We start from the raw sequence: 51,379 nt of genomic DNA, 5'->3' as shown, positions 1-51,379 counted from the left end.
TAAATAGTAGTAACTAGAAGTAACGAGGAGTAACGAGAAGTAACTAGGAGTAACGAGAAGTAACGAGAAGTAATGAAGAGTGACGAAAAGAAACCAATGCTCAATTGGTTTCTTTTTTTATAATTTATATTAAAAACCTCATTATTAGACGATAAGCAGAGACCTATAACAAATGACCTTTTGATGAAGAATTAAAAGGTGAAAATTTTGTTTTTGTATTTTAAAATATAACCTTATCATGAAAGTATATATAATTGGAAAATATCATGGGAATTTTTCGGTTGTATAAAACTATGAATCTACTTTATGGTGTTATATATAGAAACTAATCATTGTATCTCTTCTTTCTGTGAAAAGATGATGATAATAAATGAAATAATCATGTAACCTGCTATCATCCACATAACTATATGATAATAAATGATTATGTTTGTAATTTGAGCGGTGAATAATACGATAATGGACAAACCTACGGGTCCACCTAATTGGTGCATGCTATTAGTCATGCCGCTTGCTGCGCCAGCTATTTTACTATCAACTTTATAAATACCAGCGCTAGTAAGTGGTGCAAGAATCCATCCTTGACCTAATCCTATAAGTATCATAGGCAATTAGTCCATGGTTCTCCATCATATTCTTTAACGCTTTGTCATCAGAAAACTTACCACGGTTTTGTGCTACAAATTGCGTAATGACTTCGATCGCTTTATCTGCCAGTGATCGTTCAGAGACTGTATGAGCATGATAATCAATAAAGTAGTCTCTTATTTTAGCGATATCAATATCTGTAGGTAAAACATGACTGAGAATCTTGGCCGAAGTAGTGATAGCTGCATAGCGCTTAAACATACGAATACCAGTATTATTTATTTCATCCTTCAATTTATCTTTAAACCAATGATGTAATTCAAAAACGGATCAAAAAACAAAGGGCCCTAGAAACTAGGAGCACACTTACACAAGAACAATTGATAGATAAATTAGCTAAAGGAGCCATCGATGCAGAAACGTTCAGAAAACAATCTCAATCGTTACTTCAACAATCAAAACCAACACTATCAATAAATGAGCAACAAATTCAAAGGTCTTTTGAAAATGTAATTCAACAACACTTCACGTTAAGCATGTTATACCGATATATTGATGAAATTCATATTTCTAAAAACAAAAGCCTTGTGGGAATCTATTTCAAAAATGAACCGCTAAACATTGTAAACCAAGCTACGCAATCATCGATTGCTTAATTAATGAAAGGATGAAAAATATGAAAGAAATGAAAAGAAAATCTGTAGGATGTTATGTTAGAGTTTCAACAATTTCTCAAGACATTGATAAATTTAGTATTAATGGTCAAATTACACAAATAAAGGAATATTGCCAACAGGGAAATTATGAATTGCTATACTGATAATTAAAAGTACCCCCGATCGAACGAAAATATCTTTTTGATGACTATTAGTGATAATTGTAATTTTATCCATTAATAGATGAATGGATTGGAATAATACTAAGCCTATTGCTATTCCACCGAGTAAAATTACCCACCCGCCTAATTCAATACTTTCCGGAATCATTTCAAAAAATAATAAGCCAATTATAAGGCCTGCACATAATGAATAAATAAAGCCATGACCACTTTGAAAACCTTCCATTATCCAAGCGAGTCCACCGCCAACACCAATTCCAAGTGCGGAAGCTAACGCCCGATCATCCATACTGCACTCATCCCACTATTCTTAAAAAGGCTTTGTTTATTTTACTCTAAAAAATCAAAACAAAATATATGAATTCATATTAAATATTATTTGATTCTTTATTCAGATTGTTATATCATATATATGAACATATATTAATATATGTAGATAAATAGTGATTATTATATATAAGGTTTTGAATTGAAACCTAAAGTGAGGGAAGGATAATGGAAGAAAAAAAGGAATTAGAGGAAGTAAATAATAAGGACTTAGATGATGAAACATTATTTGTCGTATCGCAAACATTTAAAGCGTTAGGTGATCCTACGAGAATCCGGATTCTCCATTTGCTCTTTTATAAGGAGTATTCGGTAAACGGTATTGCTGAAACGCTACATCTTAGACAATCAACAGTTTCCCATCAATTGCGGTTCTTGAAAAATTTACGGTTAGTAAAATTCCGAAGGGAAGGCACAATATTGTTTTATTCCCATGATGATGAACATACTATGAATATGCTAAAACAGGCGATCGATCACGCCTGTCATCACTAGTATTCCGTAAACCAGTAATGAGTGTTAATAATAATTCACGTCATTAATATTGTTATATGATCATATAACAATATTATAGGCATATGAAAAGGGGATTTTGCAATGGATATGGAAAACAAAAAAACAGAATGGAAAGCGTTGTATGATATCTCGAAGGAAAGTGAGATGGGTGTAGCAGAGAGGGTTAGTGAATACGGTTGATAAATTCATAGGATGTATTATTGGATACAAAAAGTTTGGATGTGGTCAATTAACGTCCTGGTTTAGTAAAGCTTACTGCGAATATATTGGAACCCGATATATCATATTTATTTAGAAAGGTGATAGAAATGAAAAATATTCAAGAGCAACAAGCACACGAAAGTCATAGCCACGATCATAGTCATGATCATGATCACGGAAAAATGCCAATTATTTCATATTTTATTGGCTTAGTGTTGGCTATAATTGGGCTTTTTTTAAGTGATGCAAATTTATTAATACAAAACATCTTATTTTCAATTGCCACAATCACAGCCGGCTACCATGTAATTATTCTCGAAGGAATTGGAGAGACAGTTGAAAATACTAAATTAAAGGGAAAATTCACTCCTAATTCTCATATTCTAATGGGATTAGCTGCAATCGGGGCTTCTCTGATAGGGAGTTTTTGGGAAGGAACCCTTTTGATACTTATTTTTTCCGGCGCTCATTTTCTTGAAGATTACGCTGAAGGAAGAAGTAAAAGAGAAATTACTAAGCTACTCGAAATGAACCCAACGACAGCTAAATTAATCCTACCTGATGGAAACACAAAAATTGTTGATGTCAGTGAATTAAAAGTTGGAGATCAACTCCAAGTGCTGAACGGTGATCAAGTTCCAATTGATGGGATTATTTTATCCGGTACTACCTCAATTGATGAATCTTCTATTAATGGAGAAAGTATACCGAAAGAGAAGTCTAAGGGTGACGAAGTTTTTGGAAGTACGATTAATGGAACAGGTACTTTTACTATGGAAGTCACTAAGGAAAACAAGGATACTGTATTCTCTAAAATTTTACAATTAGTTAGTCAAAACCAAGATAATCAAACAAAAGCTGCCAGTATCATTCAAAAATTCGAGCCTAAATATGTTAATATAGTTTTAATCGCAATACCATTAGTAATGTTACTTGCTCCTTTTCTATTTGATTGGACATGGTCGCAAAGTGTTTACAGGGGATTAGTGCTTTTAGTCGCAGCTTCACCGTGTGCTTTGGCAGCAGCTACTGTATCTGTAACATTGTCTACAACATCTAACCTAGCTAAAAAAGGCGTGCTTTCAAAAGGAAGTACTTACCTATCACAATTAGCGGATATAGATGCAATTGCCTTCGATAAAACAGGAACCCTTACGAACGGAGAACCTAAAGTAACAAATTACTATTTCACTCATTCTGTGAACGAAGAAAATATTATTGATATTATAGTCGCCCTTGAAAAGGAATCCAATCACCCACTCGCTAATGCTATTTTAGAAAAATTTGAAGTTAAAAATAAAATAGACATCGAAGTTACTAATCAAATTGGAAAAGGTCTGACAGGAGATTATAATGGAAAAAATTATCGTATTGGTAAGCCTACTTCTTTTGAAAGTGCTTCTGAAGAGTATACCCAGTTCAATCATGATTGGGCATCAGAAGGAAAGACGGTTGTATACGTAGCAGAAAATGAAGAAGTTATTGGGATTATAGCTCTAATGGATATTCCGAATGAGCATGCTAAAGAAACAGTTAATTACTTTAAGAAACTTGGTATCCACACGACTTTAATTACTGGTGATTCGGAAATGACGGGAAAAGCTGTAGGCGAACAATTGGGAATAGACGAAGTTATCGCTAATGTAATGCCTGAAGATAAATCCAGAATTATAGAAGAACAAAAAGAAAAATTTGGAGTTACTGCCATGGTCGGAGATGGTGTGAACGATGCACCGGCCCTTGTTAATGCTGATGTTGGTATAGCTATGGGGGGCGGTACTGATGTGGCAGTAGAAGTATCTGATTTGGTTTTAATGCAGAACAATTTATCTAAATTAGTACAGTCTCATAAAATTTCCTCAAATATGGGTCGTGTTATTAGGCAAAATATTATTTTTTCAATGGCAGTTGTTGCCTTTTTAGTTGTCGTTAGTTTGTTAGGATTAACTGATATTACAATCAGTGTAATTGTTCATGAAGGAAGTACTTTAGTTGTTATACTAAATGGACTTCGATTATTAAGATCTAAATAATGAACGAATCGATTGACATGAATGAACTTTGAAGTGTGGATTCTACAATGCTCCCATAACATTGGACACTAAAAAACAGAGCAATCTAATAAAGATGTTATGAGTAAAAACAATGCCTTGCATACCGTTTTTATCATACGGGCGGTCAAATAAGCAATTAAAGAGCATGGGAAGCATAAAATCATAAACAGTGACTTAAGGCAGCCAGTTTACATTCAAAAGTTAAATTGACTGTATTAAAAGTTTCGAAACGATTAATATCCGTATGGGGGCAAGCGTCGAGCCAAAGATAATGCCAGGACAGAGCGTCTTTTTCCGTTCTTTTAAGTGGGAAAGGTTTTACCTTCTCTAGGCCAAGACAGTCCCAGAGCTAAAAGGGCCAGTTGCTCTTTTTGGGCGTTTGTGAACGGTAATCGCAGGAAGGGGATTTTCCCAACCGCACCTGGTTTTCCATCACAATAAAGTTGGCGGCATTTGTTCTGATATTCTTGGGAATACTTACACTATGAATGGCCGTATTAAGTGATACAGGAGCTGCTATTATTGTAATACTGAATGCTCTCCGCCTTTTGAGGGTAAAAGAATAAAAGTAAGGATAACTAGGTAAAGCTGTTCAATCAAAAATTGAACAGCTTATTTTTCATCAAAATCAAAAACGTTTATTATAATACCTACACTTGTTCTGTTAAACGTACCGATTTTTTAACCTTATTGTATCAGTAATATCTTGAAACGAAGTAAGCGACTAAAATTTCTCTTTTATCATACGTTTATAAAAATACACTTTTAAGAACGGTTTGAAAATTTTTGAAATAGATCAAAATAATCTTCTGGTTAAAAAACCTGTAGATATGATTTCTCTCTTAAATTTTTGTTTGATTAGATTAGACCCTAATAAGACGCATTCAACATGTCTACACGTGAATTTAGTCTTTGAAAATGTAAGGACCATTATTATTATAAAAACCCTAGTATAAAACGATACGCTGAAGCGTATCACAAATAAAACTAAAAAATAGATTTTGTTATATTAAAGTGGAATGGAGCTGTAATTAATATTGAAAAAATCATTGTGGGAAGGAAATTCACTTAAAAGTGAACAACATGCTAATTGTTTAATAAGGTGTATGAAAAGTATTGATTATCTTAAAAATGATATATCAAATATGAGTATGTTTCCAAGATTTGTTCAAGAAGATTTTAGATTTTTAGACGTACAATTTGAAGGGAAAAGTTTAGAAAGTATATTCATTCCAATGTTATGTTTTTGCGATATTCCAATAAAAAACTTAAAGTTTCACAGTTATGAATATGGAAGTTATGCAATAGCATTTAAAACAGAATGGGGACGAAAAAACAAGATATCTCCAGTGCATTATTTATATAAAAATTCCGATGTGTACGAGCAATTAAGAAAACTTTTTATGTATGCAAATGAAAAAGATGATTATGTAATTTATAACTATTTATTTAATCGGTTATTTTTTACAAAGCCTAAAGAAGGTTTTCAAAACGGAAATCAAAGGCTATATACAGATGAACAAGAACAGCGTTATGTACCAGAAATCCCTAAAAACAGTAATGGATTGAAACAGTTTTATTTACAAAATGATTTAAATTTTACACATTTGAATTTAGCTATAATGAAAAATCAAAAATTAAAGCTAGAATTCTCAGCTAATGATATTAAATATATCATTGTCTCAACAACAGAAGAAAAAACAGAAATAATTGAAGCTATTATGGATTCTGAGAAAATAGATCGACAAGAGAAGTTGAATATGATTACGAAAATTATATCTATGATTGAAATTGAGGAGGATTTTTAGTGGAAATAGATTTTGATAAGCTAAAAAATAAAGAATATCCAAAAGACTTAGAGGATTATTATACAGAAGTGAAATTAAGCAATGAATCGCGAGCAAAAACTAATTTAAAGTATGAGTATGATGAAATACATAATATTTTAAGAGTTGATAAAAATAGAGACGTTTTATTTAAATTAAAAAAGAGTATAAATTTTCCAGAGGATGTTAAAACAAAACAAGATGTTGACCAATATATATATAATTCTCAAACATGTATCTCATTAGACTATGATAAAAGTGTAGCAATAATAGATGGAATAGAGATACCACTTGAAAATTTTGTACTAGATAAGACCGGTGAAAGTGGAAAGTTTGAATATAAACTATGTCCGGTTGAATTTGATGAGAATGACTTTATAAAATGGACACTTAAATATAAGAGTAGTAAAAAAGAAATTAATTTGGTGAGAGTTGTAAATAGTAAAAGTGCATATACTAAAAAGTATGAGTATCTATCCCAACATTTAAGAGTAACAATTTTTATTTCAAAAACAGATGATATTAAAATCACGGTTGGAACACGTTTTGAAGATAAAGTTAACTTAGAATTATTATTAGAATCTTTAGCAATCCAAATAGCTTTCCTAGAAAAAGAACTGAGTATAAATGGTGTAGAACTATCTAAAATTGATTCATCGACAAAACCAGGTGATGAAGAAAAGATTATAAGAATAAAAGAAATGTTTAATTTTTGGTATAACGTTAGATTATTGGAAAAAGAATTAAAGACTGAATTTATTATTGAATTGCCTTTAGATGATGAGACTTTACAAAATTTAGAAAAACTAATTATTTCATTTGTTTATAGAGAAGTTTATAGAGAAACATACAAAATAAATAATATAAATTTGAAATTTAACAGTATTGATGAAATGTACAGCAGCATAGATGAAATAAAGAAAAATGGCAATTCTTCAATTCATTGGAGGGAGCCACAGGATTATAATATATTAGGTTCTACTTTAAATATTTACAAATATTTTGGAGCATTTAATTTTGAAGTTTATTCTATTATACCTGATGAAGAAACGACAACATTGCAAATCAAATTAAAAGAAAAAAATGACGATAAAATGATAATAGTTAGCAAATTTATATTAGAAAATGAAGTTATTCAAAATCTTTCTCAAGTTGATACCCCTAAATATTGGATGGAATATCGAGATAGAATTAAGTCAAGTAATCTTTGAAAATAGTTAATTACACAAAAATTAATTTGATAGATGATAACATACCGATAGCAATTAAGGGGAAGATATAAGATTAAGAAACGATACATTAGAGAATATTGATATTACCAAATAAGTATATATTATTAAAATCATTATGATTAAATATACACTTACAAAAAAACGACCAAGATGTAAGATAGATTCCTATTAGTTGAAATTGATATATAGATATTTGAAATAACTTATGTCTACTGATAATTTTAATTAATTATTTTAAAATCGAATGTGTTCGCAATACAAGGAGGAATTTTTTTGAAATATATTAATCATTTTTCTGAATCGACACTAGCATACTTGGAAAAAGACCATGAACATGCATTTTATGTATATTGTTTAATAGACCCAAGAAATGATGAGTGCTTTTATGTTGGTAAAGGAAAGGGGAATAGAGTATTCAAACATAAAGAATATGCGCAGAAACAATTATTGTACGAAGAAATATATGTAGAAGAAAATAAAATTAATTTGAAATTAAAAAGAATTAACGAAATTTGTAACAGTGATATGGACGTTTTAGGATATATAATCAGTTATGGATTAACAGAATCCGAAGCATTTTCTGCAGAAAATACTCTTATAAACTTTATTAATTTAACAAATAAAACTACATTAACGAATATGATTAATGGTCATGGATCTAAAGCATACTTAGTTGAAGATTTAGAAAATGAATTTGGCTATGATTCAATTAATCTTGAAAACATAAATACGAATGAATTAATTTTAGCAGTGAAAATCAGAGATGCATTTAGATTAGATAAAGATGAAAGTAAAGAGTATCCCATTAAAGAAAGTAAACGTGATAGAAGTAACTTGAAATCACGTACATTAGGTAGCTGGATTATAGGAAAAGATAAAATACATAAAATAAAATATATTATTGGTATCAATACAGGTGCTAATAACGCAGTTGTTTCAGCTTACGAAGTGTCATATGAACAAGCAGAAAGTACCGAAACAAATAGTGGTAGAACACGATATGCGTTTATCGCGCTTTCAAAACGTGACACCACATTAAAAAATTTAAATTTATACAAAAAAGCGTTACCAAATTTAAGATTTGGTAGCGGTAGTGCCACAGCATACATAAATAGTTATAATTAAATAAAAATAAGTCAATGAAGGTGGATTAAGTGAATAAAAATATTGAAGGTCTAAAAGCTACTGAAAATACTATATATATGCGTTATACGGTACATATTGATGATCAAATTATAAATAACGTCAAAGAGTGTATTAAAAAATTTGAAGTTTTACCTATGGAAGATAAAATCCCATTATCCCCGCTATTGCAACCAGAATATGCAGGAGAAGTACAAGATATTATAAATACATATGAACAGTTTATGATTAATTTTGGTAAAGTAATGTTGGATAGTCAAGGTGTAAAAGTAAAGATTGAAAGTGAATCATTAATTAGTATTCAACAAGGTATACAAGAACAATGTTACTCAAATAAACGAACAAATGATATTGATGTGACTAAAGAATTTAAGCGCCTTTTTAACTAATCGAACGTAATGGTTTGTGGTGTGTCTAATTTTTTATCGTTCATAATTTTTATGGATTTTGGTATTACTTTAATTACACACAAGTTTGGATCATCCTTAGAGTCAAAAAAGGACTTATCTTGTTTGTTCCAAATCCAATCAATAGTCTCTTGATCTTTCAGTATTTCAACATTAGCATCAATTTCTAGAAAACTACGATTATTCGTTTCATCGTAACCTATAAGTACATGAGCTTTGGTATTATCTTTAAATTCAGCAATTTTTTTAGACTCAATGCTTGTCTTAGTATAAAGTGTGTGTCCATCATTATAAAATACCATGTATCTACTATTAGGTGTATTGTTATGTGCAGTAGATAGGACACCTATTTTTGATGTATTTAATATATTTTCAATTTCATTTTGTAATTGTTCGTTATTCATAATTTAATCACCTCTGATAATAATATACCCTGAAGTTGCCTATAATATGTAAGGTATTAAAATTTATTTTATTTTTTAGTGAATTATACAAAAGTTAAAACGGATATATGATTGAAAACACAATCTTAAGTTAAAGGACAATTATAAAGTGAATTTGTATGAAACAAGCTGGGAGGCAATAAAATGCATTTAGGAGTCATACTTAACAGAGTTTTTAGAACGAAAGATAATCCACTTTTTCAATATATAGTGAAGCATCAAAATGAGATAAATAAATTGTATTTTATCTTACCTTTAGAAGATTTAACTGACGCATCAGAAGTAAAACGTGACTATTACCATAAAGTTGTAAAAGGATTTGTAAATGCTTTAGATAAGCATGATATACAACCTTATATTGTCACATATGAAAAGCTAGGTGAATTAGCAGAAACATTGGCGTTATCTCACGTATTAGTAGCAAAAGATATTATGAGTTATCACAAAGAAATATATGACTATCCTCATGTAAAAAAGGCTTTTGAAAATCACCAAGTTACAGTAATTGGACAGCGCGTGAATCATTATTTTGAGCCAACAAAGACTTTTAATAAACAGCAACAGCCTTATAAAGTATTTACTAGTTTTTATAAAGCAAATCGTCAGGACTTAGTACACACCCCTAAAAAAAGTTATCAATTTAAGCAGTTGTCTCAAATTGCGGAAAAGGGTTCAAATCAAAGTGACTTAAAATTTGAAAATAATAAAGATATAGAAAAGTTAGCGCGTAAAGCTTGGGATGATTTTTTAAATGGTGACATAGCTCATTATGATAAATTGACTGACGATGTGTCGCAGGATTTTGTAAGTGGATTAGGTAAATATTTAGCATATGGACTACTCGATATTCGTGAAATTATAAATGATTTACTTGAAGATTATGAGAGCGATGAAAAAAATTATGAAGCTTTTATAAGAGAGGTTCTATTCCGTGAATTTTATTATGTGTTAATGACACAGTATCCAGAAACGGCAACTAAATCTTTTTCTGAAAAATATCGAAACATGCAATGGTCGTATAATAAAACACATTTTGAAGTATGGAAAAAAGGTCAAACTGGTTACCCAATCGTTGATGCTGCAATGAAGAAGCTGAATCGTACAGGATATATGCATAATCGCTTACGAATGGTCGTATCACAATTTTTAACGAAAAATTTATTTATTGATTGGACTTGGGGGGGAGGAGTACTTTAGACAGTATTTGATAGATTATGATAATGCATCTAATGTACATGGATGGCAGTGGTCAGCATCAACTGGAACAGATGCAGTGCCTTATTTCAGAATGTTTAATCCTATACGTCAAAGTGAGCGTTTTGATGCGCAAGGGTATTTTATTAAAACACAGCTAGAAATATTTAATGATGTGAGCAGTAAATACATTCATGATCCAACTAAATATAAAGACAAGTTACAAGAAATTTATCATATTGAAATTGGAAAAGATTATCCACAGACTATCGTGAATCATAAAAATAGTAGAGATTATGTTATGGATAAATTTAAGCAATTTTGACATATCATCCAATAAAAAGGAGTGATTCATTTGTTGAAAAATGAAATACATCGTATTTATTTAGACAAAAATAATAATGAGGTAACTATTAATAGATTTAATGTGACATATCACTATACTATATTAGAACAAATTAATGATTTGCCACAATATGGTTATGCAGTTTTAAACCATTTATATGCTAATCCTGGTTTAGAGGCAGACTTCGAGCGTGTGTTCTTAAATAGAGATAAACATCTAGAGAATACTGAAGGGTTTGAAAATCTATTATTTCTAAAGCCACATAGTACACATGAACATCATGTTATCATTACGTTTTGGCAAGACGAAGCAGCTTACAAACATTGGCAAGAGTCTCAGGAATATAAAGCATCCCATAAAAATAGAGGAACCAAGCAAGGTGCTGATAAATCTATTGTAAACAGAAACCTATCATTTAATATTAGTTTAGAATTTAAATAACATAATTTTTGAATTAAATGATATTTCTGCAAACATATAGGCGAGTTATTTAAATACTAACTTGCCTATTTTTTTAAGCGATATAAAAATTTTAGCAAAATCACTGATAAGGGGAGCCCTATAATAAATAAAACAAGAAATTAAGTTGTACTTAACTTAGAAGTGGATGTGAAGACTATTAAACTTTTTTAGGTAAGCTTTAACCTGTAAATATCTTTTTAGAAAAAGGTGAAGATTTATTAGATTATCAACATATTAAAGCACAAATAAAAAGTAGGGACTTACAGATAAACAATAAACTTACGAAAGATCCACAAGTTGCTTTTATTCATAATGCACGTAAGTTTCTAGGAGATAAATTTATTAGAATTGCAAAGCCACATAAATTACTAAGTAATAATAAAATAATTGCTGTTAAACTTCCTTAATCAAGCAATGCCTATCCTTCATCGCCATTGCTTGTGTAATCTGTTTTAGTCTATCCATCTATCGCCCACTAATTCTATTCTAGCTTATCCACCCGACGCAATTTTCTGACTCATTCTAGCTTTGCCTATCCACCTATCGTCCTTTATCTACGCACTCCACCTTTAAAATCTACAACTTCCTTATGCTTATTCATTCACTAACCCTCCATACTCTTCTCATCGTTCTTTTAATTCACACCCCCCTTTTCCTTCGTCACTCGGTCATGGCAGTTTGTAATTCTTGTTCAATTAAGTAGATATGTGTACTGATCAAATTCCGTTGTTCGTTCAAGAATTCTAGGTGTGCGCGTAAAACGCTTGGGACATCTATTTTGTTTTGATAAAGCATGTCTGTGTTTTTTCGGATTTCTTTTAATGGCATATTCAAATTGCTTAGGCACTGGATAAATTTAATCATTTCGATATCGTCGTCTGTGTATAAACGCTTGTTATTTCTATCTCTGTCGATGTGTTTCAAGATATTCTTTTTCTCGTAATAACGCAGTTTGCTTTTAGGTATATTGCAATAATCTGAGACATATTCAATGTAATATTGTTTCATGTAAGCATATCCTTTCTCTTAAACCAAGGTTTAACTGATATTGTATTCTATATAAACATGAATGAGGAGGAAAGACAATGAAAAAGGCTTTAATTGTTGTAACAAACATTGCGAAATACGATAATTTAGAAAGACCTACAGGTGCGTGGTTCTCAGAGGTTACGCATTTTGCGAAAGATTTCTATGACGCAGGTTATGATGTTGATTTCGTAAGTCCGAACGGTGGATATGTGCCTCTTGATCCTATCAGTCTTAACCCTGAAATGATGGGAGCTGAGGACTGGGAATACTACACGGATCATGATTATATGAATAAATTTGGACAAACATTATCTCCAAAAGAGGTTAATCCTAGCGACTATCAAGCCATTTACTTTGCAGGTGGACATGGTGCGATTTGGGATTTTAGAAATAACAAAGAACTTAACGACATTGCGTTAAGTATTTACAATAACCAAGGCGTTCTCTCTTCTGTATGTCATGGTGCGGCTGGTCTACTCGACATTAAAGAAAATGGCGATTACCTCGTTCGTGATAAAGACGTGACTGGTTTTACAAATAGTGAAGAACAAGCAAATGGTACAACTGAATACATGCCATATTTATTAGAAGACGAATTTATTAGTAACGGTGCACATTTTAAAAAAGAGGATGACTGGAGCAATTTCGCAGTCGTAGATGGTCGCATTGTGACTGGTCAAAATCCTCAATCAGGACATGCTGTTGCTGAACATGCTTTAAAAATCTTAGCTAATCAATAATTTCATAAAGGAGCGATACACATGAAATCATTAATTATTGGCGCTAATGGTGGCGTTGGTCAACATCTTGTAAGTAAACTGAAAGCACGAGATGTTGATTTTACTGCCGGTGTTAGAAAAGAAGAACAAGTTGAAGTTTTAAAAGCAGATGGTATTGATGCAACTTACATTGATGTTGCAAAACAATCTATTGATGAATTAATAGAATTATTTAAACCGTATGATCAAATCCTTTTTTCCGTCGGTTCTGGTGGGAGCACAGGTGACGATCAAACAATTATAGTAGATTTAGACGGTGCAGTGAAAGCAATTAAAGCAAGTGAACACGTCGGTCGTCAACACTTTGTTATGGTATCAACGTACGACTCACGTCGAGAAGCTTTTGATGCGTCAGGCGACTTGAAACCATATACCATTGCAAAACATTATGCGGATGACTACTTAAGACATGCAAATTTAAAATATACCATCGTACATCCAGGCACTTTAACAAACGAACTTGAAACGCACCAATTCAATATGAGTGCGCAATTTGAAAATGTACAAAATCCGTCTATTACAAGAGAAGATGTAGCAGAAGTGCTTGTTTCTGTATTAACTGATGAAGCATTACAAGGTCACGAATTCCAAATCATCAATGGTGATTTGTCATTATCAGACGCTACGACTAAATATCTGGAGGAATAATCAATAAATTGTACTTGCAAAACGACCACAAGATATCCTTCAAGACCGATGTATTTAGAGTTGAAACAATAGAAGCACGAGAACCTCAAGTAGAATCCATTTATCAGTAGATCCTTACTTGAGAGGTAGAATGAATGATACAAAAAGTTATATTCAACCTTTCTAAGTGGATGAGCCATTACAATTTGTCGTTTTCGCACTCGCGAAACTATTATAAGACTTATCATAGCAACGTCTGGAACATATATTTTGTTCCAGGCGATTTTTTTATATTTACACTTAAAATCAATGTATATCAAAATGATTTTCAACATGGGGCATGTCAATGCATATGCGCTATTTGTTTAATTATGATTATATCAAACATTTACTTTGTAATTTGACTATAGTGATAAGTCTCTAAACTAAGAAAATCAAAAGTTAAATTGCGTGTATGAATGTAAAAAGGAGTAAAAAAATTATATTTTCATATAAATATTATGTGGCATTGTAACATTAATGTAATAATGTGGCCTGTAAGACAAATATGAGGAGGGTTTTTATAAGGTTCTTCTTATTAGTGAAATTGTTAAAAAAACAAAATGCAATGAACTGACAAATTAAAATCGCTTTAAGTCGTATTCTCAAAGAATCTATAAATCACTCGTATATACACAGCCCCTTACTATCAGTTAAAATGTCACTTTTCGGTTCTAATATTTATTATTCATAAGATATGCAATATATGATAAAATTCATTCAAATGTATATTTGAATGAGGTGCTCTATGGTTCAGACTATTATAACTGCGGCAATACTTTATATTGCAACTGCGGTAGATTTATTAGTGATTTTATTAATATTTTTTGCTAGAGCAAAGACTAGAAAAGAATATAGGGATATTTATATAGGTCAATATTTAGGATCGATTATTCTCATATTAGTCAGTTTATTTTTAGCTTTTATGTTAAATTATGTTCCAGAGAAATGGATATTAGGTTTATTAGGTTTGATCCCCATCTACTTAGGTATAAAAGTTGCTATTTATGATGATTGTGAAGGTGAAAAAAGAGCAAAAAAAGAATTAAACGAAAAAGGTTTGTCCAAATTAGTAGGGACTGTTTCTTTAGTGACAATTGCAAGTTGTGGTGCAGATAATATTGGTTTATTTGTCCCTTATTTTGTAGCATTGGATATTATTGAATTACTGACTACCTTAATTGTATTTTTAGTTTTAATTTTCTTTTTAGTATTCACAGCACAAAAACTAGCTAGAATTCCTGGTGTGGGTGAAATTGTTGAGAAATTCAGTCGTTGGATTATGGCTGTTATTTACATAGCATTGGGCTTATTTATTATTATTGAAAATGAAACCATACAAACAATATTAGGATTTATATTATAAATTAAGGTGTGACTTAATATGAGTAACAATAAAATTTGTGACGTCATTTGTGTTCATGAGGAAAAAGTGAATTATGCTTTAAGATTTTTAAAAGAAGAAAAAACTCAACGGCTTATCAATACATTATTAAAGATAAGTGATGAGAATAAGCTGAAAATTATATTAGCTCTAATTAAAGAGAAAGAATTATGTGTTTGTGACTTATCTATAACATTAGGTTTGAGTATAGCTTCAACATCACATCATTTGAGAGCCCTGTATAAAAGAGACGTGCTGAATTTTTACAAGGATGGGAAAATGGCATACTATTATATCAAAGATATAGAAATGAAATCATTATTAATAAAATGTATGACTTAAATATAAAGAAACGCTCACATTAAACGAGCGTTTCTTTGAATTCTTGTATTCTTTTTCCAATTTCATCTCTAACACGTTGAAATTCTGGCCATTCTTTTCCTGCTGGATCATCAAAGCCCCAGTGTTCTTTTTTAACATTAGGTGGTAATATAGGGCAATTATCGTCTGCATCACTACATAATGTTACGACCAAATCTGACTGTTCTAAGATATCACTATCAATCAAATCTGATGTATGGTTTGAGATATCAATATCCACTTCTTTCATAGCTTCTATTGCTTTAGGATTAACACCATGTGTTTCAATACCAGCAGAATAGACATTCCAATCTTCACCCAATATTTCTTTTCCCCAACCTTCAGCCATTTGGCTACGACAAGAGTTTCCTGTACATATAAAATAAATTGTTTTCTTATCCATAATTAAAGCCTCTTTTCTTAAAATATGATTAGTGTAAGGTATAAACCTAAGAGTGTTACAAATAGGACCGGAATAGTAATGATAATTCCAGTTTTAAAGTATGTTCCCCACGAAATTTTCACACCTTTTTGTGTTAAGACATGTAGCCACAATAATGTTGCTAAAGAACCAATTGGCGTAATTTTAGGTCCTAAATCAGAACCTATGACATTCGCATAAACCATACCTTCTTTTAATATTCCTGTAGCACTGGATTGACCAATCGCTATTGCATCTATTAAAACAGTTGGCATGTTGTTCATAATGGATGAAAGGAATGCAGCTATAAAGCCCATGCCCATGATACTACTAAATAAGCCGTAATTTGAAATATTTGTTAGTACATCACCAAGAAGCGTTGTGATGCCCACATTTTTTAGACCAAATACCACAAGATACATACCAATAGAGAATACAACAATATTCCATGGTGCGCCTTTAATTACTTGTTTTGTATGAACTGCTTTAGATTTACGAGCTAATATTACAAAGATAAGAGCAATGATACCAGCAATGATTGATACAGGTATTTGTATAAACTCACTAACAAGATATCCCACAAGTAGTATTGCTAATACAATCCATGAAATCTTAAATAATTTAGAATCTTTAATTGCATTTTTAGGATGTGAAAGATTTTCTGTATCGAACGTTTTAGGTATAGATTTTCTGAAATATAACCATAAAACGAGAATACTAGCAATCAGAGAGAATATATTAGGAATAATCATTCGACTAAAATATTCAATAAATCCAATATCGAAGTAATCTGCAGAAACGATATTAACTAAGTTACTTACAATTAAGGGTAGTGATGTAGTATCAGCGATAAAGCCACTGGCAATGATGAATGGGAAAATAACTTTTTTATTAAACCCTAGATTTCTTACCATCGCTAATACAATAGGAGTTAAGATTAAAGCTGCACCATCATTTGCGAAAAATGCTGCTACAATTGCCCCAAGTAACATAATAAAAACAAACATTTTTAAGCCATTACCGTTTGAAGCCTTGACCATATGTATTGCAGACCATTCAAAAAAACCAATTTCATCTAATATTAATGAAATAAGAATAACAGCTACAAAAGTTAAAGTTGCATTCCAAACAATACCGGTTACTTCTAATACATCGGAAAAACTTACGACTCCTGTAATGATAGCAACAACAGCTCCAATTAAAGCTGTAATACCAATATCTAAACCTTTTGGTTGCCATATCACAAAGATTAAAGTTAACAAGAAGATTATAATTGCTAAAATGGTCATCAACAGTCACCTGATTTCACATTTTTACATACACATCTTTGATTAGATGTATTAATGATGTTTAAGTTTTGAATAATATCATCTAAAATAGCATGATTAAGTTGATACCAATGTTTGTTGCCGTCTTTTCGTGTTGTAACTAATTCGTTATCTACTAATGACTTCATATGATGACTTAGTGTAGGTTGTGAGAATTGAAAGTGTTCTAATAAGTCACAAGCGCATAGTTCACCACAAGAAAGTAAATCTAATATTTCTATCCTGCTTGGATCTGATAAAACTTTTAATATTGCTGATAATTCTTTATAAGACATAAATATACCTCCTATTCATTACATAGATTAACATCTATATAGCTTTATGTCTATGTAGTTTTTTGACTAATTTTAGTATTAGATTAGAATGCGTCCTAAATAACTAGTTTTATTATCTTGCAAAAGTTGAAATAATAATTTATATTTAATACATCAAAAAAAATTGATGTATCATTTTAGTATTTTATAAAGGAGTTCGATTTTATGAGAATAAATCATGCAGGTAGATTATCTGTTGATTATTTTGTTAGCTACTTAAATCTAATTATGATATCAAGAGAAGTTTCTTTAAAAGAAGCTATATCATATATGAAAAATGAGTTCTTTAAAGGAGAACCTGACATGTATGGTAAAATAACAGAAACTCATTTTAATCAAGCAATACAAGAACTCAAACAAAAATAGAAATATCTATATATAAGAGAGGTGATTATTTAATGGAAATTATTAAGTCCAGTCCTAATAGAAGTGAGGAAGAACAATTAGACTTTTATGAACAGATGTTTAATGCGCTAGCTGATAAAATCAGGCTTAAAATTCTACAATCAATACGTCAAAGCGATTCAAAATCTTTATGTGTTTGTGATCTAGAAGAATTATTAGCGTTAAAACAATCTAAACTTTCCTATCATTTAAAAAAATTAGTAGATGCAAATATTCTTATTGCTGAAAAGCATGGCACATGGAATTATTATAAAATTAATGAGCAACAAATACAGGTGGTTTTAAATGAAGATACTTGCTGTAAGATACCTTAAGTATCTTCTTTATAACATAGAATTAATCAAATTTTTTTGATTAATACATCAAGAAAAGTTGATTAAATGAATTCGGAGGCGTTATACTAATGATAGATTCAATTATGGAATTCATAAAAACATTTCTGATGTTATTTTTTGAATTATTATTACTATTTATAGTAGTGAGTTTTATAGTAAGTCTGATTCAACAAGTTGTTTCAGAAGAAAAAATTATAAAGCTTTTGAGCAAACCTAATGAAGTCGTCAATTATATATTAGGTATGATATTTGGTGCTGTTACACCATTTTGTTCTTGTTCAACTATTCCAATACTTGCAGGTCTATTAAATTCCAAAGTTCCTTTTGGTCCAGCAATGAGTTTCTTAATTGCTTGACCGTTAATGAACCCACTAATGATATTTATGTTATGGGCTTTATTAGGATGGAAAGTAGCCATTGTTTATTTTGTAGTACTAGCAATTTTCAGTATTTTAACAGGTTTAGTATTTTCAAAAATGAATTTAGCTGAAAGTTATAAAGGGGTCAATGTTAAAGGTGATGGCTTTTTTGCTAATAAAACAGGATCTCGTTTTAAACAAGCATTAAACGATGCCTGGGCATTTTTATACCCAATGTTACCTTATCTATTTATTGGTGTATTTATTGGTGCCTTTATATATGGATTCATACCTGAAGAATTTATAACTAAGTATGCAAGTGGTGATGGTTTTATATCGGTGTTTATTGCTTCTGTTATCGGTATCCCTATGTATATCAGACCAGAAACAATGTTACCTATAGCCGAAGCATTAGTATCAAAAGGTATGTCGCTAGGAACAGTAGTTGCATTAATAATTGGTGGTGCTGGCGCAAGTATTCCAGAGGTCGTATTGCTATCTAAGCTATTCAAGAAAAAATTTGTAATATCATTCATTATTGCAATTTTAGTTGTGGCTATTGTTACAGGTTTGATTGTGAATATCATTATTTAAAGGAGGTGAAATAATGGGTGTTAAAGACGCATTAAAAAAAATAAAACCTCAAGAACAGTCATGTTGTTCGGTAGAAATTGAGGAAAAGAACGAAAAAAAAGAAAAAGATGAAAAAGAGCAAGAAGATAATAACAATTCTTGTAACAATTAATTTAGAAGTCTGTAAAATATATGCTTCTAATAAATAAATGAACGACAAATTCCAAAGTAATAGTATGGAACTTGTCGTTCTTTCGTTTCAGTTAAGGAAAATGATGTTGTTTATTTAATATTCTTTAAGACTTATAACAAAAAGACGTTAATTAAAAACCGCATCACTACCTGATAAGCAGAAGCTTATCACAAATAAAACTAAAAAATAGGTTGTGTATAATTTAATGCAATTAATTTTATATAAAAGAAGAATTTGAAATTGGAGATTGAGGCGGCTAGTTTAATAGTTTCAATATGTTCAGTAATCATTGTCATTTTTGCTTGTATAGCTGCAATTGTAACTGCTAGTTATACAAAAAAGTCATATATAACTCAAAATAAAGGATATAAAAGATATATAGGTATATACTATGAAGGATATCATATAGGAAATTTTGTAAAAAAATTGTAATTAAAAATTATGGTAATTCTCCAGCAAAAATTGAAGAAATAAACGTGACGGAAAATAATTTACCAAACTACCTAAAGAAGTTTTTTGAAGCTCAAAAAGGGAAGAGAGAACAATTACTGACGAGAGAAATTTAAAGAAATAAAATCTAGGAAAAGTTTCAACTTGATATTATAAGTAAGGAAATAGAATGCATATGAATTTTAATATTCAAACAATAAGTACCATAATATAAAGACGTATACCATTGGCATACGTCTTTATATTATTTTTTTATTTTAAAATTATTTAAAATATACTAAATACCTCTATATTTTTATAATTAAATTTTGTTATACTAAAACAAGTGTGATTTTTTACTAATTCATTATTTAAGGGTGTTTTATTTATTATTGTTTTCAAATCATTGATAAAAGTATGGGAATTTTTATCAGTGATTTGAAACATTAAAGGGAGGATATAAATTATGAAAATTAAAAAGGCTATAATACCAGCGGCAGGCCTAGGTACAAGATTCTTACCAGCCACTAAAGCTATGCCTAAAGAAATGTTACCTATTCTAGATAAGCCTACTATCCAGTATATAGTAGAAGAAGCAGTGGAAGCAGGCATTGAAGATATCATTATAGTTACAGGTAAGCATAAAAGAGCAATCGAAGATCATTTTGATAATCAAAAAGAATTGGAAATGTCTCTGAAAGAAAAAGGTAAAACAGAGTTGCTTGAAGCAGTTCAATATTCAAGTAACTTAGCAAACATGTTTTACGTAAGACAAAAAGAGCAAAAAGGATTAGGCCATGCAATATGGACAGCAAAGCAATTTGTTGGAGATGAACCCTTTGCTGTTTTATTGGGAGATGACATTGTACAGGCAGATACTCCGGCAATTAAACAATTGATGAACCAATATGAAACAACAGGTAAATCAATTATAGGAGTACAACAAGTAAATGAAAATGAAACACATAGATACGGTATTGTTGATCCAATAGAGTCAAGAAAAGGCTTGTTTAGTGTTAATAGATTTGTCGAGAAGCCTCGTCCAGGAACAGCACCTTCACATCTAGCGATAATGGGACGTTATGTTTTAACGCCACAGATTTTTGATTATTTAGAACGACAAGAAATTGGTACAGGTGGAGAAATCCAATTAACAGATGCAATTGAACATTTGAATTCTGACGATTGTGTCTATGCATATGATTTTAAGGGTGAGCGATATGATGTTGGTGAAAAGGCAGGATTTGTAAAAACTACAATACAATTTGCTTTAAATGATAAAGAAATGTCTGAAGATATTAAGACCTTTCTTGGGACTATTACAAAGTTAAATAATTGATAAAACAGTAGTTTTGATCTTTGTATTGTCTTTTTAATAAATGAATTAGGTTATTAAAAAATAAACTATTATTTTAAAATGGTGAAGAGGTTTGAAATGATAAAAATTGGAATTATTGGAAGTTGTATAACCAGAGATGTTTTTAACAGTAAGCATGTAAAAAATTGGAAAGATTACTTTGAAGTTGTTGCTTATCAATCTCAAGTGACTTTTCCGTCGTTAGTTAGTGAGCCAATTATTTATGAAAAAAATGAGTCTACATACAATAACATGAATGATTTTGAAATTGCGCAAATTAATAATGAGTTAGATAAAAATTTCATCTATAAATTGAAAAATAGCAGCATAGATTATTTAATAATAGATTTCTACGGAGATTTATTTTTTGGAATAGTCAAAGATGTATTTGGAGGTTATTTAACCAATAAAAAGTGGTTGTTTACTAGAAATAATATTTTCAATCAGGTTACTGAAGAAGGACAGACATTATCTTTTGAAAAAAACTTTAAGAAATATTTTGAATTATGGACAAAATCAGTGGATAAATTTTTTAATAATTATTTAATTAATATAAACACAAAAATAATTATACATCAGTCTGAATTTAAACCATCCTACTTTGAAAATAATAAAACAAAGTTTGTAAAAGATATTATAGGCATTGATAAAGATATTAATTTTTTAAATTATATATGGCATAAAATGACTCGTTATATAATGAGTAAATATCCTAATGTATATTTGATTGATCAAACTAAAGAAAAATACAGTTTAGATCCTAATCACATATGGGGAGTTCATTATGTACGTTTTGAAAAAAGATATTATATCGACTTTAAAGATAAATTAATAAAGTTGATTATTGATTTAGAGTTATCAAAAATCGATGAAGAACAACAAAACAAACAAAATTTAAAATTGCAGTTAGATGACTGGCAATTTAAAAACGAAAAACTTGATTTGGTAAAACATGAAGTGAATCTTGTCTCTCAAGGAAACGAAAATTATATATTTAAACAAAATCCTAGCAAAGCAATAAGGATAATGAATAATTCACATATTCATATTTCTTTTGAAGTATTTGTCGATTCTAGTATTAAATTAGATGATAGACGGATATTGGCTATACGTACTTTTAATGACGAATATAAATATAGTCAAAAAGAAGCTAATCAGTACACTTATTATCATTTAGACAAATATCAATATGACAAATGGATACAAATTGAAATCGATTTCAAACCATTAGATGGAAAGTATATGAAAGTAATTCCTATTTTATTCAAAAATGGGCATATTATTTATAAAAATTTTCAAATTTCTATTGATTAATTTTAATAAATAAAACTACAAAACCTATAAAGTATAAGTATGGATTATTACTTTGATAGGAGAAGTAAAGGTATATTAGGAAAAGAATTTATAGAAAGACATGCATATAGTAACAAATAATAAGATGTTGTACTACTAAACATTGTTTTGATACTTATATAATGAATTGTATTAAAGAATTGAAAAATTATTTTCAAATAATGAGGAGTGATAAATGTGACTGTTAAAATTGCAACTATAGGATCATGTGTTGTCAGAGATAATTTCAATACAAAATTTAATCCTTATTATAAAGAATATTTTAATTTAGTTGCTCATCATCATCAAAGTGCTTTACCTAGCCTTATGTCTAATCCAACTAAGTTTTCTAAAGTTGATAATTACAATAAGACTACAAAATTTCGAAAGCAACACATTCAAAATGAATTTAGCAAACAATTTTTACAAAGACTAAAAGATACTAACCCCGATTATATAATTTTAGATTTGTACGCAGATATAAAATTTGGTGTGGTTATGTTTGATGAGAACACTTACATAACAAATAATATTCAGTATAAATATTTACCAGAATTACAGAAGAAATCAACTTTGAATATATATGAGAATTTTGAAGAATATTTTAAATTATGGAAAAACTCCGTAGATGAACTTTTTGAATTTTTTCACAATGAATTACCTAAAAGCAAGATAATCTTATTAAATGCTAGATATCACAATAAATTTAAAGATAACTCTACTCTAGACGAATGGCGACAAAACAAAGGAATAAAATGCTTAGATATTAAAATGATGAATCAAAAGTGGGATATTCTTGATAATTATATAGAAAACAATTTTGATGTTTTTAAAATAAATATGAAGAGTGATAAATACTCTTTAAGTGAAAGTCATCCATGGGGAAGTTATTATTTACATTTCGAGTCTAAGTTTTATAAAGATTTTTTATCTGAATTATTAAATATAATTATTTCAGATGAATCATTGAAAAATGATATTATAGATAAAAAATATAATTTGTTAAAAAATCAAAAATTACATTATGAAGATACTGAACAAAAATTAATTGATGCTAAAAGAGTTGAAGTAGTCACTGGTTCAGAATATAATTTAATAAATTTAGCTAGAAAAAATAAAAGTGCCTATAAATTATATAAAAAATTATTAGAAAAAGATTATATTTTATATTTTCATAAAGATGGAATATCAAAACTTTATAAAAGAAAATATATTAGTGAATTAATTAAACGTAAAGATCTTTTGCGTAGAAATGAAGTTTTTTATACGCTCAATGAACCACAAGGTAGAAAAATTAATAATAGTATACCAAAAAAATTATTAGTGATTTTTACTTGTATGCCACCTAAAGATAAATATGATAATTATTTAATACATGATAGGATGTTCACTAAATTTTTTGATGGGATCGAGAGAAACCTTGTTAAAAACGTTTATATAATGCGTATTATGGATTTAAATGTGTCACACGGGTCACACTATATAAACACTATCAATTATTCAGAATATGAACAACATATACAACAAGCCATTTTACATGTAAAAAATAGTTTAGAGGTAGATGAAAATAATATTGTATTCTATGGTGTTTCAAAAGGGGGCACTGGTGCTTTATTTCATGGTTCCATTATGGATAAAAAACTTTTGGCAGTTGACCCTATCTTAAACATAGGGGGTAAACTAGAAGATAATGATAGACGTTTTTTAAAAAATTTGAGAAGGGAAGATTTAGTCCCTGAAATCAATAAAAATATAGCACAAATTAATTCTAAAGAGAAATATTTAATATGTAGTGAAAAAGTTCCGTCATATTATGAGCAAGATATGAGACTAGATAAAGAAAAAATTAAAATTTATAATAAAGTTGATAATTTGATTACTTCTCACCCAGAAGTATCTAGAAATACAATCCCTGAACAATTAATGATATTAAATATACTTTTGGGAGGATTGGAATAATAGGAGAGAAAAGGTATATTGAGAAAAAATAGAGTTTTAATGACACTTAGCTTTTTAATAAGGCCTATTTTCGAAAAATTTACTGATTACAACGTGAAAAGAAATTCGCGTTATATTAACAATATAAGAAATAAAAAAATTGAAAGTAGAGGGGTTCTCTTTGAAGCATACCATGGTATTAATTTTACTGGTAATGCCTATGCGTTATTTAAATACATTGTTGAAAATTCATTAAATTATAAATGCTATATAGCTATAAAAAATAAAGATGACCCAATGATTAAATGGATTAAAGCAAAATATTCTAATAAAAATATAGAGATAGTAAAATATCAAAGTAAAAAATATTTAAAAGTTTTAGCTACTGCAAAATATTTGGTGAATGACACTACGTTTTTACCATATTTTAATAAGCGTAAAGAGCAAATATATATAAATACTTGGCATGGAACCCCTTTTAAAAAATTAGGCAATGATATAGAAAATTCTAGTTTTAGTGAAAATAAAAATGTTCAAAAAAACTTAATTACATCAGATAAATTAGCCTTGCCGAATGAATTTACTGCAAAGAAACTAATAGGAAGCAACGATTTAATAGGAATATTAAACTCAGAAATAAGCTTTACTGGTAATGCTCGTATGGATTTAACTATAAATAGTAATAAAGAGGAAATTTATAGTAAGTATGATTTGAATAGTAACAAAAAATTAGTTTTATATGCTCCAACCTATAAAACTAATTTTAATTATAAAGGAAATGATTATATTCTTGAATTAATCAATGAGAGAAATGAGATACAAAATCAATTAGGTGATGACTATATTGTATATATAAAAACTCATTATTTAATTACTCAAAATAAAGTAAATGATTATTTTATACCCAATTGGTATGATGCAAATGAGTTATTGTCGGTTGTAGATATTTTGATTACTGATTATTCCAGTATATTTTTTGACTTTTTACCGTTGCGAAAACCTATATATTTTTATATGAAAGACGAAGAGGACTATAGTTTTGAACGTGGTCTTTATTTTGAAATAGAGGAACTGCCTGGATCAATATCGTATAATATGAAAGATTTATTAAAGAATTTGAATATACCTATTACTGATTATTTAAACTCATATAAAATTAATATAGAAAATTTCATTAGTAAATATTGTAGATATGATGATGGTAATTCATCTTATCGTACAGTGAATTTTATGTTAGGAAGTATCTGTGGAAATAAGAGATTCAAGTCAAATAAAAAAGTAATTGTTTTTTATGGTGGTGGATTTTATAACAACGGTATAACTAATTCATTAATCAATATGAGTAAAGCGTTTGATTATGATAAATATGAGTTTGTCATCGTTGAAAATAATAAGATTTTTATGGATAAATTAAATAATATAAAAAGGTTAGATTCAAGAGCACATTTAATTACATTATTTACTGATATTAATAGAAATCTTAGAGATACATTAGAATTGGATATGTTTAATAAACAGGGGTTTAATTCGAAATATATAAGTAAAAAAAGAATAATAAAATTATTTAGAGAATATTCAGATCAAGTATTAGGAAATTTACATCCAGAAGTAATGATTGATTATAGTGGGTACAACAAATTATTTACAGCATTATTTGCGTTTACAATAGCTAAGAAGAATGCAATATTTTTACATAATGATATGCATGAGGAATTTAATAAACTTATTGATGGACGTTATAAGCATAGATGGAATTTAAAAGTGATATTTAGCTTATATGATCAATTTACAAAAATAGTATCTGTATCCAATTCCACTAATAAAGCAAATACTATTAATTTGAAACAGTATATAAAAGCACCTGAAAATAAAATGATATCAATATCTAATATTATTGATGGAGATAATATAATTAAACAGGCAGCATTGGGTTATGGCGGAGCGAGTATAAAAATAATTTCAGATGATAGAGCAGAAAAAAACTTTTTGAAAGACATGTCATATAGTGATATCAGTTTCAAATGTATACCCACTCCTAATAAGAATGATATCAATTTTATTACGCTTGCTCGTTTGTCTCCTGAAAAGAATCAACAAAATTTAATTAAAGCATTCAAAGAAATTGTCAATATTAATAGAAATTGTAAGCTCTTTATTTTAGGAGAAGGGCCATTATATGAAAGTTTGCATAAACTAATTAGAAATTTGAATTTAGAAAACCATGTATTTTTACTTGGATTTATTACTAACCCTTATATGTTTTTGGATAGATGTGACTGTTTTATACTAACTTCAAATTATGAGGGGCAAGGTATTTCTATCCTAGAAGCACAAATTTTAAAAAAACCGATTATTGGGACGAATGTAAATGGTATTAAATCAGTTGTTAACGAAGATTCAGGGATATTAGTCGAAAATAATATTCCTGGCATTATTGAAGGAATGAAAGCATATTTGAAAGGGAATATAGGTTCAATAAAATTTGATTATAAAGACTATAATAAACAAATTTTATTGAAAATAGAAAATGAAATATTGTAGAGCCAAACAAATTTCTTACAAGGAGGTTATTTAATTGAAATTAAGACAACTATTTCGTGAAAAAGTATCTTTTGAAAAAAGAAAAAAGTTAAAAAAATTTTTGAAATACAAAGGAGATATTAGTTACCAAAAAAATGTTAAACCTTATATTAAAGGTTTTTTAGATGGTCAAAAAAAAGATATTGAAAATAATAAAATAATAATTGAAAGTTTACATGGCAAGGAGGTTAGTGGGCACTTATTTGCGTTGGCGAGTAAATTAAATGAGTACACTAACTATTGTGTTTTTATTGTAGCGAAAGATACAGATAGAGCTGAAAATCTTTTGAATAATTATCATCTCAAAAATATTACAGTGGTTAAGCATATGTCATATGAATATGGCTTGTACTTAGCAACTTCTCAAATATTAATTAATGATAATACATTTTATCCATTTTTCTCAAAAAGAGAAGGGCAAAAATATTATAATTTATGGCACGGAACTCCGTTAAAAACATTAGGTAAAGATATTGAAGGAGAATTCTTAGATTTTGGAAATGTGACAAGAAATTTTATGATGTCTGATGGCCTATATTTGCCTAATGAATATTCAGTGGAAAAATTGCTAGGAAGTTTAGATTTAGATGGTGTATTGAAAACAAATGTATTCATCGCACCATCTCCTAGGAATTCTTTACTATTTGATAAAAATAGAAGTGAAAGAATAAAAAAAGAATTAAGTTTGAAAAATAAAAAGATATATATTTACATGCCGACATGGAGAGGAAATAAAAAGGATAATAGTATAAATTTTACAGAGGAAAATATACTTACAAGCTTAGAGAAAAAGTTACCTAACGATGTTGTTGTATTTTACAAGTTACATTCTATGGTTACAAAAAATTTTCAGTTTGAAGGAAATAAAGTAAGGCCTTTTCCAGATACGTATGACATATATGATTTTATGAGTGCAGTCGATGGGCTCATCACTGACTATTCTTCAATAATGTATGATTTTGCCAGTCAAAATAAAAAGATTATTTTATTTAATTATGATTATGATGAATATTTATCTTCGAGAGGTATGTATGAAAATATTAATGATTATCCATTTTATATCACAGATAATATAAACGAATTAGTAGATTATATTAATAAAGAAGATCCAGTTGAATATTCAAATTTCACTGACAAATTTTGTCCTAAAGATTCTATAAATGGATCTCAAGAAATAATTGAGCATATAGTATTTAACAAAGACAGTGAAAATATTCAAAAATTTAATAACTATAATATGAAACCAAATGTGTATATGTTTGTTGGGCCAATGTGGGATACAGGAATAACAACGGCTTTAAAAAACTTATTGAAAAATATTGATACATCTAAAAGAAATTACATTCTCTGTTTTGAGAGGAAAGCGATTAATAAATTAGGAGAAGAAAATATAAGGTCACTTCCTAGTAGTGTGAAAATATATCCTATAGAGGGGATAAGAATTTTAACAGCTGATGAAAAAAAATTACATAAAAAATATGAAACTGAGGGAAATTCCACAGGTTTTTCAGATAATCTAATAAATATACAGAATAGAGAAATAAGAAGAGTGTTTGGTAATAACATTCCTGACTATTATATCCATTATACAGGTTTTGAAAGCAAATATTCCGAGTATGTAGTATTTCTTAAGAATTTTGGTACTAAAACTATGATATATGTACACACTAACATGTTTGAAGATTATAAAAACAAAAAAAATTACAATAAAAATATAGTTTCAGATGCTTGGCAACATGCTGATGAGTTAGTTTTAGTTAATGAACACCTTAAGCAAGATTTTGAGGAAAACTTTTCTTATGAACTAGATAACATTTCCATCGCTAACAATTTTTTAGGTGTTAATAGAATAAATGACCTTCTTAAAGAAACTTTTATAGATACTTTTCTTAAAGTTAGATTTCATTTTAGAAGTTTTAAAAATTCGAAAAGTAATTTATTCGAGATATTATGTGAAACTTTTATAGATGAAAGTGCTTCAAGTGATGAATTGATTCAAGAAGCAATTATTTTATTTAAAGAAAATCCGGTTGTTAAATATGCTAAGAGCGAAGATCAAAAGAAAATTTTATTACAAAATAATGAATTAAGGCAAGAATTACAACTATCATATATAAAAGTTGCATATGGAAATCAACTGATTAGAGATTTTTCAGAAATTATTTCTGATAAAGATAGATATATTAATTTGATGGTGAAACTACTAAGAGATGAAATAAACACTTTTTATTTTTTAAGACACTATGAAAGTATTCAAAAATATATTACAAGGTATTATGAAAATATGAATTCTAATTGTATCGATTGTGAGAAATATACTCTGAAGGAAGCTTTAGAATTATTTAAAGATGATTTTGGTTTAAGAAAAATGGAAATTTTAAAAGAAATAGAAGATCCTAATATAAAAGTATTTTTTAATATAGGAAGGTTTGATCAGCAAAAAGGGCATGATAGGTTAATTCAGGCGTTTGAAAAAGTATATGAGAAAGATCATAATACTAGGTTATATATACTTTCGTCTTATGGTCCTATCAAAGAAAAGACATTAAACCAGATAAGACGAAGTAATGCGAAAGAAGCAATTACTGTTTTTGACAGAATGAGTAACCCATATTTATTACTTAGTAAAGTTGATGCTTTTGTATTGTCTTCTTATTACGAAGGACTAGGCTTAGTCGTATATGAAAGTATGTATGTGAATACGCCAGTAATATCAGTCAATCTTGATACAACGACACAATTTTTAAAAGATAGTGATATCATTTTAGTAGAAAATTCTGAAGAAGGACTAGTTGAAGGCATGAAAAGGTTCATAAATCACGAATTACCAACTACAAAATTCGATTTCAACAAATATGAAATTAATAGAGTAAAGGAATTTGAAAGTTTATTTTAAGTAATATGAAAAAGATAAGTAAATGAAATTGAGGATAGTATGACCAAATAGTATTGATAGAAATATTATTTTTTATATGATATCTATAGTGAAATGAAAAATTAGTAATATGTTATAAGATAGTAATTATGATTTATAAGAGCACCTATATATCAATATAGGTGCTCTTTCTCGAATAGATATATATAATTCTCTTTGAAATACACTGAGAAAACTAATAATATTTAGCAAAATTACTAACAAGGAAAAGCGTATCATAAACGCTGCGGTTTCCTAGATATATAATATTAATTAGGTTGGGTTTAATATTATAATTTATTTGAAATAACTTAACCGATATACAATAGTACGTTAACATGTTTATTTAACAAAAAAGACGTTATACGCCTTATTTCTCAGTAGAAACATATATTTATAAAATTTAGACAGGTGATTTTATTTTTAGTCCTATTGTGATTTCGTTTCAAACTATTAAAAAAATTAGTGATTTCAATAATTTGAAGTTGTAATAATAAAACCATATGGTATAATTAATGAAACTTTTAATAGTTGGGTAAACGTTTACTCAAAAATTTTTAATAACTGAGTAAACGTTTACTCAAAAGGGAGGGTTTATTTTTGAATAAAGAATTATTTCCATCAATGATGTGTGCTGATTTTAAAAATTTAGAAAAAGAAGTTAAAGATTTAGAAAATGCCAATGTAGATGGCTTTCATATTGACTTTATGGATGGCCAATTTGTACCTAATTTTGGTATGGGGCTACAAGATTTAAATACTATTAGACGATTAACTCATAAAATAGTTGATGTACATCTGATGATAAAAAACCCGGGAGAATATATTGATTTGTTTGTAAAAGAAAATGTAGACATAATTTACTTTCATCCTGAAACAGATATGCATCCTACCAGAACAATTCAGAAAATCAAAAATAATAATGTAGAAGCAGGAATCGCTATAAATCCAGATACTTCGATTCATACTATTGAACCTTTATTAAATATTGTAGATAAAGTTATGCTAATGACTGTAAATCCTGGATTTGCAGGACAAAACTATTTAGATTTTGTTAATGAAAAAATAGATATTCTAACTTCTGAAATTTATTCAAGAAAATATAACTATGATATATATGTTGACGGAGCAATTTCGCCTAAAAAAGTAAATATGTTAAGTGATAAAGGCGTTAAGGGATTTATTTTGGGGACCTCGGCTTTGTTTGGGAAAGATGAATCCTATACTGAAATTATTAATAAATTAAGAAAGGATGAAAATTAGTTATGAAAATTGCTATTGGTAATGATCATGTTGGATTTGAATTAAAACCAGCAATCAAAACATATCTAAAAGAATTAGGTCATGAAGTTATTGATATAGGAACAAATAGCTCAGAAAGAACTAATTACCCTGATTATGGGAAACAGGTCGCAACGAGTGTAGTAGAGAAAAAAGCGGATTTAGGTATATTAATTTGTGGAACAGGCATTGGCATTTCTATAGCTGCTAATAAAGTGAGTGGTATCAGAGCTGTAGTTTGTAGTGAGCCTTATACAGCTAAATTGTCAAGGGAACATAACAACACAAATATTTTAGCATTTGGATCTAGAGTAATTGGTAGTGAGTTAGCAAAAATGATTGTTAAAGAGTGGTTAGAAGCTAAATTTGAAGGCGGACGTCATCAAGATAGAATAGACTCAATTAGTGAAATTGAAAACAAGTATTTATGTTAAAGATATATTAACTTTATTATGATTAGATATTGTTTTAAAAATTTACTGTCTAACTGTAATAATTAAAACAAAGATGAAGGTGATGTTATGAATTATAAAAAAATTGCTGAATTTGTATTGGATCGAATTGGTGGGGAAAGTAATATTCTATCTGTAACTCATTGTGCTACTCGGTTACGTTTTAGATTAAGAGATGAAAAGCAAGTGAATGAGAAAGAATTAAATGAATCAGATGATGTAATTCAGGCATTTAGTAAAAGTGGCCAATATCAAGTGATTATAGGGACGGAAGTCCCAAAAGTATATAATGAATTAATTAATATTTCTAATTTAGAGGGTAGTAAAGAGGAATCTTCAGAAAAAGAAAAGGGGAATTTAGTAGCAAGATTTTTTAACACAATTTCAAGTATATTCACCCCTCTATTACCAGCGTTAGCAGGCGCTGGTATATTGAGAGGGATATTACTTCTGATAGAACAATTAGGTTGGATAGACAATAAATCTGGTACGTATGTTATTTTATCTGCAGCTTCAATGTCTGTCTTTTATTTTTTACCTATTTTGTTAGCGTTTACATCTGCGCAAAGATTTAAAGTAAATCCTTATATTGCAGCAGTAATTGGTGCATCGTTAATTCACCCCGAACTTATTAATTTATTGGGTGACAGTGGTAATGGAACGGTGACATCATTTATAGGCATACCTATTATTTTAATGAATTATTCTTCTACAGTTATACCTGCTATTTTAGCAATTTGGGTATATTCATACTTAGAGAAGTTCTTAGAAAAATATATTTGGAAAAGTGTCCAAATTATATTTGTACCGTTAATCTCACTTGTTATTATTGTGCCTGTTACAGTAGGATTATTTGGTCCGTTTGGTGTTTATGTCGGAGAAGGTATAGCAAACTTAATTAATTGGTTAAGTGAATCTAACGGGTGGATTACCGGATTAATTGTTGGTGGAATTTGGAATGTATTTGTCGTATTTGGATTGCAATGGGCAGTTAATCCAATAATGATTAGTAATATAAGTGCACTGGGATTTGATAAGGTTGTGCCATTAACGGGAGCAGCTAATTTTGGGATTGCAGGTGCTGCTTTTGCAGTTTTATTAAAATCTAAAAACAAAAAAATGAAATCATTTAGTTTGTCAGCATTACTTTCAATTTTCTTTGCAGGTATTACTGAACCAGCGATTTATGGCGTTGGGATGAAATTGAAAAGACCATTTATTGGTGGAATAATTGGTGGTGCTGTAGGTGGAGCATATATCGGAGGCATGGGCGTGAAATCATATGCGTTCGTATTTGGTGGATTAACTACTTTACCTGCATTTGTTGGATCTACTTTTGTTCACTATATTATTGGTTTAGTCATTTGTTTTGTTGTAGGAGCAATTGCAACTTATATACTTGGTTTTAAAGAGCAAGGACTAGATACTACTAAAACCCAAAATATTAGTAATGATAAATCAGAGAGTATTAATAAAACTGTAAGTGTTCATAGCCCGGTAGTTGGTGAAATAAAAGAATTAAAGGATATTAAAGATGGAGTGTTTTCAGATGGGTTACTAGGTGAAGGTATTGCTGTAATACCTGAAAATGGTGAAATATATGCACCAGCTGATGGTCAATTAACTACGCTATTTCCAACAAAGCATGCCTATGGTTTAACATTAGAAAACGGTGCAGAAATACTTGCGCATATTGGGATTAATACAGTAGAATTAGATGGAAAGTATTTTGAAACTTTTGTAGAACAAGGACAAAAAGTAAAACAAGGTCAGTTATTAGCTAAGTTTGACGTTGAGCAAATTGGTAAAGATTATGATATATCAACACCCCTATTGTTAACAAATAAAGATAATTACAAATTAGAATTAAATATAAATGATAATAAGGTTGTTACAACAAACGATATTCTATATAAAGTTAGTAAATTATAAGTTCTCATACAAAAGTTTTATAACTGAGGAGTAATTAAATTGGATAAGAAAAACCTTTCCATAAAAGAAATTGCTGAGATAAGCGGGGTTTCTGTAGCAACTGTTTCAAGAGTTATTAATCAAAACGGGAGATTTTCTAAAGAAACCGAAAAAAAAGTACTAGAAGTAATCAAAAGCAATAATTATAAAACAAATTTAGTTGCAAAAAGTTTAAGAATGCAACAAACAAATACTATAGGAGTTATAGTACCAGATATAAAAAATGAGTTTTTTGCTTCTATCGTTTCTGAAATTGAAGAGTACTTTTTTGAAGAAGAAAATTATACTGTATTTATTTGCAATTCCAACGGTGAGAAGGGTAAAGAATTAGATTATTTAGCTAGTTTAGACTCAAAAGGTGTAGACGGTTTGATCTATATTTCAGGCTATGATGATACATTACATACTTCTGTAAGAAGAAATATTCCTGTAGTGTGCATTGATAGAAAACCTAAAGAAAATAAAGAAATTGCAATTATTGAATCTGATAATTTAGAAGGCGGTTATCAAGCTACTAGTTTATTGATTGAAAAAGGTTGCGAAAATATTGTTGTTTTAAAAAGTGAAAAAGAAACTTCTACAAATATAGATAGATTTGAAGGTTATCGAAAGGCAATTGAAGAATATAACATGAGTTTGAATGAAGAACTAATCATTAATTTGAAAAAAACGCATTTTGATTATGCAAAAGATGCCATTAATAAATTGTTAGAGAAAAATATTAAATTTGATGGTATATTTGCTGTTAATGATTGGCTAGCTTTAGGTGCTTTATATTCTTTGAAAGATAATAATTTTAAAATCCCCGAAGATGTTAAAATTGTTGGTTTTGATAATGTTTCAATATCTAAATATAGTTACCCTAATATTACAACAATAAATCAAAACAAAAAATTAATGGGTCGCACTGCTGCTAAAACATTATTAGATTTGATTAATAATAAACAGACAAAAAATAATATCCATATTAAACTTCCTATTAATAAGATTTATAGAGGAACTACTTAAGAAGAAATGTAATGAAATAATGGAAATTGTTATAATTCATGGCTCTATACTAACACAGGGCTGACATAAAAGTCAGTCCTGTTTTTAATTACCCTTTCTCCGTTTGTGTTGGGATTCTTCTATAATGCAGTTAACTATTTTTAAATAAAAAGCGACAGCTTTTGGATTACTGTCAGACGTTTCAGGCATTGTATTTGCTTTTCATCCCATAATTGTAGGTATTTTAAGTAATACATTGGTTTGTGCAAAACGTGTTTTTTTATTAACATACCTTTTACTATTATCTTTTGGAATTATTAATGGTGTATACATATTAAGCGTAATGATTATTACAGTGATCAGTGGCGTAACTATAATTTCTAAAAAAGTCAAAGGTGTTAACTAAAAATAATTATAATTTATTCAGGTTTCTTCATTATGAAATTTGAATAAATCTGTTTATCGTTGCAAGTAAATGAATCTTTACCTCCACACTATTTAAAATTTTGTAATAACAAGCGTAATCAAAGTTATTAAATCACTCATAAGAAAATAAATATAATTTTAATTGAAGAGCTACATTACTATTTTGGGGGCTATACATTATGTTTTTCTACCCGATTTCATTTTGACTAATATATAATTGAATTTTAAAGAGTCTAAGAGAAAATGTAGAGGGATATCATGTATTAATTCTTTAAAATGCGGAGGGTAAAATGAAAAAGGATAAAGTAGTGATTGCATCAGTGACCAAGGAAAACCAACTTGAAAAGGTATTGAAATACAAAGATAACTTGAAAGCAGTATTTATTTTAACTGGTAATTTCATAAATATTAAAGAGTACGTGAAGCTATATCAGTCAAATGGAATTGATGTTTATATTCATGTGGAGAAGATTAAAGGATTAAAATTAGATGATTTTGGTTTTAAATATATAAAACAAATGATTCAACCGGAAGGTATCATAACGACAAAAATGAGCCATGTAAAATTAGCGAAAAAGAATGATATTTTCGTAATTCAACGTTTCTTTTTAGCCGATCACGATATGAAAGAAAATATTATAAATACTGCTAAAGTAAGTCAGCCTGATATGTTAGAAATGATGCCAACGATTACTTCATTTTTAATTGAATCTATTCAATCAAAAGTAAAAATACCTATTATTATGGGTGGATTAGTAGATAGTGAAACTTATTTAACTCAAGCGCTTGAAGATGGCGCTTTAGGTGTATCGACTGCAAATAAAGCAATGTGGAAGAGAGAATTTACTGATTTTTTACATGAGCATCAATAAATATTAATATACATTTGTTACATTAAACATAACAAGTGAAGTGATAGGCAATTGGAGAGCCAAATAAGCGTGTATTGACACGTTTATTTGGCTATTTTTTTTGGAGGGATTAAGGCGAATGAAGCAATTTAGTTTTCTCTTGTGTATAACATTACTGTTTTTAGCAGGTTGTAGCGCTGAAGGGAGTAAGGAAGAGACAAAAGATGGCAAAGTGAAAATTGAGTACTGGCATGTCAACGCTGAAACTCAAGGTGGAAAAACAGTAAAAGAACTTGTAAATGATTTTAATAAACAAAGTGACGACGTCTATGTGCAAGCTAAATACAATCCAGATATGTATAAAGGGTTGATACAGAATATGATGTCTGAAGCAGCAGGGGGTAGAACCCCAGATGTTGTACAAATAGGCTGGTCCTTTAAAAATTATTACAAAGACAACTTTGAATATACATCACCCGAAGAGATTATCAATCAATCATTTCCAGAAGATAAAAAGTTTATAAAAGAAAAGTTTGATGACAAGGTTTTAAAAATTGCCCAGGATGAAAACGGAGAACAACTAGGACTGCCATATTCTGTTAGTAGTCCAGTTATGTTTATAAATAAAGATATTTTACGTAAAGCGCATCTTGATGCAAATGGGCCGAAGACTTGGGAAGAAGTTCAAAACTATGCAAAAAAAATTAAAGAAACCACAAATCAATATGGCATCTTTATACAAGAGCCTGCAGATAGTTGGGCACAACAAGCAATCGTTGATAGTAATGGGGGCAATATCGTAAAAGATGGAAAAGCATCATTTGCAAACCAGGAAGGTATAGAAGCATATCAAATGATGCAAGATATGGTGAACGATAAGTCCGCATTACATACTAATGATGAACAAGGTCAACAAAGCTTTATCAATGGTGAAGTCGGTATGCTATTTACTACAAATGCGAAACAAAAACACATTAAAGATAATGCAACATTTGATGTTGAAGCGATTGAAATACCAAGTTGGAAAGGTAAAGAGAAAGCAGTTCCCGCAGGGGGTGCAATGCTAGGCATTACGTCAGATACTAAAGAAGAGCAAGAAGCATCGTGGAAGTTTATGAAATATCTATACAAAGTTGAAAATGTGGCGAAATGGACGAAAGGGACGGGATACGTGCCGCCACGTAATGATGTTGTAGATAACCCGAAAGGTTTAAAAGCTTATGTTGAAGAAAATAAGATGATGCGACCAGCAATCAACCAAATGAGTGATGTTGTGCCTTGGGCGGCGTTTCCTGGTAATAGCGGTTTAGAAGCGGAGCAACAACTTATTGATATGCGAGATAAAATACTCGGTGAAGATGCAGATGTAAAGGAAACCATGGAAGCAACGCAAAATAGAATTAACCAGGAATTAGATTAACCAATTAAGGAGGTACAAGTAATGAATAAAAAATGGTTGCCTTATGCATTATTACTACCATCTGTAATCATTATTTTAATTTTTAATATTATACCTTTGATTTATACCGTATATTTAAGCTTTTTTGATTGGAACATGGTTAAAACAAACAAAGAATTTGTAGGTTTAGATAATTATATTGAACTTTTTACAAACGTTAAGTTTTATATGATTATCGGTCAGACATTTGCCTATATTGCATTACTAGTTGTATTTAATACAATGATAACTTATATTTTTGCTTTTATTGTGGATTACTTTATTGGCAAAGGAAAACGTATTTATCAAACTGTATTGTTTATACCCTCTGTAATTTCACTTGTGGTAGGCGCGATGGTGTTTCTGTGGGTACTTAATCCAGTGTCGGGTCCTGTTGCACAAGTGCTAGGTATATTTGGCATATCGATACCAAATTGGACGACGGCGAATGGTTGGGTCATCTTCGTCATTAGTTTGATTGTAGCGTGGAAAGTCTTTGGTTATAATTTCTTGGTTTTATATTCCAGTATTATTGGCATACCGAGAGAGATGATTGAAGCAGCAAAAATAGATAACGTGAAGCCTTCACGTATTTTTATAGATATTATTCTACCTATGAGCTCGGCGACCGGTTTTTACATTTTAATCATGACTATAGTACAAGGTTTGCAGTACGTTTTTATGCCTATCAGTGTAATTACAAAAGGCGGCCCCAATTATCAAAGTAGTAATTTAATTTATCATGCTTATCACGAAGGGTTTACCTTATATAAAACAGGCGTTTCTGCTGCTGTATCGACGATTACATTGATTATTTTCTTTTCACTATTACTGATTCAGTTTTTAGTGGTTGAGAGGAGAGTAAAGTATGAAAATTAAATCTTCTATCGCACATATCGTACTCATCACATGTATATTATTAGCGATTTATCCAATTATTTTTGCAGTAAGTAATTCGTTCAAAAAACTAAGCCACGCGTATGATTCTATGATTAATTTAATACCATTACCATTTACAATAGAGAATTTCGACAAATTAATTAACGATATCCCACTGTTGCAAATTACAACAAACACGTTCGTAATTGCCAGTGTAATCACGATAGTGAAAGTAATCATTTCATTTTTAGCAGCGTTCGCTATTGTTTTCTTTCAATTCAAATTTAAAAAAGTGACTTATATGGTACTCGTAGCAACGATATTTGTTCCATTTACTGTCACGATGGTCCCGAATTATATTATTATGGCGCGTTTAGGTTTTGTAGATTCGTGGTGGGGGGTTATTTTACCCCAGCTTGCAGATGCGATTGGCATATTTATGTTAACGCAATCTATGCGTAATATACCAAAAGTATTGTTAGACTCCTTGCAAGTGGATAATATTTCAGTTTGGCATACGATGAAAGACGTGATTGTGCCAATTACTAAGCCTGCGCTGACATCAACAAGTATTTGGTTTTTTATCTTGTCATGGAATGAATATATATGGCCAAACTTAATGTTGAAAAGTGAAGCAAATTATACATTACCTTTAGCATTACAATTGTTTGTAAGTTCAGAAGGTGGCACTAATTTTACAGTGGCGATGGCCTTGAGTGTCTTAACGATGGCCATTCCACTCATCGTATACTTATTGTTCCAACGTATGATTATAGACACATTCACTGCAAGTGGGATTAAATAGGAGGTTTACAATGGGTACTTTAGAATTGAAAAATTTATGCAAATCATTTGGTGACACTAAAGTGATTGAGAATTTAACTTTGAAAATAAATGATGGGGAACGCGTAGTGTTTTTAGGCCCCTCTGGTTGCGGGAAGTCTACAATACTTAGAATGATCTCTGGCATAGAAAGTGTTTCAGACGGCCAAATACTATTTGATGATAAGGATGTAACAAATTATGCTCCGGGAGAAAGAGATATTGCAATGGTTTTTCAAAACTACGCGTTATATCCACATATGAGCGTAGAGAAGAATATTACCTATGCATTAAAACGTAATAAAATACCCAAAGAAGATATTGAGCAACGCCTTCATCAAGCACTCTCTATATTAGATTTAAATCACTTAAAAGAACGTAAACCAAGCGAACTTTCAGGTGGTCAACGTCAAAGAGTTGCTTTAGGCAGAGCAGTCGTTAAGAATGCTTCTTATTTCTTATTAGACGAACCTCTGTCTAACCTCGATGCTTTACTGCGTGTGTCTGCTAGGAGAGAGTTATTACATTTACATGATATGTATCAGCATACTTTTATTTTTGTGACACATGATCAATTAGAGGCAATGGCATTAGCTGATCGTATCGCATTATTTGATAAGGGTGAAATACAAATGTTCGATACACCGGAAAATGTTTATAATCATCCGAGTAATGTGTTTACAGCACGTTTTATCGGTACGCCGCCGATGAATATTCTCGATGCAAAGTATGAGAAAAACCAACTCATATTTGATTCTAAACTATATATAGATGCGAAGACTTTAAATCAACAAAATTTAGAGCCCTATGAAGGTCGTTCGCTACTAGTAGGTATTCGTCCTGAAGCAATTTATATAAAGGAAGAACCCACAGGAATAAGATTTGAAATTGAAGATATTGAAAATTTAGGAGAAAGTTACAGTCTTATTGGAAAAATCAATCAACAAATGCTGACTGTAAAAAGTTATAAAAGACCAGAACAAAGTGTAGTAAATATTAAGTTTGATATGAGTAAAGTAACATTGTTTGATCCAAATACAGAAATGAATATAGAGGAGAGGTAATTATGGCACTCATTTTAAGTACCAATGCATATATAAGAAGTGGATTAACGCCTATTTATGGTCTCTTAGAGGACAACCCAGATTTAGGAATAGAACTTTTTGCGAATAACCAAGATAAAGTTTATATGAAAGAATTACTTGCTTTAGGTAAAGATACAAATCGATACTTAACCTATCATGAACAAATATTTGATGTAGAACACTCACGATCAAAGGAAGAAGATTTATATAGCTTAGAACAAATTCGATTAGCCATTGAACATTGTGTAGACTTAGGAATAAAAGATATCGTCTATCATGTAAATAACATCGCGATTGACGATAAGCAACAAATGATTGCTCAAACAAAATTTAATTTAGATCATATTACACAAGAAGCTAAAAACAAAGGTGTCAATATTTTAGTGGAAAATGTGGGTGTAGATACCAAGCAAAACAAATTATTAACAGAATCAGAATTTATCAATTTTTGTAAAGAACGCGCGAACAACGTATTGATTGATATTGGACACGCAAATGCAAATGGGTGGCATTTAGATTATGTGATACAGCAACTTCAAGACAAAATTAAATTCTATCATTTACACAATAATGACGGTAAGCATGACGATCATAATTTATTACACGATGGCACATTAAATATGGAACACTTCTTTGAGACATACCGTAAGTACACACCCAATGCCCATCTAACATTGGAATACAATTATGATATCGGAGAACAACCACAGCAAATTCAACATGATATAGACTATGTATTAAGAAAAATGAAAACAGAATAACAAGGATAAAGTTGAAAATTGTCCATCATAGGGAGAAGTCGGATTGTAGTAGATTAAGCTACACTCCGACTTGTATTATTCATTTTTAAATGACTGAAGACATCATTTGTTTAAAAATAGCTAATAATAATTACTATTTTAAGATTTTTGTAATGATATAAATACAAATTAATCTTTTTAATATAAACGATACATATCAAGTCAATTTGGTAATTTTAAATAAAAACAATATTTTAAGCCATGTGCTTGAGCTGGACCCAAATAATGGGAATAAAACAAAAACACTTTCGTTGAATTCATTTAAAATGAATCATACAAAGGTGTTTTTCTATAAAAAGAGTGTCTTATTCATTACAAACAAAGGTTAAAAGTTGAGGGAAATGGAACAAATAAAATAAATATGCGTTGTCTATGTCCTACGACAAAATATGTGAATGCATTTCTGTTGTAAAGGGATAAACGATATATCCCCGAACGATAAATTGTCGGAGGATGCGTATGTATATCATATTTTTATATTTCAAATAGAGCACGATAACTTAATGTATAACTGGGATAATAACTGACAGCTATTGTAATAACAGCCTTATTAAATTCTATAATCTAAAATGTTTCATGAGAAACGCTTTTTCAGCAATCTATTAACAAGGAGAAACATATCATTAGTGATACAGTTTTTGAGGTTCAAGTTTTATAAAAATTAATTGTCGTTTTCAGCTATATATTGATAATTTTAGATTAAGCATATTGAATCCGTAAATCATTAAGTTGTTATTGATGCTTTGATTATTAAGAGGCACAATTATAAGATGAAAAAAGTTATTAATTTAGTTAATAACTTCAATAAAATACTTTAATTGTAAATTTCTGACATAATAACAAAAAAGATTATCTTTTGACTAACGACGCCCAAAAGTTAGTTCTTCCGCTAACTTTCGAGTATCGTACAATGATAATCTCGCTAGTTTAAGTTTGTGCCAGTTAATGAGACATCTATTTATTGTTTTACAAAAAATTACTCTTTATTTAAATGGATGGTAAAAAATCAGGTAGTTGTTGCTCATGCTTATCGAGCATAATATGTTCTGGCTTGATCCCCTGTTCTCGTAATACTGCGATGTTCTGCAAAAGAAATTCATCGCTGCCGACAATATAGAAGAGGCCATCTTTATCTGCAACGAGTTTTTTCACTTCTTTATAGTAATCTTTACGATTATCGACAAACTGCGCAGTGAAATTCTTGTCAACGGCAGATTCAAAAATGGTAGGGAATAAGAAATCTTTTGATGAATCGATATTCAATGAATGAATTTGATTGACGTTGTCAGCGCGTTCGAAATAATCAAGTACAAGTGGTCTGAATGTTGCTAGACCGACACCTGAGGACAGAAGATAAACATTTTTGTCTGCTCTTTTAAGTGGTACATTTGAATGAATTTTAAATATCGCAACTTCATCCCCAACTTCAAGATTTAATAAAATCGATTTAAACTCAGAACACTGCTCTTTGATGCGCGTAGTGATACCAATCACGTTTTCTTGCGGTATAGTAGAGATTGACATATGACGAATTAAATTACGATTTGGTTTATCTCCATCATTAAACCCTTTCAGAGCGAAGTGGACATGGGAGCCTTCTTCCCACGTAAAGTTTTCTGGGCAATCCAATAAATATGTTTTAACTTCAGGCGTTTCTTCAATAATTTTATTTATTTTAGTCCAGTATATCTGCATTACATACCCTCCTTATTTAATTACATATGATAATTCATGAAAAACTTTTTTATTTGAATATTAACTTACTAACTAAGATACTTATTAAGTAAGACTTTATCACGAACTAAATAGGGTGTCAATGAGAATTCTTCTCAATAACATAGACATATTTAAACTATAAGTCTTTAGCACATAGCGTATGTAATAGGGTTTAAAAATTATGATTTAATTTACGAAAAACATCCAGAATTTGCTCTATTTCCGTTTCATCTAAATTTTCAAGCATTCCTACAAAAGTGGTAGACCGCTGTTTAATGATTTGTTCTACAATCTCTTCACCTTGACTAGTAAGAGAAAGTAAAACTACTCTTTTATCCTTATTTGACCTGTAATGGTTAATTAAATTATGTTTCAATAAGTTATTTGTTAGAACAGTACCACCGCCAGAGGAAATTCCAAGATAATTTGTAATATCAGAAACTGTACAATTACCCACTTTATTTAAGTAAGTAAGAATAAGAATATGACTAGCACTTAGATTGTATGGTGTTTTTGGGAATAAGTCTTCTTGTTTTTTCATGTAGATAAATATATTTTCAAATAAATCTTGGAACTCTTTCAACTTCCTATTACGCTCTTCAAAATCTTTTTTATATGAATCCATTATTTTCCTCGCAATCTCTTCGTTAAATGCTTTATTTCCCTTATAATCCTTGCCATTTAAGACTTCTATTTAAATGTTTCTATACGTATTTTAACATAATAATTGTTCTGTCCTTATTGGATAACCTTTCTTGCTCTAAATATAAAAATGAGTTTAATTTTTAGTTTATTTCAAGGATATATACATTGAAAGAGAGTTTTTATATATTTTTTAGGGCTGGCATTTCTAGTTGGTTTTATAATATCAGAAATAAATTATATATAAATAAACATATGCCGTTGTGACTAGTTATATTGGAAGGTAATGGTAAAAGTTATCTAAAGGTAAAAGCTATTATAGCTGAAGCAAATTATTTGGCTACCATGTGTTAAATACACATAGAATTTAAGGGAAATTATGTAAAACATAAAAGTAACAAGGTTTTACCAATAAAAATTTTACTCAAAAATTGAAATTGTTTACAAAAAAGAGGGTAATATATAGGTCAAGGGGTTGATTATATTGGTAAATATAAAAAAAGATTGTATGAAAATCTATGTTTTAGATAATGGACGAATGCAAATGGATAAAAATCTTATGATAGCTAATTCAAACCAAGCGACACTCCACAATCCAAATAAAGAAAATGAACTACATGAAATTCCGATTTATACAGTTTTTATAGATCATCTTTTATAGATCATCCAGGTGCTAAAATTTTATTTGACACTGCTTGTAATCCTAATTCAATGGGAGAAGAAGGTCGTTGGATTAATGCTACACAGAAAGCCTTCCTTTATTTTTCAGATGAATCATATCATTTACCCAATAGGCTAGAACAATTGGACGTAAATCCTAAAGATGTTGATATAGTAGTCGCTTCACATTTACATCTAGACCACGCAGGTTGTTTAGAATATTTTACAAATGCAACTGTCATTGTCCATGATGATGAATTCAGTGGCGCGATGAAGTGCTACGCACGTAACCAACAAGAAGGCGCATATATTTGGAGTGATATTGATGTTTGGATTAAAAGTGATTTAACTTGGCAAACAATTGCACGCGACCAAGACCATTTGATGCTTGTATCTGGAGTGAAGGTGCTGAATTTTGGTAGTGGGCATGCTTGGGGTATGATTGGCCTTGAAATTGAAAGTGAAGCGTTAGGCACTTTAATCTTAGCTTCTGATGCCATTTATACACAAGAAAGTATGGCGCCTAAATTGCAAACATCTAGAATAATTTATGATTCAATTGGTTGGGCTAATTCAGTTGAATATATTAAGAGACTAGCAAAAGAAAAAAACGCAGAAATCTGGTTTGGTCATGGCGGCCATCAATTTGAGTCTTTTAGAAAGTCTACTGATGGTTATTATGAGTAAAGGGTGTGAAAATAAATGAAAACAAAAGCAGCAGTATTATTTGACATGGGCATAGAAGGTCCTTATGAAAAAACGAAACCTTTAAAAATTGAAACTTTAAGTCTTGGCGCTCCTCAGAAAAACGAAGTGTTAATTAAAATCCATGCAGCAGGTTTATGTCATTCTGATTTATCAGTGATTAATGGAAGCCGACCACGACCAATGCCTATGGCGTTAGGACATGAAGCAGCAGGAGAGATTGTAGAACTAGGTGAAAATGTAAGCGACTTTGAGGTGGGTGATCATGTTGTTTGTACATTTATCCCAAGTTGTGGTAAGTGTATACCCTGTCGTGAAGGACGACCAGCATTATGTGAAAACGGAGCAATATCAAACGAAAAAGGTGAAATGTTAGAGGGAGGGGCTCGTTTATCTAAAGATAATGACGCCGTTTATCACCATTTAGGCGTTTCTGGTTTCTCAGAATATGCTGTTGTATCAGACAATTCAATTGTAAAAATTGATTCGGACATTCCTTACGAACGCGCAGCAGTATTTGGCTGTGCTGTCATTACAGGTATAGGAGCAGTTATTAACACAGCACAGATTAGACCAGGCAGCAATGTAGCAGTTGTAGGGCTTGGCGGTATTGGTTTAAACGATATTATAGGAGCAAAATTGGCAGGAGCTAATAAAATTATTGCTTTAGACATAAATGAAGATAAATTTGAAGTTGCCAAAACTTTAGGGGCGACGTCAGTATTTAATTCAGGAGATGAAAATGTTATAGAAGAAGTTAAACAATATATTAATGGTGGAGCTGAATATGTATTTGAAACAGCAGGTGTAGTACCAGCGATGCAAGTTGCATATGCAATAACAAAACGTGGTGGCTCGACAATTACAACAGGTTTACCTAATCCAAAAGCAGAGTTATCATTTCCTCAAGTCACCTTAGCAGCTGAAGAACGAACGGTTAAGGGTTCATATGTTGGAAGCTGTGTTCCTGACCGTGATATCCCTAGATTTGTTAGTCTGTATCAACATAATCGACTTAACATTGATCCATTAATCAGTGATGTCATTTCACTTGAACAGATAAACGAAGGTTTTGATCAATTAGCAAATGGTGATGCAGGTAGAATTATTATTAAAATGACAAAATAATTACTATATTAGTTAAAGTAAATAAATTAAGCTTAGCTATGAAAAAATCTATGACGATAGATTTCTTTTATAGCTATTTTTTATAGTTATAGAGAGCAGTAGATCGATTGCGCTCTTAGGTTTTAAATCTGTATTTTAAACGGATTAGCTTTACTCTCGTCTTTTAAAATTCGCTTGAGTATGTTGGGTTCTTGAAAACGTATATAGGAGAGCGTCGTTATGCATTATTGTGACCGCGATTTTGAAAACAGACTTATAATACAAAATAATCAAATAGAAGCTACGTTCAAAACGAGTTTTTTATGTTAAGAAAAACAAATCAATCTGATGCGCCTAAACTCGCATTACTAGCCATCAATACCAATATTTCCTATTTATAAAATTTTGTACACTCGAAAAATTATAAAAATAACTAAAGTTAGTGCAAATTAATGAATTTTTTTCACGCAAAAGAGGCAGTTTTTTGGAAACCATGATATATTCACACCGTTATATTCCACGCATTTATCAATCATTTTTGAAGTATCCTGTTTTGCTTCATTACTTAATGCTTCAATATATTTGGCACATCAATACTGTTTACCTGCTTGTTACTCAAACCTATGGATTTCGACATTTCTGTGCCGTTTCCACCTATTATCAACTAGTGTCTTATCTCGAATATTTAATCCATTCATAATTTCTTTTATAGCATGGTTTTCAGCTTTTATTTCTATAGCTTTAATCCTAATTTCTGATAATTAAGTAACTCTTTTTATAGAAAAAGCATCTCCGTATCAATTCATTTTATGACGCATTCAACGAAAGTATTTTTATTTTACTCCCACAAATTGGAATCAGTTCATATAAACTGGTTGTGCCCGTTGATCTGAATTGATCTTCTTATAATCACTAGTTACGTCACTTTCTTTTCCTTAATACTGACACATGCAAATACTTATTTGTATCTTGTTTAGAGAGAATGCCTATTAATGTTTGTATTTTGTGTTCTAGGGAAAAATGAAACTATTTAGAGAAAAGAAATATTGCACTGCTCAGTCTTTACTATTATCTAAATGTTAGGAACCTTAAAACTTGTATTACCAAAGTGAACTTAATAGCACATATGCTACATAATTAAAGACAGGATATGTGGTTGAAACCACGAATAATGAAGTCCATGAAGCACAGCTTGTTGCTCTGGATAGGTGTTTTGAGAATCATGCATCATATTGTTACTGCTATCCAAAAGACAGATGTTTCAAAGTCTATTAAAAACTTACTTTTAGTCATACAGTTGCTTGGTACTTTAGATATTAGAATCATTAAAAACTTTGATTAGCAAAATGAATAAAGGAGTTGGAAATGCGGGTGAAGACGAGCATAAAGATAGACGTTGGAGGTGGTTAAACCTACGAGCTACTTCAAAAAATGCTGAGGTAGTTGAAAAATAAATATACTTCTGAGCATTATCAAGGGATTAGGGACAGATGTAAGTGAAGAGTAAGCAGAACAGAAAAACCAAGAAATCAGTAAAAGCAAACCATCTACCTGCATGTCATATTTTTATAGGGGGGAGTTATTTTATTGGCATCGGTACTGTTTAAAAAGGTTCTGATAACACTATATGAACTAAATTCACTCAACCAGATAAATAAGTTCTCGGCTGTTTTCAGGTCTACAGTATGAGAGCAGCCTTTTTTATGTAATTCAGTAAAGAATTGTTTTTGCCAATATATTAAATAAAAAAGGGTTTGAAATTTGCAGAAAGCCAATTACAAACTAATCAGAGAGGGTTAGGACGAACGAAAGTTTGCAGGATGAAGAAAATTGGTTTGGTAGTACTCCATCGTTTTGCTTCATATTTGCTAACAGCGTGATGATATCTCTAACTATAGGGTAAGCATCCCATTTCAGCCAAGATAGAATCATTACTTAAAAATTATATATTACTGAGTTTTGTCGAAACATCTATTGGATGTTTATAAGACATAAGATTTATTTAAAATTAATCATTAAATTAATTCAATAATAAACTTAGTTTAAATATTAATAAAAAGGATGATTAAGATAACGGTTTTAACTTTATTACAATTAATTATAAATATTACGTAAAATTTGTAATTGATGATAAACCCTACATTTGTAGTATTAGGAGGTTGAAAAAGTGTCGAAATTTAAGTCTTTGCTTCTACTTTTTGGCTCACTAATCGTACTTAGTGGCTGTTCTAATGTAGAAGTTTTAAACCCAAAAGGGCCGGTAGCAAGTGACTCGAAGTTTTTGATTATTTACTCAATCATCTTCATGCTTGTTATAATCGCTGCTGTGCTTATCATGTTTGCTTTGTTTCTATATAAATATAGATTACACAAAACAGACGAATCTGGTAAGATGCACCACAACGCTTTAATTGAAACAATTTGGTTTATTATTCCGGTGATCATTGTTATCGCTTTAGCTATTCCTACAGTAAAATCACTTTACATGTATGAAGAAACGCCGGAAAAACAAGATGATCCCCTTGTTGTCTATGCAACAAGCGCTGGTTATAAGTGGTTCTTCAGCTATCCTGAAGAAAAAGTTGAAACTGTTAACCACTTAACTATACCTAAAGATCGACCTGTTGTCTTCAAACTTCAATCAATGGATATGATGACAAGTTTCTGGATTCCACAGTTAGGCGGCCAAAAATATGCGATGACTGGAATGACAATGGATTGGACTTTAACTGCTAGCGAAGAAGGAACGTTCAGAGGACGTAACTCAAACTTCAACGGTGAAGGATTCGCTCGCCAAACATTTGATGTCAATTCAGTTAGCCAAAGTGAATTTAAGGATTGGGTAAAAGATGCTCAAAGTCAAAAGGAATTAGATCAAGATACCTTTGATAAACAACTTTTACCAACTACTGAAAACAAAAACTTAACTTTCAGTGGTACGCATATGGCATTTGTTGATCCAGCAGCTGATCCTGAGTATATTTTCTATGCTTATGATCGTTTCAATTACGTACAGAAAGATCCAAACTTTAATACACCAGAAGAAATAAAAGAGGACGTATTAGATAAACCTAATAAACCTGCACGTAAGCCACAAATCACAAACGCAAACTATGAACGTCATGGTATGAAAGCTATGATACTAGGCAATAATGAACCATATAACAGTGAGTTTAAAGATGAAGAATCACATAATATGGACGAAATGGAAAAAATCTCAGAAGGTGCTAAAGACGAACAAGCATCAGAGTCTGAGAAAAAAGACCATGAACATGGAGGTGGACATTAATGAATTTCCCATGGGATCAATTGCTCGTTCATGGCGATTGGATGGTTACAATGGCACAAATTGGTGCACCGTTCGCTATCATCGCAGTGATCGCAGTAATTACTTACTTTAAATTATGGAAATATCTATACAGAGAGTGGTTCACATCGGTTGACCATAAAAAAATCGGCGTGATGTATTTAATCTGTGCTGTATTAATGTTCGTGCGTGGCGGTATTGATGCCTTAATGATGCGTACACAATTAGCAATTCCAGATAATACATTTTTAGAACCACATCATTATAATGAAGTTTTTAGCACGCACGGCGTCATCATGATTATCTTTATGGTAATGCCATTCATTTTCGGTTTATGGAATGTTGTTGTACCTTTACAAATTGGTGCAAGAGACGTTGCATACCCTGTATTAAATAACGTAAGTTTCTGGTTATTTTTCTCAGGTATGTTGTTATTCAACCTGTCATTTATAATCGGAGGCTCACCTGCGGCTGGTTGGACGAACTACGCACCGATGGCAGGAGAATTCAGCCCAGGGCCCGGAGTCAACTATTACTTAATTGCAATTCAAATTACTGGTATAGGTACCCTAATGACTGGTATTAACTTCTTTGTTACTATAATCAGATGTAAAACATCTACCATGAAATTTATGGAAATGCCAATGTTTACGGTTACTGCTTTCATTACCACATTACTCATTATATTGGCTTTCCCAGTATTAACAGTGGCATTAGCACTGTTCACAACAGATAGAATCTTCGATACTGCGTTCTTTACAGTCGCAAATGGCGGTATGCCAATGTTATGGGCTAACTTCTTTTGGGTGTGGGGCCATCCTGAAGTTTATATTGTTGTGCTACCAGCGTTCGGCATATATTCTGAGATTATCCCAACATTTGCTCGTAAACGTCTGTTTGGTCACCAAAGTATGGTATGGGCAACAGCAGGTATCGCATTCCTTAGTTTCTTGGTTTGGGTTCACCATTTCTTCACAATGGGTAATGGTGCGTTAATTAACTCAGTCTTTTCAATCACAACCATGCTGATTGGTATCCCAACCGGCGTTAAAATCTTTAACTGGTTATTTACGCTTTACCAAGGTCGAATTACTCTCGAGTCACCAATGTTATTTGCGCTAGCATTTATTCCTACCTTCCTAATAGGTGGAGTGACTGGTATTATGCTTTCTATGGCAGCAGCTGACTATCAGTATCATAATACGTACTTCTTAATTGCACACTTCCACTACACATTAGTAGCTGGTGTTGCATTCGGTTTATTAGGCGCACTCATATTCTGGTGGCCGAAAATGGCTGGGTTTAAGTTAAATGAAACATTAAATAAATGGTGTTTTTGGTTCTTCATTATTGGATTTAACGTTTGTTTCTTACCTCAATTCATCCTTGGATTAGATGGTATGCCACGTCGTTTATACACTTATATGCCAGAAGACGGCTGGTGGTTGTTAAACGCAATCTCTACTGTCGGGGCCCTCATGATGGCATTAGGCTTTATGTTCTTAATTGCTAGTATCGTATATAGTTTCTTCAAATCACCACGTGAAGCTACTGGCGACAATTGGTACGGTATAGGACGTACATTAGAGTGGTCCACTGCTTCAGCGATGCCACCTGAATACAACTTTGCTGTCATACCGGACTGGAATGACTATGATACATTTGTAAATATGAAAGAACATGGGCGTCATTATTTAGATAACCATAACTATACTGATATTCATATGCCAAATAATACGCCAGTTGGTTTTTGGATGGGCATCCTCTTCACAATCGGGGGCTTCTTCCTGATCTTTGAAACAATCCTCCCAGCTGTTATTTGCTTAATAGGTATCTTTGGCACTATGATTTTCCGCAGTTTCCAAGTAGATCACGGTTATCATATCCCAGCTTCTGAAGTAGCAGAAAACGAAAAACGTTTGCTTAACGAACGTATAAAAGAAAGGGAGGCTGTACGTCATGAGTCATGATGCAAAC

The 51,379-nt window shown here is 30.5% G+C and carries 40 protein-coding genes and 7 pseudogenes; 37 read left to right on the top strand and 10 right to left on the bottom strand.

The window, feature by feature from the left end; translation table 11 throughout:
• Window positions 1-329 precede the first annotated feature (329 nt).
• Together KA894_RS09400 and KA894_RS09395 are read right to left on the bottom strand one after the other, a co-directional pair.
• Window positions 330-605: a hypothetical protein gene (locus KA894_RS09400; RefSeq protein WP_119627606.1), complete on the bottom strand. Its 276-nt coding sequence runs from the start codon at window positions 603-605 to the stop codon at window positions 330-332.
• A pseudogene (locus KA894_RS09395) lies at window positions 577-897 on the bottom strand (cassette chromosome replicative helicase); the annotation flags it as partial. The pseudogene KA894_RS09395 and the gene KA894_RS09400, both read right to left, overlap by 29 nt.
• Window positions 898-905: 8 nt before the next feature.
• On the opposite strand from KA894_RS09395, the pseudogene KA894_RS09390 reads away from it, so the two are divergent.
• Window positions 906-1,244, top strand: a pseudogene (locus KA894_RS09390) (cassette chromosome recombinase CcrA); the annotation flags it as partial.
• 111 nt (window positions 1,245-1,355) lie between these two features.
• Here the strand turns inward: KA894_RS09390 and KA894_RS09385 are convergent.
• On the bottom strand, window positions 1,356-1,715 hold the full coding sequence (locus tag KA894_RS09385) for a ZIP family metal transporter (protein ID WP_001631039.1): 360 nt from the start codon (window positions 1,713-1,715) through the stop codon (window positions 1,356-1,358).
• A gap of 206 nt (window positions 1,716-1,921) precedes the next feature.
• On the opposite strand from KA894_RS09385, the gene KA894_RS09380 reads away from it, so the two are divergent.
• From KA894_RS09380 to KA894_RS09355, 6 genes and pseudogenes are all read left to right on the top strand, one after another.
• Window positions 1,922-2,248: an ArsR/SmtB family transcription factor gene (locus tag KA894_RS09380; protein WP_031920602.1), complete on the top strand. Its 327-nt coding sequence runs from the start codon at window positions 1,922-1,924 to the stop codon at window positions 2,246-2,248.
• Between the two features lie 329 nt (window positions 2,249-2,577).
• Window positions 2,578-4,503, top strand: coding sequence for a heavy metal translocating P-type ATPase (locus KA894_RS09375; protein ID WP_053027547.1), 1,926 nt, complete (start codon window positions 2,578-2,580; stop codon window positions 4,501-4,503).
• Window positions 4,504-5,630: 1,127 nt separating this feature from the next.
• Window positions 5,631-6,332 carry an abortive infection system antitoxin AbiGi family protein gene (locus KA894_RS09370; protein ID WP_210133915.1) on the top strand — a complete coding sequence of 234 codons (702 nt, stop codon included), beginning with the start codon at window positions 5,631-5,633 and terminating at the stop codon, window positions 6,330-6,332.
• Entirely contained in the window at window positions 6,332-7,561 is a 1,230-nt protein-coding gene (locus KA894_RS09365) for a hypothetical protein (protein ID WP_210133913.1), read from the top strand. Before KA894_RS09370 ends, KA894_RS09365 begins: the two co-directional genes overlap by 1 nt.
• A gap of 294 nt (window positions 7,562-7,855) precedes the next feature.
• Window positions 7,856-8,707: an LEM-3-like GIY-YIG domain-containing protein gene (locus KA894_RS09360; RefSeq protein WP_210133911.1), complete on the top strand. Its 852-nt coding sequence runs from the start codon at window positions 7,856-7,858 to the stop codon at window positions 8,705-8,707.
• 29 nt (window positions 8,708-8,736) lie between these two features.
• Window positions 8,737-9,096: pseudogene (locus KA894_RS09355) on the top strand (hypothetical protein); the annotation flags it as partial.
• Window positions 9,097-9,110: 14 nt separating this feature from the next.
• On the opposite strand, the gene KA894_RS09350 reads toward KA894_RS09355, so the two are convergent.
• Window positions 9,111-9,536 (bottom strand): pyridoxamine 5'-phosphate oxidase family protein, encoded by a 426-nt coding sequence (locus KA894_RS09350; RefSeq protein WP_071561846.1) that lies wholly within the window; start codon window positions 9,534-9,536, stop codon window positions 9,111-9,113.
• A 183-nt stretch (window positions 9,537-9,719) separates the two neighbouring features.
• Between KA894_RS09350 and KA894_RS09345 the strand changes: the two are divergent.
• Both KA894_RS09345 and KA894_RS09340 read left to right on the top strand, forming a co-directional pair.
• Window positions 9,720-11,094: pseudogene (locus KA894_RS09345) on the top strand (cryptochrome/photolyase family protein).
• Window positions 11,095-11,124: 30 nt separating this feature from the next.
• Window positions 11,125-11,556, top strand: a complete 432-nt coding sequence (locus KA894_RS09340; RefSeq protein ID WP_016911012.1) for an antibiotic biosynthesis monooxygenase family protein — start codon at window positions 11,125-11,127, stop codon at window positions 11,554-11,556.
• Between the two features lie 681 nt (window positions 11,557-12,237).
• Here the strand turns inward: KA894_RS09340 and KA894_RS09335 are convergent.
• A complete protein-coding gene (locus KA894_RS09335) occupies window positions 12,238-12,585 on the bottom strand; it encodes a helix-turn-helix domain-containing protein (protein WP_021339344.1) in 348 nt (115 codons plus the stop codon).
• A gap of 77 nt (window positions 12,586-12,662) precedes the next feature.
• Between KA894_RS09335 and KA894_RS09330 the strand changes: the two genes are divergently transcribed.
• The 5 genes and pseudogenes from KA894_RS09330 (at window position 12,663) to KA894_RS09315 (ending at window position 15,777) form a co-directional block, all read left to right on the top strand.
• Entirely contained in the window at window positions 12,663-13,346 is a 684-nt protein-coding gene (locus KA894_RS09330) for a type 1 glutamine amidotransferase domain-containing protein (protein ID WP_210133909.1), read from the top strand.
• Between the two features lie 21 nt (window positions 13,347-13,367).
• Window positions 13,368-14,033: an SDR family oxidoreductase gene (locus KA894_RS09325; protein ID WP_103373351.1), complete on the top strand. Its 666-nt coding sequence runs from the start codon at window positions 13,368-13,370 to the stop codon at window positions 14,031-14,033.
• Window positions 14,034-14,040: 7 nt separating this feature from the next.
• Window positions 14,041-14,196 (top strand): annotated as a pseudogene (locus KA894_RS14885) (NADP-dependent oxidoreductase); the annotation flags it as partial.
• Between the two features lie 603 nt (window positions 14,197-14,799).
• The gene (locus KA894_RS09320) at window positions 14,800-15,417 is read left to right on the top strand and encodes a CadD family cadmium resistance transporter (RefSeq protein ID WP_207606750.1); all 618 of its coding nucleotides are present in this window, start codon (window positions 14,800-14,802) and stop codon (window positions 15,415-15,417) included.
• Between the two features lie 18 nt (window positions 15,418-15,435).
• Entirely contained in the window at window positions 15,436-15,777 is a 342-nt protein-coding gene (locus tag KA894_RS09315) for an ArsR/SmtB family transcription factor (RefSeq protein ID WP_025907459.1), read from the top strand.
• Between the two features lie 19 nt (window positions 15,778-15,796).
• Here the strand turns inward: KA894_RS09315 and arsC are convergent, their stop codons facing one another.
• Genes arsC through arsR form a run of 3 tightly spaced genes read right to left on the bottom strand, consistent with a single transcriptional unit; the run spans window position 15,797 to window position 17,819 of the window.
• Complete coding sequence (arsC, locus tag KA894_RS09310; RefSeq protein WP_002434455.1) at window positions 15,797-16,198, bottom strand: arsenate reductase (thioredoxin); 402 nt, start codon at window positions 16,196-16,198, stop codon at window positions 15,797-15,799.
• Window positions 16,199-16,215: 17 nt separating this feature from the next.
• Complete coding sequence (gene arsB / locus KA894_RS09305) at window positions 16,216-17,508, bottom strand: arsenite efflux transporter membrane subunit ArsB (RefSeq protein WP_207606751.1); 1,293 nt, start codon at window positions 17,506-17,508, stop codon at window positions 16,216-16,218.
• On the bottom strand, window positions 17,505-17,819 hold the full coding sequence (arsR, locus tag KA894_RS09300; RefSeq protein WP_070704783.1) for an As(III)-sensing metalloregulatory transcriptional repressor ArsR: 315 nt from the start codon (window positions 17,817-17,819) through the stop codon (window positions 17,505-17,507). Before arsR ends, arsB begins: the two co-directional genes overlap by 4 nt.
• A 204-nt stretch (window positions 17,820-18,023) precedes the next feature.
• On the opposite strand from arsR, the gene KA894_RS09295 reads away from it, so the two are divergent.
• The 19 genes and pseudogenes from KA894_RS09295 to KA894_RS09205 all read left to right on the top strand — a co-directional run bounded on the left by KA894_RS09295 (window position 18,024) and on the right by KA894_RS09205 (window position 41,226).
• A complete protein-coding gene (locus KA894_RS09295) occupies window positions 18,024-18,224 on the top strand; it encodes a hypothetical protein (RefSeq protein ID WP_070704786.1) in 201 nt (66 codons plus the stop codon).
• Window positions 18,225-18,256: 32 nt separating this feature from the next.
• Window positions 18,257-18,577, top strand: coding sequence for an ArsR/SmtB family transcription factor (locus KA894_RS09290; protein ID WP_070704789.1), 321 nt, complete (start codon window positions 18,257-18,259; stop codon window positions 18,575-18,577).
• Window positions 18,578-18,666: 89 nt separating this feature from the next.
• Window positions 18,667-19,551, top strand: a pseudogene (locus KA894_RS09285) (permease).
• Window positions 19,552-19,564: 13 nt separating this feature from the next.
• The gene (locus KA894_RS09280) at window positions 19,565-19,702 is read left to right on the top strand and encodes a hypothetical protein (protein WP_210133908.1); all 138 of its coding nucleotides are present in this window, start codon (window positions 19,565-19,567) and stop codon (window positions 19,700-19,702) included.
• A gap of 916 nt (window positions 19,703-20,618) precedes the next feature.
• Window positions 20,619-21,491, top strand: coding sequence for a UTP--glucose-1-phosphate uridylyltransferase GalU (galU, locus tag KA894_RS09275; protein WP_245337204.1), 873 nt, complete (start codon window positions 20,619-20,621; stop codon window positions 21,489-21,491).
• Between the two features lie 96 nt (window positions 21,492-21,587).
• Complete coding sequence (locus KA894_RS09270) at window positions 21,588-22,823, top strand: DUF6270 domain-containing protein (RefSeq protein WP_210133906.1); 1,236 nt, start codon at window positions 21,588-21,590, stop codon at window positions 22,821-22,823.
• 216 nt (window positions 22,824-23,039) lie between these two features.
• Window positions 23,040-24,800, top strand: a complete 1,761-nt coding sequence (locus tag KA894_RS14880) for an XcbB/CpsF family capsular polysaccharide biosynthesis protein (RefSeq protein ID WP_323702587.1) — start codon at window positions 23,040-23,042, stop codon at window positions 24,798-24,800.
• A gap of 18 nt (window positions 24,801-24,818) precedes the next feature.
• Window positions 24,819-27,320, top strand: a complete 2,502-nt coding sequence (locus KA894_RS09260; RefSeq protein WP_210133905.1) for a glycosyltransferase — start codon at window positions 24,819-24,821, stop codon at window positions 27,318-27,320.
• 34 nt (window positions 27,321-27,354) lie between these two features.
• Window positions 27,355-30,255, top strand: coding sequence for a CDP-glycerol glycerophosphotransferase family protein (locus tag KA894_RS09255; protein ID WP_210133903.1), 2,901 nt, complete (start codon window positions 27,355-27,357; stop codon window positions 30,253-30,255).
• A 618-nt stretch (window positions 30,256-30,873) separates the two neighbouring features.
• On the top strand, window positions 30,874-31,536 hold the full coding sequence (locus KA894_RS09250; RefSeq protein WP_119488094.1) for a ribulose-phosphate 3-epimerase: 663 nt from the start codon (window positions 30,874-30,876) through the stop codon (window positions 31,534-31,536).
• A 2-nt stretch (window positions 31,537-31,538) separates the two neighbouring features.
• Window positions 31,539-31,988 carry a ribose 5-phosphate isomerase B gene (rpiB, locus tag KA894_RS09245; protein WP_119488095.1) on the top strand — a complete coding sequence of 150 codons (450 nt, stop codon included), beginning with the start codon at window positions 31,539-31,541 and terminating at the stop codon, window positions 31,986-31,988.
• Between the two features lie 87 nt (window positions 31,989-32,075).
• On the top strand, window positions 32,076-33,938 hold the full coding sequence (locus KA894_RS09240; RefSeq protein ID WP_119488096.1) for a beta-glucoside-specific PTS transporter subunit IIABC: 1,863 nt from the start codon (window positions 32,076-32,078) through the stop codon (window positions 33,936-33,938).
• 39 nt (window positions 33,939-33,977) lie between these two features.
• Window positions 33,978-34,985, top strand: a complete 1,008-nt coding sequence (locus tag KA894_RS09235; protein ID WP_119488097.1) for a LacI family DNA-binding transcriptional regulator — start codon at window positions 33,978-33,980, stop codon at window positions 34,983-34,985.
• 695 nt (window positions 34,986-35,680) lie between these two features.
• Window positions 35,681-36,262 (top strand): glycerol-3-phosphate responsive antiterminator, encoded by a 582-nt coding sequence (locus tag KA894_RS09230; RefSeq protein WP_096808047.1) that lies wholly within the window; start codon window positions 35,681-35,683, stop codon window positions 36,260-36,262.
• Window positions 36,263-36,380: 118 nt separating this feature from the next.
• The gene (locus tag KA894_RS09225) at window positions 36,381-37,661 is read left to right on the top strand and encodes an ABC transporter substrate-binding protein (RefSeq protein ID WP_119488098.1); all 1,281 of its coding nucleotides are present in this window, start codon (window positions 36,381-36,383) and stop codon (window positions 37,659-37,661) included.
• A gap of 21 nt (window positions 37,662-37,682) precedes the next feature.
• Window positions 37,683-38,558: a carbohydrate ABC transporter permease gene (locus KA894_RS09220; RefSeq protein WP_119488099.1), complete on the top strand. Its 876-nt coding sequence runs from the start codon at window positions 37,683-37,685 to the stop codon at window positions 38,556-38,558.
• Window positions 38,548-39,363, top strand: a complete 816-nt coding sequence (locus KA894_RS09215) for a carbohydrate ABC transporter permease (protein WP_119488100.1) — start codon at window positions 38,548-38,550, stop codon at window positions 39,361-39,363. The genes KA894_RS09220 and KA894_RS09215 overlap by 11 nt, the downstream gene beginning before the upstream one ends.
• 10 nt (window positions 39,364-39,373) lie before the next feature.
• A complete protein-coding gene (locus KA894_RS09210) occupies window positions 39,374-40,444 on the top strand; it encodes an ABC transporter ATP-binding protein (protein ID WP_107644305.1) in 1,071 nt (356 codons plus the stop codon).
• 2 nt (window positions 40,445-40,446) lie between these two features.
• Window positions 40,447-41,226, top strand: coding sequence for a sugar phosphate isomerase/epimerase family protein (locus KA894_RS09205; protein ID WP_119488101.1), 780 nt, complete (start codon window positions 40,447-40,449; stop codon window positions 41,224-41,226).
• 1,026 nt (window positions 41,227-42,252) lie between these two features.
• Here the strand turns inward: KA894_RS09205 and KA894_RS09200 are convergent.
• Window positions 42,253-42,960, bottom strand: a complete 708-nt coding sequence (locus KA894_RS09200) for a ferredoxin reductase domain-containing protein (protein ID WP_119488102.1) — start codon at window positions 42,958-42,960, stop codon at window positions 42,253-42,255.
• A gap of 193 nt (window positions 42,961-43,153) precedes the next feature.
• Window positions 43,154-43,606 (bottom strand): MarR family winged helix-turn-helix transcriptional regulator, encoded by a 453-nt coding sequence (locus tag KA894_RS09195; RefSeq protein WP_096808054.1) that lies wholly within the window; start codon window positions 43,604-43,606, stop codon window positions 43,154-43,156.
• Between the two features lie 501 nt (window positions 43,607-44,107).
• On the opposite strand from KA894_RS09195, the pseudogene ahlS reads away from it, so the two are divergent.
• The 4 genes and pseudogenes from ahlS (at window position 44,108) to qoxB (ending at window position 51,372) form a co-directional block, all read left to right on the top strand.
• A pseudogene (gene ahlS / locus KA894_RS09190) lies at window positions 44,108-44,970 on the top strand (AhlS family quorum-quenching N-acyl homoserine lactonase).
• Window positions 44,971-44,985: 15 nt separating this feature from the next.
• Entirely contained in the window at window positions 44,986-46,116 is a 1,131-nt protein-coding gene (locus KA894_RS09185) for a zinc-dependent alcohol dehydrogenase family protein (protein ID WP_210133901.1), read from the top strand.
• Between the two features lie 2,146 nt (window positions 46,117-48,262).
• Window positions 48,263-49,384: a cytochrome aa3 quinol oxidase subunit II gene (qoxA, locus tag KA894_RS09180; protein ID WP_096808056.1), complete on the top strand. Its 1,122-nt coding sequence runs from the start codon at window positions 48,263-48,265 to the stop codon at window positions 49,382-49,384.
• Entirely contained in the window at window positions 49,384-51,372 is a 1,989-nt protein-coding gene (qoxB, locus tag KA894_RS09175) for a cytochrome aa3 quinol oxidase subunit I (RefSeq protein WP_107644512.1), read from the top strand. Before qoxA ends, qoxB begins: the two co-directional genes overlap by 1 nt.
• Window positions 51,373-51,379: the final 7 nt, after the last annotated feature.

The organism is Staphylococcus sp. GDY8P131P (assembly GCF_017891975.1).
Taxonomy (GTDB): Bacteria; Bacillota; Bacilli; order Staphylococcales; family Staphylococcaceae; genus Staphylococcus; species Staphylococcus nepalensis.
This window is presented reverse-complemented; position numbering and strand designations above follow the sequence as displayed.

What these genes read in the sequence shown, in the direction of transcription:
- KA894_RS09400 (WP_119627606.1), bottom strand. Translation starts at nt 605, where the DNA reads ATGATACTTATAGGATTAGGTCAAGGATGGATTCTTGCACCACTTACT.
- KA894_RS09385 (WP_001631039.1), bottom strand. Translation starts at nt 1,715, where the DNA reads ATGGATGATCGGGCGTTAGCTTCCGCACTTGGAATTGGTGTTGGCGGT.
- KA894_RS09380 (WP_031920602.1), top strand. Translation starts at nt 1,922, where the DNA reads ATGGAAGAAAAAAAGGAATTAGAGGAAGTAAATAATAAGGACTTAGAT.
- KA894_RS09375 (WP_053027547.1), top strand. Translation starts at nt 2,578, where the DNA reads ATGAAAAATATTCAAGAGCAACAAGCACACGAAAGTCATAGCCACGAT.
- KA894_RS09370 (WP_210133915.1), top strand. Translation starts at nt 5,631, where the DNA reads ATGAAAAGTATTGATTATCTTAAAAATGATATATCAAATATGAGTATG.
- KA894_RS09350 (WP_071561846.1), bottom strand. Translation starts at nt 9,536, where the DNA reads ATGAATAACGAACAATTACAAAATGAAATTGAAAATATATTAAATACA.
- KA894_RS09335 (WP_021339344.1), bottom strand. Translation starts at nt 12,585, where the DNA reads ATGAAACAATATTACATTGAATATGTCTCAGATTATTGCAATATACCT.
- KA894_RS09330 (WP_210133909.1), top strand. Translation starts at nt 12,663, where the DNA reads ATGAAAAAGGCTTTAATTGTTGTAACAAACATTGCGAAATACGATAAT.
- KA894_RS09325 (WP_103373351.1), top strand. Translation starts at nt 13,368, where the DNA reads ATGAAATCATTAATTATTGGCGCTAATGGTGGCGTTGGTCAACATCTT.
- KA894_RS09320 (WP_207606750.1), top strand. Translation starts at nt 14,800, where the DNA reads ATGGTTCAGACTATTATAACTGCGGCAATACTTTATATTGCAACTGCG.
- KA894_RS09315 (WP_025907459.1), top strand. Translation starts at nt 15,436, where the DNA reads ATGAGTAACAATAAAATTTGTGACGTCATTTGTGTTCATGAGGAAAAA.
- arsC (WP_002434455.1), bottom strand. Translation starts at nt 16,198, where the DNA reads ATGGATAAGAAAACAATTTATTTTATATGTACAGGAAACTCTTGTCGT.
- arsR (WP_070704783.1), bottom strand. Translation starts at nt 17,819, where the DNA reads ATGTCTTATAAAGAATTATCAGCAATATTAAAAGTTTTATCAGATCCA.
- KA894_RS09295 (WP_070704786.1), top strand. Translation starts at nt 18,024, where the DNA reads ATGAGAATAAATCATGCAGGTAGATTATCTGTTGATTATTTTGTTAGC.
- KA894_RS09290 (WP_070704789.1), top strand. Translation starts at nt 18,257, where the DNA reads ATGGAAATTATTAAGTCCAGTCCTAATAGAAGTGAGGAAGAACAATTA.
- KA894_RS09280 (WP_210133908.1), top strand. Translation starts at nt 19,565, where the DNA reads ATGGGTGTTAAAGACGCATTAAAAAAAATAAAACCTCAAGAACAGTCA.
- galU (WP_245337204.1), top strand. Translation starts at nt 20,619, where the DNA reads ATGAAAATTAAAAAGGCTATAATACCAGCGGCAGGCCTAGGTACAAGA.
- KA894_RS09270 (WP_210133906.1), top strand. Translation starts at nt 21,588, where the DNA reads ATGATAAAAATTGGAATTATTGGAAGTTGTATAACCAGAGATGTTTTT.
- rpiB (WP_119488095.1), top strand. Translation starts at nt 31,539, where the DNA reads ATGAAAATTGCTATTGGTAATGATCATGTTGGATTTGAATTAAAACCA.
- KA894_RS09240 (WP_119488096.1), top strand. Translation starts at nt 32,076, where the DNA reads ATGAATTATAAAAAAATTGCTGAATTTGTATTGGATCGAATTGGTGGG.
- KA894_RS09230 (WP_096808047.1), top strand. Translation starts at nt 35,681, where the DNA reads ATGAAAAAGGATAAAGTAGTGATTGCATCAGTGACCAAGGAAAACCAA.
- KA894_RS09225 (WP_119488098.1), top strand. Translation starts at nt 36,381, where the DNA reads ATGAAGCAATTTAGTTTTCTCTTGTGTATAACATTACTGTTTTTAGCA.
- KA894_RS09220 (WP_119488099.1), top strand. Translation starts at nt 37,683, where the DNA reads ATGAATAAAAAATGGTTGCCTTATGCATTATTACTACCATCTGTAATC.
- KA894_RS09215 (WP_119488100.1), top strand. Translation starts at nt 38,548, where the DNA reads ATGAAAATTAAATCTTCTATCGCACATATCGTACTCATCACATGTATA.
- KA894_RS09210 (WP_107644305.1), top strand. Translation starts at nt 39,374, where the DNA reads ATGGGTACTTTAGAATTGAAAAATTTATGCAAATCATTTGGTGACACT.
- KA894_RS09205 (WP_119488101.1), top strand. Translation starts at nt 40,447, where the DNA reads ATGGCACTCATTTTAAGTACCAATGCATATATAAGAAGTGGATTAACG.
- KA894_RS09200 (WP_119488102.1), bottom strand. Translation starts at nt 42,960, where the DNA reads ATGCAGATATACTGGACTAAAATAAATAAAATTATTGAAGAAACGCCT.
- KA894_RS09195 (WP_096808054.1), bottom strand. Translation starts at nt 43,606, where the DNA reads ATGGATTCATATAAAAAAGATTTTGAAGAGCGTAATAGGAAGTTGAAA.
- KA894_RS09185 (WP_210133901.1), top strand. Translation starts at nt 44,986, where the DNA reads ATGAAAACAAAAGCAGCAGTATTATTTGACATGGGCATAGAAGGTCCT.
- qoxB (WP_107644512.1), top strand. Translation starts at nt 49,384, where the DNA reads ATGAATTTCCCATGGGATCAATTGCTCGTTCATGGCGATTGGATGGTT.